Genomic DNA, 55856 nt, shown 5'->3' on the forward strand with positions numbered 1-55856 from the left:
CCCCCCCCCCCCCCCCCCCCCCCCCCCCCCCCCCCCCCCCCCCCCCCCCCCCCCCCCCCCCCCCCCCCCCGGCCGTGTTCTGCGGGGACGGGGTCAGGCGGCGGGGGCCAGTCCCAGTGCCGCGGCGTGCGCCTCCAGGCGCTCCCCGGCCAGTGCGACGGCCGCGGAGTGCGCCCGTGAGGTCGCCACGACCAGGGCGTTGCCCGCGAGCATGTGGGCCCGCTGGTGCAGCGCCGGAATCCGGCCGGTGTCACCGCTGTCGGAGGGCACGGCCCGCAGCGGGTAGTTCCCGCCGCGCAGCCGGGCGACCTGCTCGGCGATGCGGTCGGCGGCGCCGTCGAGCCCGGCGCCGGGGCTCAGGGCGCGCAGCTCATCGGTGACGGTGAGCAGCGCCGTCAGATGCCCGGCGAGCCGGATGTCCAGCTCCTCCTCGCGGGAGCGGTGCGGGACATGCGGCTCGCCGGCCATGCGGTGGACCGACTTGGTACGGATCGGCTCGTACATGGATGGCCTCCTGGCAACGACTAGGAGACCATCCTAGCTTAGACATTGTCTAAAGTTGTGGCTCGTACAGTCCTGGCGGGCGGAGGTACGCGAGGGGAGCCGCGTCGGCGCAGGTGAGCGGCGGGTTAGAACTGTCCGTAGCCGTCCAGGAATTTTCCGATGCGGGTGACCGCCTCGGCGAGGTCGTCCTTGCTGGGCAGGGTAACCAGGCGGAAGTGGTCGGGCTCGGGCCAGTTGAAGCCCGTGCCGTGGACGATCATGATCTTCTCGGCGCGGAGCAGGTCCAGGACCATCTGCCGGTCGTCCTTGATCTTGTAGACCTTGGGGTCCAGCCGCGGGAAGGCGTACAGCGCGCCCTTGGGCTTCACGCAGCTCACGCCCGGGATCCGGGTGAGCAGCTCATGGGCGGTGTCGCGCTGCTCCACCAGGCGCCCGCCCGGCAGGACCAGGTCGGTGATGGACTGCCGGCCGCCGAGCGCGGTGGCCACGGCGTGCTGGGCGGGCATGTTGGCGCACAGCCGCATGTTGGCCAGGATCGTCAGGCCCTCGATGTAGCTGGCGGCGTGCGCCTTGGGGCCGCAGACCGCCATCCAGCCGCTGCGGTAGCCCGCCACCCGGTAGGCCTTGGACATGCCGTTGAAGGTCAGGGTGAGCAGGTCGGGGGCCAGGGCGGCGAACGGGGTGTGCGTCACGCCGTCGTAGAGGATCTTGTCGTAGATCTCGTCGGCGCACACGATGAGGTGGTGGCGGCGGGCGATCTCCGCGATGCCGCGCAGCAGTTCGTCGTCGTAGACCGCGCCCGTGGGGTTGTTGGGGTTGATGACGACGATGGCCTTGGTGCGGTCGGTGACCTTGCGCTCGATGTCGGCCAGGTCCGGCATCCAGTCCGCCTGCTCGTCGCAGCGGTAGTGCACGGCGGTGCCGCCGGACAGCGAGACCGAGGCGGTCCACAGCGGGTAGTCCGGGGCCGGGACGAGCACCTCGTCACCGTCGTCGAGCAGCGCCTGCATCGACATCTGGATCAGCTCGGAGACGCCGTTGCCGAGGTAGATGTCCTCCACCGAGAGGTCGATGCCCTTGGTCTGGTAGTGCTGCATCACCGCGCGGCGGGCGGAGAGCAGACCCTTGGCGTCGCCGTAGCCGTGGGCGGTGCCCACCGAGCGGAGGATGTCCTCCAGGATCTCCGGCGGGCACTCGAAGCCGAAGGCCGCGGGGTTGCCGGTGTTGAGCTTGAGGATGCGGTGGCCCGCTGCTTCCAGCCGCATTGCCTCCTCAAGAACCGGGCCACGGATCTCGTAGCAGACATTGGCGAGCTTGGTTGACTGGATCACCTGCATGGCAGCCACCTTACGGCCGCGTAACACCGCCTGCCCGGTGTTTTGTGCCACCTTGATCGACCCTTGGTGTGGGCTTCCTCACGCGGCGTTACGGAAACCGGGCGCGGCGGCGGGCGCGTCCGCGCGATGGCCGGGGGAGCTACGGGAAAGATCCGCCCCTCGGATCATGGCGGTACGCTCCGGGGCGGACGAGGCGGCGGTGACCGCGTGCAGCCCCTGCGACACCGCCGTGAACCGACCAGGACCGACCATGAACCGGGGGACCCTCATGGGCAGTTCCACCGCATCCCGCGCCGCCCGGCAGACCTTCGCACTGCTGAACGACGAGCCGGTCGAGGCGGCCGCCGAGGACCTGCTGGCCACCGGCCGCGCCGCCCGCCAACTGGCCGGCCTGCTGCTCGCCTCGCGTACCTCCACCCCCTTCACCCTCGCCGTCGACGCCGGCTGGGGCATGGGCAAGAGCAGCCTGATGCGGCTCGTACAGGCCGAGCTGGAGACTTCCGCCGAGGTCGGCACCCTCTGGTACAACGCCTGGACCTCCACCGGCGCCGACGCGCTCGAAGGCCTGATCAAGTCCGTTCTGATGCGCTTCGACCGCCGCCTGCTGCGCCGGACGCTGCACCACATGTCCGAACAGCGGGCGCTGTTACGGGTGTTGCGCGCGACCACCGTGCTCGCCGCAGGGCCGCTGGGGGCCGCGGGTCTGGTCTCGGAGCTGTGGCGCGGCTTCAGTGCCGACCCGCAGGCCCGTAACGAGATGCGCGACTCGATCCGCGAGCTGGCGCAGCAGTGGTCGGAGTCGGCCCGGTACTCGCCGCGCCGCCTGCTGGTCGTCTTCATCGACGACCTCGACCGCTGCTCGGCCGAGACGGTGCTGGCGGTCTGCGAGGCGGTCAAGGTCTATCTGGACGTCCCCGGGCTGGCGTTCGTCATCGGCTGCGACCGGTCGGTGCTGGGGCCCACCGGGCTGCTGCGGGACCTGACGCCGGCGGGCGCCGCGTTCCTGGAGAAGATCTTCCACACCAGCTACCGGATACCCGTGGCGGACGAGCGGGACATCCGCGGCTACATCGACGCCTGCGCCCGGGCGACCGGCGCCGAGACCCTCCTGGACGAACGCCTGGCCACGCTGCTCGCCGAGCGCTCCTCCCGCAACCCCCGCCGCATCAAACGCCTGGTCAACGGCTTCGTACTGGAAGCCACCCTCAACCCCATGTGGGCCGACCACCCGCCCGAGGCGGTCATCCGCACCCTGCTGCTGCAGTACTTCTACGCCGACTTCTACCGGATGATGACCGGGCCGCCGGGCGCCGACAGCGGCGATGTGATCACGGAGTTCCGCACCTACCGCCGGGTGCGGGCGCTGCTGCGGGCCCCGGACGCGCTGCCCGAGCAGGACCGCGAGGCGGTCGTCGGCTTCCTGCGGGACCACGATGTGACCGAGCGGGAACTGACGGACCCGGTACGGGCCCTGCGCCAGCTGGAGCGCCAACTGCCCAGCGGATTCCCCGAGATGGTCACCGACCAGGGCTTCACCTCGCTGATCGACGGGCTGATGGAGCTGCCGCGGGCGGGGGAGATGGTGCGGCGGCTGCGCGAGGGGGCGGCGGTGCCCGCCCCGGCGCTCGCGGCCCCTGCGGCCACCGGTGCCTTTCCCGCCCTGGACGGGGTGGCCATCCTGTGGGTGGACGACTTCCCCGCCAACAACCAGGACTTGATCGCCCTCTTCGAGGCCGAGGGGGCGGTCGTGGAACTGGCGACCGGCGACGAGGCCGCCGATGCCGTCATCGACGTCCGGCCGCCGACGCTGATCCTCTCGGACATCGCCCGTGGCCGGAACGCCCACGCCGGGTTCGACTACGTGGGCAAGCTGCGCGAGGACAACCGTTTCACCGGGCCCGTGGCCTTCTACGCGAACCGGATCACACCGGACCGGGTGGCTCGGGGACAGGAGCTGGGGGCCACGGTGACGGCCAGCCCGGCCGACGTCGATCGTTTCGTCAGGACGGTGGCCGCCCGGTCCCGGTCCCTGCGGCCGCCGACGGACTGATCACTTCGCCGCGGAGCCCGCAGGCGTCCGGCGTACCGTACGGCCCGCCAGGACGTCCGTCCGCCTGCCGTCCTCGATGACGAAACGGCCGTCGATCAGGACGTGCGGGATGCCGGTGGGCAGCGCGCGCGGGGTGTCGAAGGTGGAGCGGGCGGCGACCGTGTCCGGGTCGAAGAGGACCAGGTCGGCGCGGTAGCCCTCGCGCACCAGGCCGCGGTCGGGCAGGCGCAGCCGGGCCGCGGCGCGCGAGGTGAGGTGGGCGACGCACTCCTCCAGGGACAGCACGCCCAACTCCCGTGCGTACCTGCCCAGATACTGCGGGAAGGTGCCGTACGCGCGCGGGTGCGGCTTGTCGCCCTGGAGGATGCCGTCGCTGCCGCCGGTGTGGACGCGGTGCCGCATGATCTGCCGCACGTTCTCCTCGTGGCCCACGTGCTGCAGGATCGTCGAGCCGAGCCGGTCCTCGATCAGCAGACGGCGGGCGGTGGTCCAGGACTCCTCGCCGCGCTCGGCGGCGCTGCGGGCGACGGTGCGGCCCACGTACCCCGCAAGGCCCCGGTCGCTGACGCCGGAGATCTCTATGGTGTCCCACTCGATGGGCACGCCGTGGCAGCCGTCGGAGCCGGTGACCTCCAGGTCGTGGCGTATCCGCGCCGCGGTGTCCGCGTCCCTCAGGCGGGCCAGGATCGCCTCGGGGCCGCCCTCGGCCGCCCAGCTCGGCAGCATCGCGACCAGCGTCGTACAGCCGGGGGTGTACGGGTAGGTGTCCAGGGAGATGTCGCAGCCGGAGTCCAGGGCCCGGTCCAGCAGGGCCAGCAGCTCGGGTGCGCGGCCCTTGTTGACGCCGAAGTTCATGGTGGCGTGGGCCAGATGCAGGGCGCAGCCGGCCTCGCGGGTCAGGCTCACCATCTCCTCGTACGCCTCCAGGGCGCCCGCCCCGTAGGAGCGGTGGTGCGGGCAGTAGTAGCCGTCGTAGGCGGCCACCACCCGGCACAGCTCGGTCAGTTCGGCGTCCGAGGCGTACATCCCGGGCGTGTAGGTCAGGCCGGAGGACAGGCCGACGGCGCCTTCCTCCAGGCCCTGCCCGACCAGCTGCCGCATACGGGCCAGCTCGTCGGGGGTGGCCGCGCGGTCCTCGTAGCCGACCGCGAGCATGCGCACGGTGCCCTGGGGGATGAGGTAGGCGGCGTTGACGGCGATGCCCTGGCCGTCGAAGCCGTGGTCCAGGCGGTCCAGGTACTCGCCGACGGTGCGCCAGGTGAAGTCGATGTCCGAACCGTCGCCGTTCCAGCCGGTGATCTGGGTCCGCACCTTCGCCAGGGTCGCCTCGTCGACCGGCGCGTAGGACAGGCCGTCCTGGCCGATGACCTCCAGGGTCACGCCCTGGGCCGCCTTGGCCTCGTGGGAGGGGTCGCGCAGCAGGGCGAGGTCGCTGTGCGCGTGCATGTCGATGAAGCCGGGGGCCAGCGCGAGGCCGGCCGCCTCCACCACCCGCGCGCCGCCGGGGCGCCTGCCCTCGCCCTCCTTGACGACGGCGGCGATCCGGCCGTCGGCCAGGGCCACATCGGCGCGGTAGGACGGGTCGCCGGACCCGTCGATGACGCGTACATCGCGGAACACGGTGTCCATGAGGGTGCCTTTCACGGCGTTCGCGGGGGCGGGCAATGTCCCGGGGGCGGCAGGGGAGGCGGCCGGTGATCAGAAGAAGGTGCGCAGATAGTCCGTGACCGTGCCGTCCGCCTCGGCCAGCGGGATCAGCTGCCACTTGTCGAAGGACGTGCACGGGTGCGACAGGCCCATGCCGATCCAGTCGCCGACCTCCAGCTCCGTACCGTCCTCGGTGGCGACCCAGGTGTGCTGGTCGGACAGGCCGGTCACCGAGATGCCGGTGGCGGGGCGCACCACGCCGTCCCTGCCGGAGCGCACGACCTGCGCCTCAGGCAGGTGCAGGTCGTAGGCGGCGTCCCGCTTGCCCGCGTTCAAGAAGGCCTGGCCGGGGGAGGGGCGGGAGACGACCTGCGCCCACAGGCGGAAGGCGGGCTGCAGCGCGCCCTCCTGCGGGACGCGGTTGAAGGGCGTCAACTCCCGGTAGTGGCCGTCGTCGTGGGAGACGTACGCGCCCGAGCGCAGCAGCTTGAGCGTGGGCCGGGACAGCTCCGGCAGCTCGGCGAAGACCTCGGCGACGGCGTCGAACCAGGCGCTGCCGCCCGCGCTGACGACGATCTGCTCCAGGTCGGCGAAGCGGCCGTCCTTGTCGAAGGCGACGGCCAGCGCGGTCAGCCGGCGTAGCCAGGCGGTGACCCGCTCGGGCGTCGCCTGCGGCACCTCGCCCTCGTAACCCGCGACGCCCACCAGGCGCAGGGTGTCCACGCCCGCGACGGCGTCGGCCAGTTCGAGGCACTCGGCCTCCGTACGGGCACCCGTACGCGCGCCCTCGCCGGCGCCCAGCTCGACGACCACGTCCACCGGGCGGGAGGCGCCCGCCGCGCGCAGGGCGGCGTCCATCAGCTCGATGCCGCGCAGCGAGTCGACGTAGCACAGGAAGCGGAAGGAGGGGTCCTCGGCCAGCTCGGCGGCCAGCCAGCGCAGCGCCGCGGCGTCCACCAGCTCGTTGGCCAGGAAGATGTTCTCGATGCCGAAGGCGCGGGCGACGCGCACCTGGGCGGGGACGGCCAGGGTGATGCCCCAGGCGCCGTGGTCGAGCTGGCGGGCGAAGAGCTGCGGCGACATGGAGGTCTTGCCGTGCGGCGCGAAGGCCAGGCCGTGCCGGTGGGAGTAGGTCTCCATCAGCGCGAGGTTGTGCTCGACCGACTCGGCGGACAGGGCCAGTACGGGGGTGGTGAAGCCGCCGGTGAACAAGGAGCGGCGCTCGGCGGCCAGTTGGCGTACGGAGAGCCCCTCGGCGTCCGGGGGGAGGGCCTTGAAGCGGTGGTCCACGCGCTCGTCGGCGAGGGCCGCGAGCTGCCGCGTGAGTCCGTCGGCGGCGCTGTCGGCGTGCGGATCGGCGGCCATGGGAGCCTCCTCCAAGTTCCTGTTGCATTCTATGCAACACCCATTGCGCATATCGCTTACTGCTGTCTAACATCCGAGCCATCGCCTGGTCAATGGCCGGTAGCGCACTGCCGAACAGCCCCGATACAAGGAGCGAACGAGACCGTGCCCACGCCCCCTCACGTCAGCGACGTCAACGTCAGCCAAGGCGTCGACGTCGTCTGTCTCGGCGAGTCCATGGTCACCTTCCTGCCCGCCGAACCCGGGCGCCTCGCCGACGTGCCCACCTTCCACCGCGGCATCGGCGGCGCCGAGTCCAACGTCGCCTGCGCCCTGGCCCGTACCGGACACAGCGCCCGCTGGATCTCCCGGGTCGGCACCGACGGCTTCGGCGACCACCTCCTGGAGGCCATCGCCGCGCACGGCGTGGACGTCAGCCACGTCCAGCGCGACGCCGCCCGCCCCACCGGCATCTACTTCCGTACGGCGGGCGAGCGCGCCACCGGCACCGGCGAGCGCGCCACCGGCCTCGCGGAAGTCGTCTACTACCGCGCCGGATCCGCCGCCTCCGCCATGTCGCCCGCCTTCCTGGACCAGACCGCGCCGCGCGCCCTGGCCGACGCCCGCGTTCTGCACCTCACCGGCATCACCGCCGCCCTCTCCGACAGCTGCCGGGACGTCCTGCGCGTACTGACCGGACGCGGCGCCACCGACGCGGCCCGGCCCACCGCGGCCCGCCCGCTGATCTCCTTCGACGTCAACTACCGCGTCAACCTGTGGGCCGGCCGCACCACCGACGGCCCCCGCCTCCTGCTGGACCTGGCCCGCGGCTGCGACCTGGTCTTCGTCGGCGAGGACGAGGCCGAGGCCGCCTGGGACCTGCACGGCCCCGACGCCGTACGCGCCGCCCTGCCCGAACCCGCCACCCTGGTCGTCAAACAGGGCGCCGAGGGCGCCACCGTCTACGCGCGCGGCGCCGACGGCACCGACACCGTCACCTTCGCCCCCGCCCTCACGGTCGACGTCGTCGCCCCCGTAGGAGCCGGCGACGCCTTCGCCGCGGGGTTCCTCTCCGCCACCCTGCGCGAGCTGCCCGTATTCGAGCGCATCCGGCACGGACACCTGATGGCCGCCGCCTCCCTGACCGTCCCCGGAGACCTGGGCACCCCGCCCGCCCGCGCCCTGGCCGACCGCCTCGCCGCCCTCGCCCCCGCCGACTGGGGCACACTGCGACTCGGCCCCGGCTGGAGCACCGACGGGGCGCACGACGCACGGGTGGAGGTCCGTACACAGTGAACGAGGCAAGCATGGGGGTCCGGCCGGACAGCGGCCGGGGGAAGACCACGCGGGGCCGCACCCCCGCCGCACGGGAAGTGGTGCCCGCATGAGCGAGCCTGGCGAGCGAATCATGGAAAGGTGCGCGCGGTGCGCATGCGAGCCCGCCGACCGCGGGGAGGCCGGCGCATGAGTCAGACCGTCGACCGCGCGCTGAGCATCCTGCCGCTGCTCGCCGAGGGCCCCGCCAACCTGGAGCAGGTGGCGACCCGGCTGGGCGTGCACAAGTCCACCGCCCTGCGGCTGCTGCGCACCCTCCACGAGCACGGCATCGTCTACCGCCAGGCCGACCAGCGCTACCGCCTGGGCGCCCGCCTCTTCGCGCTCGCCCAAGAAGCCGTGGAGAACCTGGACGTACGCGAGATCGCCCACCCCCACCTCGTCGCGCTCAACGAGAGCTGCGGCCACACCGTCCACCTCGCGGTGTACGAGGAGAACGAGGTCCTCTACATCGACAAGGTCGAGAGCCGCTACCCGGTACGCATGTACTCGCGCATCGGCAAGCCCGTCGCCATCACGGTCGCCGCGGTCGCCAAACTGCTGCTCGCCGACCTCACCGAGCCGGAGCGCCGCGCGCTCGCCGAACGGCTCGACTACCCCAGATACACGGCCCGTTCGACACCTGACGCCTCCGCCTTCCTGGCCGAGCTGGACACGGTGCGCGAACAGGGCTGGGCCACCGACCTCGGTGGCCACGAGGAGTCCATCAACTGCATCGGGGCCCCCATCCGCGGTGCGGACGGCCGCGTCGTCGCCGCCATGTCGGTGTCCGCGCCGAACGTCGTCGTCACGGCCGAGGAACTCCTCACCCTCCTCCCGCTGGTACGCCGCACCGCGGACGCCATCAGCCGGGAGTACTCCGGAACCGCAAGTCCCCAGCACACAGCTGGCTCGCTCAAGGAAGACCGATAATGACCGAGAAGATCGCGATCACCCCGGCCACCCACACCACCCCGCCCGCGAAGTTCTCCCACGGCGTGAAGAAGGGCAACATCCTTCAGGTCGCCGGCCAGGTCGGCTTCCTGCCCGCCGTCGACGGCCAGGCCCCCACCCCGGCCGGCCCGACCCTGCGCGAGCAGACCCTGCAGACCTTCGCCAACGTCAAGGCGATCCTGGAGGAGGGCGGCGCGAGCTGGGACGACGTGATGATGATGCGCGTCTACCTCACGGACGTGGACCACTTCGCCGAGATGAACCAGATCTACAACGAGTACTTCGAGGAGCAGGGCCTCAAGGCCCCGGCCTCGGCCCGTACGACCGTCTACGTCGGTCTGCCCAAGGGCCTGCTCATCGAGATCGACGCGCTCGCCGTCCTGAGCTGACGCCGGAGCCCGAACCCCCTTGCATTTAGCGCTGATTCACCTTCGCAGCACGCCGCACGGCGCGGCGCCCCGTACCGACGGGGCGCCGTGTCGCGGTCCGCCCTACCCGGAACCCCCCTGCCTGACAACGGAGTCACAGAATGTTCCTCGCCGCGGCCCCCGCCCCCACAGCGCCAACCCCACCGCACACCGGTGGACTGCTCGCCCTGATACCCGGCACCGGCGGTCTGCTGACCGTCGCCGCGCTCGGCATCGTCCTGCTCCTCGTCCTGATCATCAAGGTCAGGCTCCAGCCGTTCGTCGCCCTCCTGGCCGTCTCCGTGGCCGTGGGCCTCGCCGCGGGCCTGTCCGTGACCGAGCTCTTCGGTACGGTCCAGAAGTCCGCCGCCACCTCGCTGATCGAGACCGGCATGGGCGGCATACTCGGCCATGTCGCCATCATCATCGGGCTGGGCACCATGCTCGGCGCGATCCTCGAAGTCTCCGGCGGCGCCGAGGTGCTGAGCGGGAAGCTGCTCGGCCTCTTCGGCGAGAAGCGCGCCCCGCTCGCGATGGGCCTGACCGGCCTGATCTTCGGTATCCCGGTCTTCTTCGACGTCGGCATCTTCGTCCTCGCGCCGATCGTCTACGCCGCCGCCAAGCGCTCCGGCAAGTCGATCCTGCTGTACTGCATGCCGCTGCTGGCGGGCCTGTCCATGACCCACGCCTTCCTGCCGCCGCACCCCGGACCGGTCGCCGCCGCGGGCCTGTTCAAGGTCGACCTGGGCTGGGTCATCCTCATGGGCATCGTCTGCGGCATCCCCGCCGTCCTCGCGGCCTGGGGCTACGCGGCCTGGATCGGCAAGCGGCTGTTCGTCGAGGTGCCCCAGGACATGGTCGAGGCCGCGGCCGAGGCCAAGGCCGCCGTGGCCGCCGAACAGAAGGCCGCGGGCGTCACGCCGAAGGAGAAGCCGGTCGCCCTCGGCACCGTCCTCGCCATCATCGGCACCCCCCTGGTCCTCATCCTCCTGGCGACCTTCTCCTCCATCGCCCTGGACCCCTCCACCCTCCGCTCGGTCATCGAGTTCTTCGGCAACCCCTTCGTGGCGCTGACCATCGCGCTGGTCCTGTCGTACTACCTGCTGGGCATCCGCCGCGGCTGGTCCCGCAAGTCCCTGGAGACCGTCTCCACCGCCTCCCTGAAGCCGGTCGGCAACATCCTCCTGGTCGTCGGCGCCGGCGGCATCTTCGGCGCCGTCCTCAAGGGCAGCGGCGTCGCCGTCGCCCTCTCCGACACCTTCCACAACGTCGGTCTCCCCGTCATCGTCCTCGCCTGGCTGGTATCGGTCGTCCTGCGCGTGGCCCAGGGCTCCGCCACCGTCGCCATCGTCACGACAGCGGGCATCGTCCTCCCTCTGGTGGAAGGCCAGGGCCTCTCCCAGGCCCACCTCGCCCTGATCATCATGGCCATCTCGGCGGGCTCGATCTTCGCGTCGCACGTGAACGACGGCGGTTTCTGGATGGTGGCCAAGTACTTCGGCATCTCCGAGCGCGACACCCTGAAGTCGTGGACGGTCCTGGAGACGGTGCTCTCCGTCGTCGGCTTCGCGGTGGCCGGGCTGGTGAGCCTGGTCGTCTAGCGGTACGGGCCGCGGGCGCCGCAGGGCAGGGCCCGGTCCGTACGGAGGGCGTACGGACCGGGCCCCGGCAAGCTCAACCCGCCTTGCAGTACTGGTTCTCCTTGCCGATGGAGCGGTACATGCAGTCGCTGTTCTCCAGCAGCTGCAGTACGGCGTCCCGGTTGCGGCTGGTCTCGCGCTCGATCACTTCGTCGGGCGGGTAGAAGCCGCCGCCTCCGGATCTCGGGTACATCTCGAAGGTGTAGCCGAAGATTTTCTGGTTGCCCCAGAGCCAGTCGTCTATGGAGCCGTCGGTGATGTAGAGGTCGCTGGACTGTTCGGGGGTGTAGCCGTTGCTGGCGGCCATTTTGCGGCCTACGGCGGCGAAGGCGTCGTGGTCGTCCTGGGTGAGGCCGGGGGCGGTGTCGTTGTAGGTCCAGCCGTAGGGCCACAGGACGAGTTCGCTGTAGGTGTGGAAGTCGATGGCGGTCTTGATCTGCTGTTTGCCGTCCACGACGCGGCTGCGGACGAAGTTGGAGACGACCTTGACCTCGGGCGCCGACTCGGGGGCGGGGCCGCGGTAGGTCTCGGAGCCGGTGTTGCCCGAAGAGCCGCCGCAGCAGCCCCACTTGTAGTTCCAGTTGCGGTTCTCGTCCGTGCCGACGTTGGCGGAGCCGGAGTTGGGCTGGCGGTTCTTGCGCCAGCTGCGGTAGGAGCCGGTGGCGATGTCGTACTCGCCGCCGTCGGGGTTGAGGTCCGGGATGATCCAGATCTCGCGCTCGTCCACCATCTTCTTCAGGCGGGCGTCGGTGGCGTAGTCCTCGCCGAACTCGCGCAGCAGGTAGAGGGCCATCTCGACGGTGAGGTGCTCGCGGGCGTGCTGGTGGTGGGTGAAGAGCACTTCCGGCTCGGCCTCGTCGGTGGCGACATTGTCGCTGATCTTGATGGCGACCAGGTCGCGGCCCTGGTGGGACTTGCCGATCACGCGCTTGCTCATGATGGAGGGGTACTTGGCGACGCGGTCGTTGATCTCCTGCGTCATCTCGGCGTAGTTGTGGTAGCGCGAGTCGGCCGGCGGGAAGTCCTTGACGGTCGGCTCTTTGCCGTCCGTACGGGCCGGTGGTGCGGGAAGCGCCTTGAGACGGTAGCCGAGTTGGCGTACGAGCTCGGCCTGTGCCGTATCGGCGGTGACGACGACGTGGTGGCCGTGGACCTCGTCGATGGACACTCCGGTGGAGGCGAGGGCGGTGCGCTGGCGGGCGGTGGAGACGCCCGGGACCTCGTACTGCCGCTGGGTGTCGCGGTCCTTGCCGGGCGCGGTCAGGGCGGCGCCGACGCCGTTGGCCGCTGCGGTGGGCTCCGGCCGACCGGAGTCCTCCGATCGGGCCGCGACCGGCGCGGCGAGCGCGAGGGTGAGCAGTGCGGCGAGGGCGGTGGTCCGTCTGCCGCGTATTCGTTGGCTCTGTCGGCTTCGTGGGCTCCGTGGTCGCATGCGATCTCCTGAGGGGTGTGAGTCGAGCGCCTGCGCCAGTGTTTGACGCTTGCATGACATGGTCAAGGGTGTTCGAGTGATGGAAATCCGCCAACTTTCGTGTGAGTACGGAAAGTTGATTGCCTCGGCCCCCGCGCACCCCAACAATGCGCACGATCGACCGAACGACGTTCGGTCCGCAACCTGAGAGGACCCCCACAGATGCCTCCGCACATGCACAGACCTCTCGTCGGCACCCTGGCCACCGCCGTCCTCGGCGCCGCGGCCCTGGCGGGAACGGCGGGCACGGCCACCGCCGCCGACCAGTCGGCACGGACCAAACCGGCCAAGGCGGTTGACTTCGCGGGCACCGTCGCCCTCAGCAACTGCTCGGGCTCGGTGGTGCGGCTGCCCAGCTCGCAGGACAGCGACCCCGCCCTGGTCCTGTCCAACGGCCACTGTCTGGAGACCGGCATGCCCGGCGCCGGCGAGGTCGTCGTCGACCGGCCCTCCAGCAGGACCTTCACCCTGCTCAACTCCTCGGGCGGCAACGCCGGTACGGTCCGCGCCTCCAAGGTGGCGTACGGCACCATGACCGACACCGACGTCTCGCTGTACGAGCTGACCTCCACCTATGCCCAGATACAGCAGCGCTACCGGATCAAGGCGCTCGACCTGGACCCCGGCCACCCCGTGGCGGGCAAGGCCATCAAGGTCGTCTCCGGCTACTGGAAGCGCATCTACTCCTGCAACATCGACGGGTTCGTCTACCGCCTCAAGGAGGGCGACTGGACCTGGAAGGACTCCGTCCGCTACACCTCTCCCTGCAATGTCATCGGCGGCACCTCCGGCTCCCCGGTGGTGGACGAGGCCAGCGGCAAGGTGGTCGCCGTCAACAACACCCTCAACGAGAGCGGCCAGCGCTGCACCCTCAACAACCCCTGTGAAGTGGACAAGAACGGCCAGGTCACGGTGCGGCGCGGCATCGGGTACGCCCAGCAGACCTATGGCATCACCAAGTGCTTCGGCACCGGCAACAAGCTGGACTTGAACAAGGCCGGGTGTGAACTGCCCAAGCCCGCACGGCGGTAACACGCCCCTGTAAGGAGCGCGGGGAACTGCGCGAACGGCCCCCACCGGCCCGCGGCCGCTCACTGCCTCACGGGGCTGGGCGCATGGCGCGGCTGCCCGCCGGTGGGGTGCCGCTGTGCCCACAGCGGCGGTGGGAGGGAAGGGCGGGCGGCTCGCATGCCCACAGCTAGGAGTAGGCAGAGGGGGAGCGCATGGTGCAGGAGTCGGGTGATGGCGCCGGAGAACTGATCGGCGCGCCGCGCAAGCCCAGTTGGCGTTCGATCGGCCCCGGCATCGTGGTCGCCGCCACCGGCGTCGGCGCCGGGGACCTGGTCGCGACGCTGATCGCGGGCAGCAAGTTCGGCTACACCCTGCTGTGGGCGGCGGTGATCGGCTGTCTGGTGAAGATCTCGCTGGCGGAGGCGGCGGGGCGCTGGCACCTGGCGACCGGCCGGACGCTCTTCGAGGGCTGGCGCTCGCTCGGCAGGTGGACCACGGTCTACTTCGTGATCTACGTGGTGGTCTGGGGTTTCGCGTACGGGGCGACCGCGATGTCCTCCAGCGCGCTGCCCCTGCAGGCGCTCTTCCCGGACGTGATGGAGCTCAAGGTCTGGGCCGTGCTGTGCGGCCTGGTCGGGCTGGTCTTCGTCTGGTTCAACCAGTACGCCGTCTTCGAGAAGGTCATGACGGTGCTGGTCGGGGTGATGTTCGTGGTCACGGTGTATCTGGCGGTGCGGGTCGGGCCGCACCTGGGCGAGGCGCTGGCCGGGCTCGCCCCCGTACTGCCGGACGGCTCGCTGCTCTACACCCTCGGTCTGATCGGCGGCGTCGGCGGGACGATCACCCTTGCCGCGTACGGCTATTGGGTCAACGCCAAGGGGTGGACCGACAGCAGCTGGATGCGGATGATGCGGCTGGACAACCGCGTCGCCTACCTCACCACCGGCATCTTCGTCGTCGCCATGCTCTTCGTGGGCGCCGAGCTGCTGCACACCTCGCACATCGCGCTCACCAAGGGCGACAAGGGGCTGCTCGATCTGAGCGATCTGCTGGAGCAGCGGTACGGCGTCGCGACGGCGAAGCTGTTCCTGGTGGGCTTCTTCGCGACGTCCTTCACCTCGCTGATCGGCGTCTGGCACGGCGTGAGCCTGATGTTCGCGGACTTCGTCGAGCACTTCCGGCGACGGCCGGGCACGCAGGCGGCGGGCGAGCAAGCGCCGGGCGAGCGGGTGCCGAGCGAGCAAGCGCCGGGCGAGCGGGCGCCGGTGCGGCCGCGCGAGAAGTCGCTGCCCTTCCGCGCGTATCTGCTGTGGCTGACCTTCCCCCCGATCTCCCTGCTCTTCCTGGACCAGCCCTTCGCGCTGGTGGTGGGCTACGGCGTGCTGGGCGCGTTCTTCATGCCCTTCCTCGCCCTGACGCTGCTGTGGCTGCTCAACTCCTCGCGCGCGCCCCGGCAGTGGCGCAACGGCATCCTGAGCAATGTGATGCTGGCGGCCGCCGGGCTGCTGTTCGTCGTGCTGTGCGTCCAGCAGATCCGGGAGATCCAGTGGTAGCGGAGGCACGGCGTCCGAGGCCGCGGGACGGCCTGCGCGTAAAGGGATATGTAGCGTTCGGACAAAAGCAGTCAAGGGGCGCTATCAGTATTTCTGAACGTGTTCTCCGTCGCCTGACTGGTCGATAAAGTGCTGAGCCAACAGCGCAGTGAAGTGTCGATCCGCGGTCACCGAGCCCCCGGCGACCGGAATGAGTGGGGGGACGCGACGTGCCGACCGCGACAGCTGTCACCAGCCCGGACCTCGCGCTGCCCGCCCTGGACCGCAGCACCCCCGCGGCCCTGGTCCTGCAGCCCCCGCACACCCAGCCGTTGGACGACGCCCTGACGGAGATGGCGGCGGTGCTGGAGCACCACGGCCATGTGGTGGCGCTGTACTCCTCCGCCTGTCCCGCGCCCCATGTACGGCGGCTGCACACCCTGCGCGCCGTCCTGGAGAGCGACCGGATCGCCATCGTCGCGCTGGACCTGCCGCCGCTGGCGGTGGCCGTACTCGCCCGTCAGCTGCGGCAGTTGTCGCTGTGCGACCTCAGCCCGGGGGTGCTGGCCTGCTCGGCGCGGCTGCTGGGGCACTACATCCACGCGGGCGCGCTGCTGGGCAGCGTCAGCAAACTGGACCGCATCGAGGTGGACCTGCGCTCCCATGTGAAGTCCTGGATGCCCGGCGCGCACTTCGCGGTGCTGGCCAACCCTGAGCCCGTACTGTCCCCCGTGGGCAAACACAGTGCGCAGGCGGGGCTGCCCGCGCCCGGCTTCGCCACCCAGCTCGCCGTGGCCCGCGGCCAGTTGACCAGCGAGTGGGCCGGTGCGGTGCTGGCCCCGTCCTGGCAGGTGCAGAGCGTGTACGAGACCCGGCTGCCGGCCGAGTCCGCCGCGTGGTGGGGCACCCACAAGCTGGTCGAATTCGCCGCGGCCATCCCGGATGTGTCGATTCTCCACCAACTGGTGTCCTCCGTACGCAAAGAGGAGTGCCGCTGGTGCGGGCTCGAACTCATCGGGGACCGCTGCGCGTTCTGCTCGGCGCCGCTCGCGCAGCCCACCGCGGACGGGCCGCCCGGCGCGCTGCCGGCACGCGGCGCCCCGCCGCCCGCCCTCTCCCTGGAGAAGGCCCCCACCGCCCCCTCGGCGCTGCGCCGCCGCGGCCTGTCCCCGGTCGCCCCCACCGGCGTACCGGCAGCGGGGCGCACCCGATGAGCCCGGCCCGCCCCTGCGGGAGTCCCGCCTGCCACCCCGTCCCGATCGAGGTTGTCCGCTCATGAACTCACGCCAGCGGCGCGGAGTGATCCTGCTGCTCCTGTCGGTCCTGTGTGCGCTCGGCGCGTTCGTCGGCGTGCTGTCCGTGGTGCGGGACGTGGAGTCCAAGGTCGGTCCGGAGAAGACCGCGTACCGCCTCAAGGAGGAGGTCCCGGCCTATGAGGAGCTGGATCCGGGGAAGTTCGAGAAGGTGAGCATGCCCGAGCGGTGGCTGCCCGCCACCGCCGTCACCGATCTCGACGCGCTGCGCGGCAAGATCGCGGTGACCCCGCTGCACAAGGGCTCGCTGCTGCAGAACGACATGATCGTGGACCGCCCCGCGCTCAAGCCGGGCCAGCAGGAGATCGCCATCATGATCGACGCCGCCACGGGGGTGGCGGGCAAGCTGCACCCCGGCGACCGCGTCAACATCTTCGCCACCTTCGAGGGCAAGAGCACCGGCGACAAGCCCGTCTCCAAGGTCATCGTCGCGGGCGCCCAGGTCATCCACGTCGGTACGAAGAAGAGCCAGGAGCCCAGGGACCCGGGCGGCACCACCGTCAGCAGCGGCCGCCGCTCGGGCGAAGCCGTCCCGATCACCTTCGCGCTGGGCACCGAGGACGCCCAGCGCGTCGCCTACGCCGAGTCCTTCGCCACCCACGTACGCCTCGCCCTGGTGGCGCCGGGCGGCGAGGGGGGCGTACCGCCCGCCCAGCGCACCTACACCCTCGACGGCGACAAGTGAACCGGAGGCCCCGGTGACCATCCGCATCCTCCCGGCGGTCGGCGACCCCGACGCCGCCAGAGCCGTTTGCGCCCTGCTCGGCCAGCTCCCGGACGCCGAACCCGCGCCCCCGGTCGCCGACTCCACCACCCTGGTCAACGCGCTGGCCTCGGCCGCGGGCGACGCGGGCGGCCCGGCCCCCGCCGAACTGCCCGAGGTCGTCCTGGTCCACGAGCGGATCGGCCCCGTCCCGGCCCTGGAGCTGATCCGCGAGATCGCGCTGCGCTTCCCCGCCGTCGGCGTCGTACTGATCACCACCGACGCGGGGCCCGCCCTGTTCTCCGCCGCCATGGACGCCGGGGCCCGCGGCATCGTGGGACTGCCGCCCGCCTACGACGAACTGGCGGCCCGGGTGCAGGCCGCCGCGCAGTGGGCCACGGGCGTACGGGTCCACCTCGGCGGCAGCCCGGACGCCCTGGCCGCGGGCCCGAACGGCACCCTTCTCACGCTCACCGGCGCCAAGGGCGGGGTGGGCACCACCGTCGCCGCCGTACAACTGGCACTGGCCGCGCGGGCCGCCGGGCGCAGTGTGGCGCTGGTGGACATGGACCTCCAGTCCGGCGACCTCGCCTCCTACTTGGACGTGCAGTTCCGGCGCTCCATCGTCGATCTGGCGGGCATCTCGGACATCTCGCCGAGGGTGCTGCAGGATGCCGTGCACGCCCATCACACCGGGCTGGGCCTGCTGCTGGCGCCCGAGGAGGGCGAGCGGGGCGAGGAGGTGGACGACCGCGCGGCCCGGCAGATCCTGGCCGCACTGCGCTCGCGCTACGAGGTCGTGATCGTGGACTGCGGCTCCCAGATGCAGGCCGCCAACGCCGCAGCGGTCGAACTCGCCGACACCGCGCTGCTGGTGACCACCCCCGACGTGGTGTGCGTACGGGCCGCCAAGCGGCAGGTGCGGCTGTGGGACCGGCTGCAGATCCGCAAGGCGGAGGAGACCACGACCCTGGTCAACCGCCTCACCCGGCACACCGAGATCCAGCCGCCGCTGGTGGCCAAGGCCACCGGGACCAAGGTCGCGCGGACGTCGATCCCCGCCCATTTCAAGGAACTCCAGCCCTGTGTGGACTCCGGCAGGATGCAGGACCTGGACGGCCGCTCCGGCGTCCGCCAGGCGCTGTGGGCGCTGGCGGGCGAGCTGGGGCTGGTGGAGTCGCCCGCGGCGCGGCAGGGGCGGGGCAGCCACCGGGCGCGTACGTCCCTGACGGGGCGCCGGCGCAAGGCGCTGCCGGCCGGTACGTCACCGGCGGCCCCGGACGCGGCCGGGCCGCACGAGGAAGCGTGATGAGGGCGCGCCTGAGGACGGCGGACGACCGGGGCCAGGTCTCCGTGGAATTCCTCGGGCTGACCCCGCTGATCCTGCTCGTGCTCGTGCTGCTGTGGCAGTTCGTGCTGGTCGGCTACACCTTCACGCTCGCGGGCCACGCGGCGGACAAGGGCGCCAGGGCCGGGACCGTGACGGGCGCGGGCGCCTGCGCGGCCGCCGCCACCGAGGACCTGCCGGGGGCGTGGCAGGAGGGCGCCGTCACCAACTGCGGTGCCCAGGGCGGCCTGTACAAGGCGACGGTCCGGCTGAAGGTACCGGTCCTCTTCCCCGGCGCCGTCGGCTTCCCCTGGCCCGTCTCCGGCACGGCGGGCGTGGTCCGGGAGGAGCCCGAGGGGTGGGGGGAGTGAGGACGGTGCGCAGGAGAGGGCGACGGCTCAGGGAAGCCCGCGCCGGGGACCGCGGCCAGGTCTCCCTGGAGTTCCTCGGCTTCCTGCCGCTGCTGCTGATCGTGGCGCTCGCCGTGATCCAGCTCGGCATCGGCGCGTACGCCGTCCAGCAGGCCGGTACGGGAGCGCGGGCCGCCGCACGGGCCGCGTCCCTGGACGAGCAGGACCACCCGCCCGACCCGGTCGGCGCCGGACAGGCGGCGATGAGCGACTGGGTCGGCGAGAGTGCGCCGATCACGGTCAGCCGGGGCGGCGGCCAGGCGCGGGCCACGGCCACGGTCACCATCCCCTCGGTCATCCCCGGCGTCGACAACTTCGGTACGGCCAGCCGCAGCGCCACCATGCCGCTGAGCGAGGACACGGCCGGAGCGCCGGGTACGCCGGGAGGGACAGGACAGCCATGAGCCTAAAAGCCCGTATCGCCGCGCCGGAGGTGCCCGCCGAGGCGCGCCAGGACGGCCATCTGGTCGCCGTCTACCGCGCCAAGCTCCTGGCGGAGATCGACCTGGCGGAGATGTCCTCGCTGGCCGCCGCCGAGCGCCGCAGCCGCCTGGAGCGGGTGCTGGGCCACATCATCAGCCGCGAGGGCCCGGTGCTGTCCACCGCCGAGCGCGCCCAGCTGATCCGCAGGGTCGTGGACGAGGCGCTGGGGCTGGGGGTCCTGGAGCCGCTGCTGGAGGACGCCTCGGTCACCGAGATCATGGTCAACGGCCCCGACCAGGTGTACGTGGAGCGCGCGGGCCGGGTCGAGGCGGTCCCCGTACGCTTCGCCTCCCACGAGCAGCTGATGCAGACCATCGAGCGGATCGTCTCCACCGTCAACCGCCGGGTGGACGAGTCCAATCCGATGGTGGACGCCCGGCTGCCGTCCGGCGAGCGCGTCAACGTCATCATCCCGCCGCTCGCCCTCAACGGAGCCACCCTCACCATCCGCCGCTTCCCGCGCGCCTACACCCTGCCCGAACTCATCGGCATGGGCACGCTGGACGACCAGATGGTGATGCTGCTGGCCGGGCTCGTGCGCGCCAAGTTCAACGTCGTCGTCTCCGGGCCGACCGGCGCGGGCAAGACCACCCTGCTCAACGCCCTGTCCGGGCTGATCCCCGAGGGCGAGCGCATCATCACCGTCGAGGACGCCGCCGAACTCCAGCTCCAGCAGACCCATGTCATCCGCCTGGAGGCCCGCCCGCCCAATGTGGAGGGCAAGGGCCGGATCACCATCCGCGACCTCGTACGCAACTCCCTGCGCATGCGCCCCGACCGCATCATCGTCGGCGAGGTCCGCGGCGGCGAGACCCTGGACATGCTGCAGGCCATGTCCACCGGACACGACGGCTCGCTGGCCACCGTGCACGCCAACAGCGCCGAGGACGCGCTGATGCGGCTGCAGACCCTGGCCTCCATGTCGGACGTCAAGATCCCCTTCGAGGCGCTGCGGGACCAGATCAACAGCGCCGTGGACTGCATCGTCCAGCTCGCCCGGCACGCCGACGGCTCGCGCCGGATCAGCGAGATCGCCATCCTGGACTCCCGCGGCCACGAGGACTACCGCCTGGCCACGGCCTGCCGCTTCGACGCCGAGCCGATGGGCGCCGACCGCACCGTGCACGGCCGCTTTCGCTGCTTCCCGCTGCCGCGGCGGGTCGCCGAGCGGCTGTTCATGGCGAGCGAGCCGGTGCCGCCCGCCTTCGGCGTGGCGTCCAGCCTCGACCAACTCACCACCAGAGAAGCCAAGTAAGGGGACGCACGCAACCATGGACAGTCCCGCGCTGCTCGCCATAGGCGCCACCCTGCTCGGCGGGGTCCTGGCGGTCGTCGGCGTACGGACGTACGCGGCCGGACGCGCCCAGCGCCAGGCCGTGGTCGACCGGCTCTCCGACGAGCGCGCGCTGCCCCCGGCGGGCGGCAGACGCCGCCGATTCGCGGCCGTGGACCGGCGGCTGCGCGCCACCCGCCCGGGCCGCCGCCTGGAACTGCGGCTGGCCGCCACCGGGCTGGAGGTGACGCCCGGCGAGTTCTTCGTCTACCTGCTGGCGACGGTGGCCGGGCTGTGGCTGGTCGCCCAGGCCGTCCTCGCCCCCTTCTTCGGCCCCATCGCCGCCCTGACGGTCCTGTGGTGCGCGCACGCCTTCCTCAACTGGCAGCGGCAAAAGCGCATCGAGAAGTTCATCAACCAGCTGCCCGAGCTCTCCCGCATCCTCGCCAACGCCACGCAGGCGGGCCTCGCGCTGCGTACCGCCCTGAGCATGGCGGCCGAGGAACTGGAGGCCCCGGCGGGCGAGGAACTGGCCAAGGTCTCCGACAAGCTCGCCGTCGGCCACTCCATCGACGAGGCGCTGGGCGAGCTGGCCGAGCGCCTTCCCTCACGCGAACTGGTCGTCCTGGTCACGACGCTGGTGCTGGCCAACCGGGCCGGCGGCACCGTCGTCGCCTCGCTGCGCAACCTCACCAAGACCCTGGAGGAGCGCAAGGAGACCCGGCGCGAGGTGCGCACCCAGCTCTCCCAGGTGACGATCACGGCGTACGTGGTGCCGCTGCTGGGGGTGGGCACGCTGCTGCTGATGAACCGGATGGCGCCCGGCGCCATCGACCGGATGACCTCCAACGGGCTGGGGCAGCTGGCGGTGGTGGCGGCCTTCGTGCTCTACGCGGCGGGGTTCTTCCTCATCCGCCGGCTGTCCAAGATCGACGTATAGGGAGCGTGGCGGCGATGGGCATCGGCATCCTCCTGGCCCTGGTCCTGGGCCTGGCCGTGGCGGGCATGTGCTACGGCATCGCGCTCTTCCGCCGCGAGGCCGAACTGCCGCCGGACCTCGCCGTCGCGCTGGAGGTCGGCTCCTCGCGCACCACGGTGGTCGGCTCGGCGGTGGACCGCGCCGGTATGCGCTACGCGCCCTTCGTCCTGCGCCTGATGGGCGAGAAGCGGGTCGCCAGGGTACGGCGGCGGATCGACCGGGCGGGCAACCCCGGCGGCCTGACGGTGGACCGCTATGCCGCCCGGCGCGCGGTGTACGGCTTCATCGGGCTGCTCGGCGCGCTGGTGATGTTCCTGCGCGGACAGCCGCTGCTCGGTCTCCTCATGATCGCTTTCGCGCTGTTCTGGAACGAGGTCGGCATCTGGGCCGCCGTCCGCCAGCGCAAGGACACCATCGAGCGGACCCTGCCCGACTTCCTGGACGTCCTGGCCGTCGTGGTCAGCGCGGGCCTCGGCTTCCGCCAGGCGCTGGACCGGGTCGCGGAGAAGTACGAGGGGCCCTGGGCCGACGAACTGCGCATCACCCTGCGCCAGATGGACATGGGCGTCAGCCGCCGCGACGCCTTCGAGGAACTGCGCAGGCGCAACGACTCCGAGCAGGTGGCCCAGTTCGTCACCGCCCTGCAGCAGGGCGAGGAGCTGGGCGCGCCCATCGTGGACACCCTCATCCAGATCGCCGACGACATGCGGCGCACCGACGCCCAGAACGCCCGCCGCCGGGCGGCCAGGGCCGTACCGAAGGCGACGGTGGTCGTCACCACCTTCATGGTCCCGGCGACGATGATCCTGCTGGTCGCGGGCTTCTTCCTGGGGTCGGGGACGAACTTCGGGTCGCTGATGGGCGAATGAGTACTTCCGCTGTCGCCCTTGTAGTCCTTGTCGCCCCTGTCGCTCTTGCCTCCCCTGTCTCCTCTTCCCCCTGTCTTCGTCAAGGTCCGCCAAGTGACCTGCTCCATCGAAAACTTGGGCCGTTCTTGGCGTCGATTTGATCGAATCCGTTCTCCGCGCTCCTAGCATGAAGCTCTCTTGCCTCCGGCGCCCTACGCGCCGCTCCCTTGTCCCCGCATGCCTTCCGGATGCCTGCTTCCATGCCACCCGCCGCCTCCGCGGCCACCTCCGCTGCCCGCCGGGCACCGCAGCCCTGCGCCACCTGGCGCCGGTGGGCCGGGCTGGGCGTGCCCGCCCTCGTGATGGCGGGCGTCGCACTGTCCGTCCTCGCCATCGCGGGCTTCGACTCGCACGCCTCGCTGGAGTGCCACGAAAAGGGCTCGACCTTGCGTATGCACATGGCCGGGTGGGCCGGTCTGGCCTGTGGCGTCGCCGCCCCCGTGCTGTACGCCGTGCTGCGCCGCGCGGCGTGGCGGCGCGGCCAGGACCCGGACCGCCCGCGCGCGACCGGATTCGCCCTGGCCTTCGTGGTGTTCAACACCCTGGCGCTGATCCTCGAACTCTTCGTGATCTGGATGATGTACGCACCCGACCCTTCCGGCGGCCACGCCTGCTCCGCCCTCGCGTACGCCTTCCCCTTCTTCTAGTCGAACTCCCTTCGCAAGAGCAACGAGTTGTGCCACAGTGGGTGCCATTCTGGAGCGGTGCCTGTCCGTCGGGGAGGGAGGTGAAGAAGGGATGAAACTCCTGTTGCCAATGGGGCAGATGGGGTCGGTGATACGCCAACTTGCATCTTTGGCAGAGGATTGGGGAAGGGTGCCCTGTTCCCAGGATGGTGTTCCGTCGTACGTTGCTCGTGCCGCGAGCACGCAGGGGCGTGCCGGGGCCACGGGGACAGACCAGTCGGACCAGAGCGGGCCGGCCGCCCTTGGAGGGGAACACGATGAGCACGATGCGAAAGCGGTCCTTGCGGTTCATGCGCTTCCTGAGGAACGACCGGGGTCAGACCTCGATCGAATACCTCGGCATCATCGCGGTGGTCGTGGCGATCGTTCTGGTGCTGTCGACTACGGACTTCGGCAGTCAGATCGCCAATGCCATCGGGGACAAGATCTCCGACGTCGTGGGCATCTAGCCGCAGACATGTGTGATCGGCGACGAGACGCCGGGCAGGCTTTCCCCATCTACATCGTGGTGGTGGCGGGCCTGCTCTTTCTTGCGTTCGCCTTCTTCGCCGTAGGACAAGCGGCGGCCCTGCGCAACGGAACGCAGACGGCCGCCGACTCCGCGGCCCTGGCCGCGGGCACCGCGTACCGCGACCGCCTCGGCGTGGATCTCCTCGACGCGGTCCGGGGCGGGAAGCCACTGGAGGACCTGCTCGAAGGGCTGGGTCCAGATACCGGCGAAGCCTGCGCCAAGGCCCAGACTTTCGCGGAGCACAACGGTGCGGCTCTGGATGGGGGCGGCTGCGTCCCCGACTCCTTCCCCACCTCCTTTTCCGTCACCGTCAAGTCCACCGGATCCGTCGGTAATTCGGTGATTCCGGGAACCGAGGGCACGCACTCCTCGGCCAAGGCCAAGTCGGTCGTCTCGCCACGCTGCGTACTTGGTCCTCCCGATCCGGCGGACGGCAAGGGTGACGACAACAGCGACGAGGACAAGGGCCAGGACGAGAACAAGGGCAAAGAGAAGCCTTCCGTCCATCTGACGTGCGAAGGCGGTACGGACTGGCATCTGGACCCCGACGATCTGCGTGAACTCCCGGAAGCCGCCGACCTGTTCTCCGTACGTCTCGCAGAGTGACCGTCCCACGACCATTCAGAGGAATCGCAACCATGAGCACTCGGCGCACAGCGAAGGCCGCCAGAGCATCGGCGGCCACGGCAATCGTTGCCGGCCTTGCCCTTGTGGTGGCCGGCTGTGGTGGCGAGGGCGACGTTGCGAAGCCGCCGCAGGCCTCGGCCCCGTCCAAGTCCTCGGCGGGGGCCTCGAAGGACGCCGGGAACGGCGCGCCCGCAGCCGATTCCCAGCAGGCCATCGGGGAGATGAAAGGGCCCGACGGCATCACCGTCACGCTCCATTCCGCGGTCCGTGACGACGGCGGGTTCGTCACCGTCAGCGGTACGGTGACCAATCGCGGAAGTCGGGTCTTCAACGGGATCGACTGGCGCTCCACGGAGACGGAGCTCAAGTCACGTACGTCGGTATCCGGCGCGACACTCGTCGACAAGGCGGGCAAGAAGCGGTACTTGGTGCTCCGTGACACCAACGGCGAATGTCTGTGCACCACAGGACTCGGCGGAATGAAGCCCGGCGAGAGCCGGCCCGTATTCGCGCAGTTCCCCGCTCCGCCGGCCAAGGTGACCGAGGTCGACTTCCAGCTGCCCGGTATGCCGCCCGCCACCGTACAGATCACGGAGTGAGCGGGCCGATGACCGCCACCCACGCCGCCCGCGCGGTCGTTGTCACCACGGCCGCGCTGGCCCTGACCGCCGCCGTCACCGTCCCGCTCGCGTACGCCCAGGACCCGCCGGGCATCACCGAGGACACCACGGCGCCGGTCAAGATCGACGCGCACGACCCGGATCTGCGCATGGTCCAGGGCGCGAAACTGGCCCCGGCCAAGGTCTTGAACATCAAGTCGGTCATCGAGACCGACGACGGTTCCGAGCGGCGCCAGGACACCAATTCCAATATCACCTTCGCCCTGCAGGCCGAGGTCCTGTTCAGCAAGGACAGTGCCGAACTCACCGATGACGCGCTGTCCCGTATCGACGCCATCGGCGCCGAAATCAAGAAGCAGAACGCCAAGACCCTGCGCGTCTTCGGCTTCACCGACAATCTCGGCTCCGCCGCCCACGGCATCGTCCTGTCCAAACAGCGCGCCAACGCCGTACAGCGCGAACTCGCCGAAGCCCTCGACTCCTCCGTCACCTTCCAGATCCGTGGTTACGGAGAGGCGTATCCCATCGCCGACAACTCCACCGAGGACGGCCGCAAGAAGAACCGCCGCGTCGAGGTGAGCTTTCCGCGCGACCGGTGAGGTGGGCGGGCGAGGACGAGGGGCGGGCGAGGGCGAGTAAGGAACCGCGTCCCGTTGTTGTTAGGGTTCTTTGATCAAACATTTCGCAGCGCCTCTGCATAAGGGTGCGCCCTACGGACGTCCCTTTCCGAGGTGTTGTTTCTCGGATGTACAGAGGATTGTTCGTCATGGCCACAGCAGCCGTCTCCGGCACGACGCAGATTCAAGAGCCGGAAAAATTGAAGTCGGCCGGGCAGGGCGCCAACGAGATGGCCGGCAGCGTCAAAGCCGCGGGGTCGCTCGCGGAGGAATCCACGCGGGCTGCCGCCGGGTCGCTGAAGGGCGACACCTGGACCGGGGCACTGGGCTCCACGATGGACCGGGCGCTGCAGACCTGGCAGAGCCAGACGACCTCACTGGTGAACAAGTGCCGCTCGCTGCACGACAAATGCACCGCCACCGCGGACAACTACACCCGCACCGAGGCGGCCAACACGCAGGCGATGGCGTCGGTACGGGCCTACGAGCCCACCCCTTTCGGGTAGCCGTCCGCTTTTGAGATCGAGGCGTGGACCCCGGGACCGACCACCCCCGGCGCGCACTTCGCAATGCCCACCGGCACCACCTTCGTACAGGGCACAACGGGGAAGCACAGCCATGCCCACATACGAGCAGCTCTACAACCTCGACCTCGGCAAGCTGAAGACCGCGACCGAGGGGGACCTGCGGAACTCCGCCGCCGACGCGGCCGGGACGGGACACACCGTCGGGGCCACCTGGGAGAGCTCTCGCCATGGCTGAGGCGGTAGGCGCGCGGTCCGACGCGCAGCGCAAGCGGCGCCGCGACGCCCGCTCGGCGGTGACCGCCGCGGTCGCGATCTCGCTCGCCGCGCTGCTTTCGGGCTGCGGGGCGCAGCAGAATTACACCGTGCCGATGGACCTGTGCGGCGTACCGGTGGACCAGGATCTGATCCGCCCGCTGCTTCCGCCCGGCGACAGGATCTCCTTTTCCGGGAGCCTCTTTCTCACCGGCGGGAAGCCCTATGTCTCCTGCGAGTACTACGTCGACGGGAACTCCGCGCTGTCGGTGCGGTCGGAACGGCTCGCGGACAGCCCGACGGCGTTGGAGCTGGCCACGGAATACCTCAGGAACACCAGGACCGAGGCGTGGACCGAGCCCGACAGATCCCTTGCCGGGCACTCCACCAAGGTCTACGGCGTGACCAGTTGTGCTGCTTCCGCCTCCGCCAAGCGCGACAAGAAGGCTCGCAGTTTCTCGGCGGAGATCTCCGCTGGCCGTTCGGGCACACCCGATGCCGCGCGCCCCCACCTCAAGCAGCTCATGCGGGCCTTCCTCCCGAAGGCGGCCAAGGCGAGAGGCTGTTAGCGCCCCCGCGCGAGAAAGGCCCGTACACCGGTCGAGACCCCCGGATCGCCCAGCAGGCCGTTGTGCTTGAGGCAGGCGGTCTCGTGGTTGGTGGCGCCGGTGAGGGGGACGCTGGTGTCCGGGTTGATGACCTCGTCGCAGGCGGACCAGAAAGTGGCGTAGGCGGCGGGGCCCGGGGTCTCGTCGGACTCGGCCAGGCGCCGCTGTACGTAGGAGCCGGGGGTCATGTCGCGGCAGGCCTGGTCCCAGGCGGCGCAGGCCCAGGCCGTGGTGGTGCCGTGGTTGGGCCCGGCCAGCGAGATCCAGCGGGCCACGGCCGCGGTGCCGCCGCCGAAGGCGAGGTACCAGCGGGTGGGCAGGCTGCCGAACGAGTGCGCCACGACGTCGACTTGGGCCGCTCCGGTCTGCCGGCGCACCTGCTCGACGTACGCGTCGAAGCGCCCGGCGAGCGTCTCGTTCACCGAGGCGTGCGTGTCGTAGGACCAGGAGTGCAGATCGGCGTCGGTGTAGCCGTCGGCCTTGAAGTCGTCGATCAGGCCGCCCCAGACGCCGGGGCCGGCGTTGTAGCCGTGGACGAAGATCACCGGGGTGCGGGGCGCCGCGGCGGCCGACGCGGCGGTCGTGGCCAGGGGCGCGGTGACGGCGGCGAGGAGGGTGAGCGCCGCCAGGGCCAGGCGTGCCGTACGGGTCATGGGTGCCCCCTGCAGCGGGTGGGATGGGTGGCGCGACGGTAGCGGCCCGGTGGGGGCGCGGGTAAGGGGCCGGAGGGTATTGGACCGTACGATCCAAATGGTGCTAGCGTCATGGCCATGGCCCGGCCCAGGAAGTTCGACGAGGAGCGGGCGGTCGACGCCGCGATGGACGCGTTCTGGGCCGCCGGCTACGAGAAGACCTCCACCCAGGACCTGTGCGAAGCCACGGGGCTGGGGCGGAGCAGTATCTACAACACCTTCAAGAGCAAGCACGACCTGTACGAACGCGCGCTGGCCCGCTATATGCAGCGCAAGAACGCCCAGTTGATGGAGCTGCTGGAGAGCGATCTGCCCGTGCGGTGCAAGATCCGCACCCACCTCCAGCGGGTGATCGACGAGGAGTTCGCGCGCGACGGCGACGGCCGCGGCTGTCTGGTGGTCAACGCCTCCATCGAGGTGTCCGCCCGCGACAAGGACGTCGCGGCGGAGCTGGCCCGCGACTACGCCCTACGACTGGAGGCGTTCCGCGCCGCGATCGAATCGGGCCGGCGGGACGGCGACATCGCCGCGGACAAGGACGCCCGCGCCCTCGCGCACTTCGTCATCGCCACCATCGGCGGCCTGCGCGTCTCCGCGCGGTCCGGGGCGGGGCGGGCGGCGCTGGAGGGGGTCATGGAAGCCGCGCTCGCCGCGCTCTGAGGCGGCGGCCGTGCCGCACATTCTCCAACCGGCCTGCCAGTAACGGCTATTCGGCGCAAGCCGCCCTCCCCGTCTCATCCCGCCCTGCCCGCTTCGCGCCTTCATTTTGAACTGATCTATACAAAACCAAAGCCTCATCCAGCCACACAGGGAGCACCCCACCCCATGCCGATCGCCGTCTACATCCTCGGCTTGGGCATATTTGCCCAAGGAACGTCCGAATTCATGCTCTCCGGGCTCCTGCCCAACGTCGCCACCGACCTCGGCGTCTCCATCCCGGACGCGGGCCTGTTGGTCTCCGCCTTCGCCATCGGCATGGTCGTCGGCGCCCCCGCGCTGGCCGTGGCCACGCTGCGCTGGCCCCGGCGCACCGCACTGGTCGCCTTCCAGGCCGTCTTCATCGCGGGGCATGTGGTCGGGGCGCTCGCGCCGGGGTACGGAGTGCTGTTCGCGACCCGGGTCGTCAGCGCGCTCGCGTACGCCGGGTTCTGGGCGGTGGCCGCGGCGACGGCGAGCAGCCTGGCGCCCGCGGGGGCCAAGGGCAAGGCGCTGGCCGTCGTCGGCACCGGACTCACCCTCGCCACCATCGTCGGCGTACCGGCCGGAACCGTCCTGAGTCAGCACGCGGGCTGGCGCGCGGCGTTCTGGGGAGTCGCCCTGCTCACGGTGGTCAGCATGGTGGCCCTGCTGGCCGTACTGCCCGGCGGGCGCGACCAGGGCAGTGAAGTCCCCTCGATTCGACGCGAGGTGAAGGGGCTGGTCAACCCCGCCCTCTGGGTCTCCTACCTCGTGACCCTGCTGAGCTTCGGCGGCGGCATCGTCACCTTCACCTACCTCGCGCCGCTGCTGACCGATGTGAGCGGGCTGCCGGACGCGATGGTGCCCGTGGTGCTCTCGCTGTACGGCGTCGGCGGGCTGATCGGCATGACCATCGGCGGGCGCACCGCCGACTCGACCCCGCTGCGTACCCTCTTCCTCGGCATCGCCGGACTCGCGGCGATCTCCGCGCTCCTCGCCCTCACCGCGGCGCACCTGATCCTCGCGATCGTCCTGATCTTCCTCCTCGGGCTCGTCTCCTACGTCACCAACCCGGTGGTACAGGCGCGGGTGTTTGGCATCGCGCCGTCGGCGCCGACCCTCGCACCGGCCCTGAACACCTCGGCCTTCAACGTCGGTATCACCCTCACGCCCATGCTCGGGGGCATGACCATCGACGCCGGGCTCGGTTTCGGCTCGGCGGCGTGGGTGGGGGCCGGGGTGAGCGTGCTCGGCCTCGTGGCGACGGGGTGGGCGGCGGCGCTGCGGCGGGGCCGCCCGGTTTCGTCCCGCATCGCCGCCCGGTCCGCCGGGGCGCCGGTACGGTCGGGCGCCGACGCCTGAGCGCCCTGCTGGGGCGCGGTCATGAATCCGCGGGCCGGTGGGGGCTGGCCGGGCAGCTCCCCGTGCTCCTTGCGGGGCCTACCGGGGCCCGCGGGTGTGGATCAGTGCCCCGCCCGCCAGCGCCAGGGCGGCCACTGCCAGGCCGAAGAGGGTGGTGCCGGTGGACAGGCCTACCGCGTCGGTCAAGTAGCCGTCGGCTACGGGGAGGAGGCCTGCCAGGAGGTAACCGCCCGCGTTGAGGGCGGAGTTGGCCTCGGCGCGGCGGGTGGGCGGGACGCTCCGGCTCAGGAGGGTGAGGCCGCCCAGCTGGCCGAGACCCTGGCCGGCGCCGGCAAGGACGGCGGCCGCGGCGAGGGCGGGGAGGGAGGAGTGGTGGACGGCCACGATCAGGGCGGCCATGCTGCCGATCGTGGCGGCCGTGGAGGTGAGAAGGACGGTACGGACCGAGCGGCGGCCCACCGCGAACTGCACGCCCATCGCGGTGAGGAACATCGTGCAGGCCAGCGCCCCGGAGACGATGCGGTTCGTGGTGCCGAGCAGGCCGGTGAGCAGGGAAGGGCCCAGGGAGAGGACGAAGGAGGTGGCGCTGATGCCGGGGGCGAACGCCGCCAGCCCCAGGGTCAGTTGGCGGCGGTTGGCGCGCGGGACGGACGGGAGGCGCACCCAAGAAGCGGAGCCGGAGCCGGTGCCCGTGGGCGCCGGGCGCGGCGGCAGCGGCATGCGCCATACCACCGCCAACGCCGTTGCGAGCAGGGCGACTTCGAGAAGGAAGACCGTGGCGGTGGGGGCGGGGACCGTCTGCGAGAGCACCCCGGCCAGCAGCGGGCCCAGGCCGGCGCCCAGCACCATCGCCGCCGAGGCCAGCAGTGGCCCGCTGCGCCGCCCCGCCGCCATGTCGGTGACCGCGGCCATCCCCGCCGACACCGCGGCGCCGGTCGCCAGGCCGGTCAGGAAGCGGGCCACGGCCAGTGCGGCGACCGACGAGGCGGTCGCGTACACCAGGCAGGCGACGATGGCCAGCAGCAGCGCCGGGGCCAGGACGGGCTTGCGGCCGATGCGGTCCGACAGGACGCCCGCGACCATCAGCGCGCCGAGCAGCCCGGCCATGTAGGCGGCGTAGATCAGCGTCAAGGTGCCGGCGGAGAAGCCGAGTTGACGCTGCCAGACCGTGTAGAGCGGCATCGCCGCGTTGGACAGGACGAAGACCGCGACCACCGGCCAGGCCGCGAGCCGGACCTCCCGGGCGGGCGGTGGCGAGGGCGGCGCGTCGGCGTCCGTCCTGGGCAGGGCATGGGTCGTGGTCATGGGGTCCCCTCCGAGTTCCGGCCGCACGGGTCGCTCCGCGCGGCCGTCCGTGCGCGTTGCTGCGCACCGTCTGTACGAGTTCCCTCGTACAAGCTGTACGGGGAGATTCGTACAGGCAATCGCAGTACGATGCAAGTCGTACTACTGCCCGTCGGGTGTCCGCCTGCCGCCCGCCGGTCGTCCATCACCCCCGCCCGTCCGGGCCCCGTCCGCCGAAGGGAAAGATCTGTGGCATCCCAACTGGCCAGCCCGGCCTTCGAGATCCGGCCCGTGCCCGAAGGGGCGCCCGAGCCGCTGCCCGAGCCCGCCCGCGCCGACCTGCGCCTGGAGGTGGTGATGGGCGCGCTGAGCGACCCGCTGCGGATGAGCGTGGTGCAGCGCCTGCTGCTGCGGTCCGAGGCGTTCGATCACACCTGCAACTGGTTCGAATTCGACCGCCCCAAGTCCACGCTCACGCACCACTTCCGCACGCTGCGCGAGGCCGGGCTGATCCGGCAGCGCCAGTACGGGCTGGAGCGGCGCAGCCACGTCCGGATCGAGGACCTCCAGGCCCGTTTCCCGGGCCTGCTGGCGCTGGTTGCCGACTGGAAGGGGTAATTGCGCGCCACGGGAAGGGAAGTTGGCCCGGAAGATAGTACATATGGGGGTATGTGCCCTATGGTCGTTTTCGCACTGCTCACACGCGATCAGCTGGAAGCGCATCGCGCGGGCCTGCCTGTCTGCTCCTGCCCTGGGAGAGACGGGTCCGCGGCAGGGAGACGAGCCACCAGCTGACGCCGGGTGCGGCGGTGCGGTGCTTCACACAGCAGGGCTGTACAGCACGGGACCGAGGAGACCGAGGAGAGGGGCCGGGCTCTCTCCGGGAGGGAACGAACCTGCGGTCAATGGGTGTTGACCGCCACGCGGACGCCGGTGCGCAGGCCCCAACGGGCCATCGCGCCGGCCTCCGCCTCCAGTACGTGCCGGGCGCGGAGCCGGGGCAGCCCCAGCCGCCCCGGCTCCATGGTCCGTACGGCCAGCACCGTGAAATCCCGCCGCAGATACGCGACATCGATCGCGAAGCGCATCCGGAAGGTGTGCACCCCGCTCGCGGGGGTCAGCAGCAGCGCGCCCTCGATGCCGTCCCGCCCCAGCAGGCCGCGGGACCGGGCACGGTAGGACGCCGCGATCTCCAGCGGAATCGACCGCCGGCCGGCCCCGGGCAGGACCTCTGCCCCGTCGGCTCCGGGCGGGGCCGCCGTCCCATCAGCACGGGGCGGGGCCGCCGTCCCGTCGCTCCCGGGCGGCACCGCCGCTTCTCCGGCCGCCTCGAAGCGGAGTGTCCCGGTCCCGTTCTGCCAGCGCCCCATGCACAGCGTTGTATCAGCCCGGGTGCGGTCGCCGAACTCCCGCCTGCCCCGCGGGCGGACGACGGGAGTTCGGCGACAGGCCCTAGGGTCGGGCCTGTGCCTGTGATGCCGATGGTTCTTGTGGTTCTGGCCGCCGCGTACGGAGCCGTGGCGGGGCTGTTGTTGCCGCGGCCCGCCCACCGGCTGGGTGTGGAGCCGGGCCAGGAGTGGCGGGCGGTCTGCCCGGGCGGGCATGCGCTCGGCGGGGCGGCGCGCGGCTGGCTGGGTACGGCGCGCTGCGCGGCCTGCGGACCGGACGGCGCGCCGGTGGCGTACGGGCCGGGGGCCGCCCTGATGTGCGCGGCGACCGGTCTGGCGTGCGCGCTGCTCGCCGCGGCCACCGGCGCCCGCCCCGAACTCGCCGTCTGGCTGCTGCTGACACCCGTGGCCGTCCTCCTGATCGCCGTGGACCGCCGGGTGCGCCGGCTGCCCGACGCGCTGACCCTTGCGCTGGCCGGTGCCGCCGCCGCGCTGCTGGGCCTGGCCGCTCTGCTGCCGCGCGCCGCCGGGTCCTTCGGGGGCGCCCTGCTCGGCGGCGCGGCCCTCGGCGGTTTCTATTTCCTGCTCTTCGTGATCCGTCCGGGTGCGATGGGGTTCGGAGACGTCAAGTTGGCGATCGGTCTGGGGGTAGCTCTTGGGTGGTACGGCTGGGCGGTCCTGATCGCCGGGGGAGCGGCGGGCATCGGGCTGGGCGGGCTGTACGGCGCCGCGGTGCTGCTGGCCAGGCCTGACCGGCGCAAAACGCCGGTTCCCTTCGGCCCGTTCATGATCATCGGGGCCTTCGCGGGACTCCTTCTGGGCGCCGCGGCGGCGGCGTGAACACCCGCGCCCCGCGCCCGGCGAACCCTCTTGTGCACGGAGCACCCCTTCAGCGGGGTTATGGTGGAAACCCCCCCTCGGGCCGGTCCGTATCCCCCCCACGGACCGGCCCGCTTTTTATTGGGGATTTTTCCGCTGCGGTACGGGGCGCCACCCGGGCCGGAGGGTTACCGGCGGGAAGTCATGACCTCCTGTGCAGGGCCCGTATGCGTTCCGTATCCGGCCGGTATCCCGTCAGGACCCATTCCCGCGAACTTTTTTCCCGGATTTTTTTCGGCCCGGACTCTGGTTCGGACCAAGGCCCGGGTGATGCCCGGCCTTACACGCCGTACCGGCCCGGTCACACCGAGCCGGTACATGTCCTTGCGCGCTCCCGCGGCCCCCTTCCGCGGCGAACCTCAGCCGCGCCGCGCCCAGATGTTCACGCCGTCCGTCGACTTCGCGAACCGGTCGATCTCCGCCAGCTCCGCGTCCGTGATCTTCGGGCCGTCCAGCGCCGCGACATTCGCCTCCAGCTGCGCCACGCTGCTCGCCCCGATCAGCGCCGAGGTCATTCGCTCGTCCCGCAGCACCCAGCCCAGCGCGAGCTGGGCGAGCGACTGGCCGCGGCGCGCCGCGATCTCGTTGAGGCCGCGCAGCCGCCCGACGACGTCCTGCGAGAGCAGGTCCGGGTCCAGCGATTTGCCCTGCGCGGCCCGCGATCCCGCCGGAATTCCGTCGAGGTATTTGTCGGTCAACATCCCCTGGGCCAGCGGCGCGAAGGAGATGCAGCCCATCTCCTCGGCCTCCAGCGTGTCCAGCAGGCCGTCGTCCTCGGTCCAGCGGTTGATCATGGAGTAGGACGGCTGGTGGATCAGCGGCCGCACCCCCATCTCCCGCAGGATGCGGGCCGCTTCACGGGTCTGCTCGGCGTTGTAGGAGGAGACGCCGACGTACAGCGCCTTGCCCTGCCGGACGGCGGACGCCAGCGCGCCCATCGTCTCCTCCAGCGGCGTGTCCGGGTCGAAGCGGTGCGAGTAGAAGATGTCGACATAATCGACACCCATCCGCCGGAGCGACGCGTCCAGTGACGAGAGCAGATATTTCCGCGAGCCCCATTCGCCGTACGGGCCGGGGTGCATGAGGTATCCGGCCTTGGTGGAAATGATCAATTCGTCGCGGTAGGGACGAAAGTCCTGCGAAAAGATCTTGCCGAAGTTCAGTTCGGCCGAACCGGGCGGCGGACCGTAGTTGTTCGCCAGATCGAAGTGGGTGACGCCCAGATCAAAGGCGCGGCGCAGGATCGCTCGCTGGGAGCCCAGGGTGCGGTCGTCACCGAAGTTGTGCCACAGTCCGAGCGAGATGGCAGGGAGTTTGAGGCCGCTGCGGCCGCTGCGCCGGTACTCCATGGAGTCGTACCGCGAATCCGCCGCCCGGTAGGGAGAAGAACCAGTCATGCTCATCTCCCTATCACGGAGTTGTGACATACCTGATTGGGCCGTCGGGCCGCCGGAGAAGTAAAGTTGCCGACTTGAGGCGACGGGGCGACCGCCATTGGCACGGAGGGGCAGGACCAGACATGCCGCGATCTTCCGGGATTCGCATCCCATATCCCCCTGTGGTGCGCGACCTGGTCTACAGGCTCTACGCGCGCCGGGTGGAGGGCCGCCTCGACCACGACCAAGTCCCCAAGCACATCGGTGTGATCCTCGACGGCAACCGCCGCTGGGCGCGGGCGGACGGCCTGTCCACCGAGCAGGGCCACACGGCCGGCGCGTTCAAGATCGACGAAATGCTGGGCTGGTGCGCGGAGACGGACGTCGAGGTCGTCACGCTCTGGATGCTCTCCACCGACAACCTCGACCGCCCGGAGGAGGAACTCACCCCGCTGCTGGGCATCATCGAGAACACCGTCCGGCGGCTGGCCGCCGACGGCCGCTGGCGGGTGCACCACGCCGGCAACCTCGACCTGCTGCCCGCCCGTACGCAGCAGGTGCTCAAGGAGGCCGAGCAGGCCACCGACGGGATCGGCGGCATCCTGGTCAACGTCGCCGTCGGCTACGGCGGCCGGCAGGAAATCGCCGACGCCGTACGGTCCCTGCTGCTCGACCACGCCGAGCGCGGGACCTCCTTCGAGGAGCTCGCCGAGATCGTGGACGTCGAGCACATCTCCGAGCACCTCTACACCCGCGGCCAGCCCGACCCGGACCTGATCATCCGCACCAGCGGCGAGCAGCGTCTGTCCGGCTTCATGCTCTGGCAGAGCGCCCACTCGGAGTACTACTTCTGCGAGGTCTTCTGGCCGGCCTTCCGCAAGGTCGACTTCCTGCGCGCGCTGCGCGACTACGCCGCCAGGCACCGGCGTTACGGGGGCTGAGCCCCCCTTCGGGGGAGCGCGCGGGCCCACCCCTTCGCGCCCATCGGCCACACGTAACCACCTGTTCACCGGGCGTGCGTCATATGCCATTGCATGGGCGCGCGTGTTCGCGGGAATATCCCTTCCAGGTCGGCGCCCACGCACCTGAACCGACGGGCGTCGCATCTCAGCGGGCGGCATGGGGCCGTCCGCCCGGGAGGCCCTTTGCGCATCACGGACGACTGTGCGTACCGCACGGACGACGCGGAGGGCCGGCGCTCGGCCCGCGCATCGGGACCGCAGCCCGGTCCCGTCCCCCGCCTGTGGGCGGGGGGCTCCCAACCCGGCGACGCCGTCGCACCCCGACCTCATCCGAGGGGGTTCGTCCACCCGTGGTGAACAGCAAGAAGCGCCGTGAGAACGACCGGCGCACTTATGTCCTCGACACCAGCGTCCTGCTGGCGGATCCAGGCGCCATGTCCCGCTTCGACGAGCACGAGGTCGTGCTGCCGGTCGTGGTGGTCACGGAGTTGGAGGCAAAGAGGCACCATCCCGAACTCGGCTATTTCGCCCGTCAGGCGCTGCGCCTGCTGGACGAGTACCGGGTCAGCTACGGACGGCTGGACGCCCCGATCCCGATCGGCGAGCTGGGCGGCACCCTGCGCGTCGAACTGAACCACTCCGACCCGGGGGTGCTGCCCGCCGCGTTCCTCAACGGCCCCAGCAGGTTCGGTGACAACGACTCGCGGATCCTGGCGGTGGCGCGCAACCTCCAGGCCGAGGGGTACGACGTCACGGTCGTCTCCAAGGACCTGCCGATGCGCATCAAGGCCTCCTCGATCGGCCTGCTGGCCGAGGAGTACCGCGCCGAGCTGGCCATCACCGACTCCGGCTGGACGGGAATGGCGGAGCTGACGATCACCGCCGAGCAGGTGGACGACCTCTTCTCCGCGGAGAGCGCCTACGTACCCGAGGCCGCCGAACTCCCCGTGCACACCGGCCTCGTGCTCCAGTCCGAGCGCGGCAAGGCGCTCGGGCGGGTCACGGCCGACGGGAGCGTACGCCTGGTGCGCGGCGACCGGGAGGCGTTCGGCATCCACGGCCGCAGCGCCGAGCAGCGCATCGCGCTGGACCTGCTGCTGGACCCGGAGGTCGGCATCGTCTCCATGGGCGGGCGGGCCGGCACGGGCAAGTCGGCGCTGGCGCTGTGCGCGGGTCTGGAGGCCGTCCTGGAGCGGCGCCAGCACCGCAAGGTGATGGTCTTCCGGCCGCTGTACGCCGTCGGCGGGCAGGAGTTGGGCTATCTGCCGGGCACCGAGGCGGAGAAGATGAGCCCCTGGGCCCAGGCCGTCTTCGACACGCTCTCGGCGGTGACCACCGCCGATGTGATCGAGGAGGTGGTGGGGCGCGGGATGCTGGAGGTGCTGCCGCTCACCCACATCCGGGGCCGATCGCTGCACGACGCGTTCGTGATCGTGGACGAGGCGCAGTCGCTGGAACGGAATGTCCTGCTGACCGTTCTGTCCCGGATCGGCGCCAACTCGCGCGTCGTCCTCACCCATGACGTCGCCCAGCGCGACAACCTCAGGGTCGGCCGGTACGACGGCGTGGTCGCGGTCGTGGAGAAGCTCAAGGGCCACCCGCTGTTCGCGCATGTCACCCTCAACCGCTCGGAGCGCTCTCCGATTGCTGCCCTGGTGACCGAAATGCTGGAGGAGGGGCGGATCTGACCCGGTAGGCGGCCGACTGCCGCGTACGTACCGACTGCCGCCCGGCAAAGGCGAAGAGCCTAGCCGGGCGGCAGTGTGCCGCGCGGGCCTTTCCGGCAATCCCCAGGCGCAAACGAGGTGTGACCTTTCACACGCAACGACGAATTGATTCCACGCGTCCCCGTCGGGCAGAGTCTGGGTCCTGTCAGGCCCCGCATACGACACACCAGCACCCCCAGCGGTGCTGAACAACAGAACTAAACAGAGCTTTCGTCGTATGCCGCCCGAGCACCACGCGACCCCTCGGGGGGACGTACCGGGTCAGTGCCTCCCGTGACCAGCCGGCCCCGCCGCTCAACTGGGGCTCGGAACAAGGGGAGACCAGTGCCAGGGGCACGATTGCGTCCGCGAGGTCACCTAAGCGGGCGATGCTGGAAGGAAAACGTGTGAGCCGGATCTCGGTCCGGGGATTCGCCGTGGCCTCCGCCACCGCGGTCACCACCGTCGGCGCCGTCGTCGGCGTCGCATCGGGCAACGAGCAGGGAACGGTCGCCAACACCGAGGCCGCCGGCTCCGCCGCCGATGTGACGATCGCCGACATACCTTTGGGCCAGCAGGCCCAGGTCCAGGCCGCGTCCCTGACGCAGCAGGCGGACGAGCAGTCCGCAGCGGCACAGAACGCCGCCCTGAAGTCCGCGCAGGAGCAGGCCCGTAAGGACGCCGCTCAGACCGCGCAGGACAAGAAGGACGCCGCAGACAAGAAGGTTGCCGACGAAAAGGCGGCCAAGGAGAAGAAGGAACGCGAGAAGGAGCTGGCCGCGTCCCGCTCCGCCAGCCGCGACGCCTCCTCCTTCGCCCCCAAGGCCTCCTACTCGATAGCCGAGACCCAGGCCATCGCCCGGCAGATGATGCCGGCCGACCAGTTCCAGTGCTTCAGCAACATCGTGGAGCGCGAGTCCGGCTGGAACTACCGCGCCACCAACGCCTCTTCGGGCGCCTACGGCCTCGTACAGGCGCTGCCCGCCTCCAAGATGTCCACCGCGGGCTCGGACTGGCAGACCAACCCGGCCACCCAGATCAAGTGGGGCCTGAGCTACATGAACAGCGACCGCTACGGCAGCCCCTGCGCCGCCTGGTCGTTCTGGCAGGCCAACCACTGGTACTAGCGGCCACCGGCGGTCCGTCCCGGTGATGGGACGATCACGGTCCGTCGGCGAACCTGACGCGAAACCCCCGACCAGCACACGGTCGGGGGTTTCGCGTGTCGGGCACGGGTAACGTCGACCCTCCACAGACGGGGAGCGGGGGAGAAGGAAGCCACATGTCCAAGTTGCCGCAGTGGGTCGGCGGCCTCGGCGCGGGTCTGACCCGGTTCGCGCAGCGGCTCGAAGACCGGCGCCGCCGGGCGGAGGCCGCCGACGACCCGGAAGACCTCAGAGACGACGGGCGCCGCACGCCGCCGTACTTCCCTCCGCCGGGCCCCATCGAGCGCCCGGCGGACGCCCGGCGCGCGCCGTCCGGGTGGGAGCCCGGCGCCACCGCCACCGCGGTACGGGAAGTCGCCGGGCAGGAGACGGCGGAGGCAGCGGCCCGCCGCGACCCCGAGTCCGTCCCCGCGCCGCCCGACTACGCCCCCGCCGTCGCGCCCCCGCCCGACCCGGTCGCCGCCGTGCCCTGGGGCGTACGGGTGGCCGCCGAGGTCGGCTGGCGGCTGCTGGTCCTGGGCGGCACGGTCTGGGTGCTGGCGAAGGTCATCTCCTCGGTCCAGCTGGTCGTCCTCGCCTTCATCGCGGCCCTGCTGATCACCGCGATGCTCCAGCCCAGCGTCGCCTGGCTCAAGCGGCGCGGCGTGCCCCGGGGGCTGGCCACCGCCATCGCCTTCATCAGCGGCTTCGTGATCATGGGGCTGGTCGGCTGGTTCGTGGTCTGGCAGATCCAGGACAACATCGACTCGGTCTCCACCAAGGTCCAGGACGGCATCACCGAGCTCAAGGGCTGGCTGCTCAAGAGCCCGTTCCATGTCACCGAGGAGCAGATCAACAACATCGCCAAGAACCTCCAGGAGGCGATCGGCGCCAACACCCAGGCGATCACCTCGGTCGGCCTGGAGGGCGTCACCGTCGTCATCGAGGTGCTCACCGGCATCCTGCTGGCGATGTTCACCACGCTCTTCCTGCTCTACGACGGCAGGCGGATCTGGAACTGGGTGCTCAAGCTCGTCCCCAGCGCGGCCCGCGAGGGCGTGGCGGGCGCGGGGCCGCGGGCCTGGCGCACGCTGACCGCCTATGTGCGCGGCACGGTGATAGTGGCTCTGATCGACGCCATCTTCATCGGTATCGGCATCTACTTCCTGGATGTGCCGCTCGCCGTGCCGCTGGCCGTCTTCATCTTCCTGTTCGCCTTCATCCCGCTGGTGGGAGCGGTCGTCTCGGGGGCGCTGGCCATCGTGGTGGCGCTGGTGACCCAGGGCGTGTTCGCGGCGCTGATGGTGCTGATCGTGGTCCTGGCGGTGCAGCAGATCGAGGGGCACATCCTGCAGCCCTTCATCCTGGGCCGCGCCGTGCGCGTCCACCCGCTCGCCGTCATCCTCTCGGTCGCCGCGGGCGGCCTGGTCGGCGGCATCGGCGGCGCCGTGGTGGCCGTACCGCTGGTGGCCGTCGCCAACACCGTCGTCGGCTATCTGCGCTCCTACTCCCAGGAACGCGCGCTGCGCATGGCACCGCCGCCGCACGGCGCCACGGCCCTGGACGTGGCCCCGACGCCGGCGCCGGGCAGCCGGGCGGCGGACGACGCGCGGGAGGACCCGCCCCGGTAGCCGTACAGCCCCTAGGCCTGCCGCGCCCGCGCGAGAAGGCGCCCCCGAGCCGCCGGCAGGCTCAGTAGGGCGCCTTCTTCGCGTCCTGGTACGCGGTCAGGCGGGCGGTGTCCGCGGCGGTCCAGCCGGGCGGGGGCACGATCGCGGCCCAGGCCGCCACCGGGCCCGTGCCGTAGCGGTGGCCGTGCGGGGCCGGGGCGTCGGAGGCGACCGCCATGTCCACGGTGGTCTGCCAGAAGGTGACGAAGGGGAACCAGTTCATCTCGTCGGTGACGTCCGGGCCCGGCGGCGGCCTGAGCCAGGCGGGCCGGCTGAACAGCAGGTCGGGCGACCACCACACCACCGGGTCCGAGGCGTTGAGGAGATAGACGACCCTGGGGTGCTGCCAGGGGCCGCCGGGGCGGCGCAGGTCGCGCTCGGGGTACTGGGCGAAGCGGATATGGCGCCCGCGGTCGTAGACGGGGCGCCACACGGGGCTGTCCGGCTCGCGCCCGCGGGTGGCCTCGTTCCACAGCGGGCTGAAGTTCGGGGGACCCGCGAACAGGGCGCCGTCCACCTTGGCCAGGAGGTCCTTCAGGTCCGCGAAGGACGCCTCGGTGGCGTAGCTGCCCAGGCTCTCCCCGCCGACGACCAGCTTGGGGCGGCGCTCGGCGGGCAGCGTGGCCCACTTGGCGCGCACCGCCTCGATCAGGGCGCGCGCGGCCCGCTGGGCCTTCTCCTTGTCGACGAGGAAGGAGATCCAGCTGGGCAGGTAGGAGTACTGCAGCGCGACCACGGCCGTGTCGCCGCCGTGCAGATACTCCAGCGCCTCGGGGATGCGCGGGTCCACCCAGCCGCTGCCGGTGGTGCCCATGACGGCCAGGACGGAGCGGTCGAAGCCGCCGGTGCGCTCCAGTTCGCGCACCGCCAGCGCGGCGGCGCCCGCGAAGTCCTCGGGGCCCGGCCGCTCCCCGACGTACACCCGCACCGGGTCCCGGGCCGTCCTGCCGCTGAAGGCCTCGATGTCCTGCCGCTCGGGCGTGGCCCCGGTGAAGTTACGGCCCTGGGCGCCCAGTTCCTCCCATGCGACCAGGGACTGCGGGCTGCCGGAGACCAGGGGCGAGGAGGGGCGGGTGATGCCGTCGGCGGTGCCGAGGTTGGCCGCGGCCGCCAGGTCGTCGGCGACGTCGATGAAGCCGCGGTCCCACAGGACGTCCTTGGAGCCGATGACGACCAGCGTGGCGGTCACGAACAGCCCGATGACGTACGCGACGGGCCGGGGCACGAAGCGGGCCGCCCAGCGGATGACGGTACGGGCCAGCAGGCGCACCGAGCGGGCCAGCAGCACCAGCAGCAGGCACACCAGCCCCGCGATCAGGATGATCATGGGGGTGTGCCAGACCAGGGACGGCTCCAGCTCCTGCAGGCGGCGCAGCCTGCGCTGGGCGTGCGCGCTCCAGGAGACCGCCGCCGTGCTGAGCACCAGCGCCAGGACGTAGTACGCCTGCCAGCAGCGGGCGCGGGCCTTCTCGCCGGGCCGGCGCTGCGACAGCAGGCGGACCAGGCCGCTCGCGCTCGCGCCCAGCGCATAGCCGATGGCGGCGGTGATGCCGCCGATCAGGCCCTGGAGATACCAGGGGCGGGGCAGCAGGGACGGCGTGAGGGAGAGCCAGAAGAAGAGGGTGCCCCCGCAGGCGGCGGTGAGGTCGGGCCAGCGGCGCACCACCCGGGAGGGGTCACGGGCATCGAGGTAGGGGCGCTGAAGGAAGGCGACGAGCCGGTGCAGTAGCGACATTTCCCCCATCATGCGCAGAGCCCCACAGGCGGGCAGCCTGTGGGGCTCTGTACGGGTACGGGACCCGGTGGCGCGAGATTACTCGGCCAGCACGGCCTCGGCGTCCAGGGTGGCGCCGACGGCCTGCAGAACCGAAGCGATCTTGACGGCCTCGAGGATCGTCTCGCGGTCCACGCCCGCCTTGCGCAGCACCTGCTCGTGCGAGTCCAGGCACCGGCCGCAGCCGTTGATGGCCGAGACGGCCATCGACCACAGCTCGAAGTCGACCTTCTCCACGCCCGGGTTGCCGATGACGTTCATCCGCAGACCGGCGCGCATCGTGTCGTACTCCGGGTCGGAGAGCAGATGACGCGTGCGGTAGAAGACGTTGTTCATCGCCATGATGGCGGCGGCCGACTTGGCGGCGGCGTAGGCCTCGGGGCTCAGGTTGGCCTTGGCCTGCGGCTCCAGCTCGCGCAGCACCTTGGCCGAGCGCGAGGCGATCGCGCAGGACAGGACGGTGCCCCACAGCTGCTGCTGGGAGAGCTTGTCCTGATTGCCGATCACCGAACCGAGGTTCAGCTTCAGGTCCTTGGCGAAGTCCGGTACGGCGGCCTTCAGCTCATCGAGCGCCATGCTCACTCACCGGCCAGGAGCGCGACCGGGTCGAGGGTGTCCTCGCCCTTGCTCCAGTTGCAGGGGCACAGCTCGTCGGTCTGCAGGGCGTCCAGGACCCGCAGGACCTCCTTGGGGTTACGGCCGACGGAGCCGGCGGTCACCATGGTGAACTGGATCTCGTTGTTCTGGTCGACGATGAAGACGGCGCGCTGCGCGAAGCCGTCCTCGCCCTCGATGCCCAGGGCGCGCATCAGCTCGTGCTTGGAGTCGGCCAGCATCGGGAAGGGCAGGTCGGTCAGGTCCGGGTGGTCCTTGCGCCAGGCGTGGTGCACGAACTCGCTGTCGCCGGAGAAGCCGAGGATCTGGGCGTCACGGTCGGCGAACTCGTCGTTCAGCTTGCCGAAGGCGGCGATCTCGGTCGGGCACACGAAGGTGAAGTCCTTGGGCCACGCGAACACGATCTTCCACTTGCCCTCGTAGGTCTTGTGGTTGATCTGCTCGAACTCCGCGCCCTTCTCGAGCGAGACGCAGGCGGTCAGGTCGAACTCGGGGAACTTGTCACCGACAGTGAGCACGTGCACTCCTTGCAGCGTCGGAAGGCCCTGGTTTTGTCGCACTTGTGTCGTACGAGGGCTTTCCTGGGGGTTGGACGAGTTACAGACTGCCACAGGAGGCATTGATCAGGGAAATAGCTAGACTGGTTGATGTTGATCGGAGGTGGTTATCAGTGGTGGCATCGGTGCCGCTCGCGGGAGCCGGTGGCGGCAGGCCGCGCCAGCCCAGCCTCGCCCAGCTGAGGGCGTTCGCCGCGGTGGCCGAGCACCTGCATTTCCGCGAGGCCGCGGCCGAGATCGGGATGAGCCAGCCCGCGCTGTCCGGAGCGGTCTCGGCGCTGGAGGAGGCGCTGGGCGTGCAGCTCGTCGAGCGTACGACGCGCAAGGTGATGCTGACCTCGGCGGGGGAGCGGGTGGCGGCCCGGGCCCGTACGGTCCTGAGCGCGGTCGGCGACCTGATGGAGGAGGCGGAGGCGGCCCGCGCGCCCTTCACCGGTGTGCTGCGGCTCGGCGTCATCCCGACCGTGGCGCCCTACCTCCTGCCCACCGTGCTGCGCCTGGTCCGCGACACCTACCCCGACCTCGACCTCCAGGTGCACGAGGAGCAGACCGCCTCCCTGCTGGAGGGGCTGGCCGGCGGCCGCCTGGACCTGCTGCTGCTCGCCGTACCGCTCGGTGTGCCCGGAGTGGCCGAACTCCCGCTCTTCGACGAGGACTTCGTGCTCGTCGCCCCCAAGGACCACTGGCTCGGCGGCCGCAGCGATCTGCCGCGCGAGGCGCTGAAGGAACTGGATCTGCTGCTGCTGGACGAGGGGCACTGCCTGCGCGACCAGGCCCTGGACATCTGCCGCGAGGCGGGGCGCGAGGCCGGCGCTCCGGTGACCACGAGCGCGGCGGGCCTGTCGACCCTGGTCCAGCTGGTGGCGGGCGGCCTGGGGGTAACGCTGCTTCCCCGTACGGCACTTCGCGTGGAGACGGCCCGCAACGACCTGCTGACGACGGGCTACTTCGCCGACCCGGCGCCGTCGCGGCGCATCGCACTGGCCATGCGGTCGGGGGCCGCGCGGGGGGAGGAATTCGAGGAGTTCGCGGGGGCGCTGCGGGGGGCTATGAGGCTGCTTCCGGTGCGGATCGCGGACCGCTGAGGGCGGTCATGGGCGGGCGGCTTCCAAGATCGCCGCTACGTCGAGGGCGACTTCGGCGCCGATGGACCCGGGAAGAGGGACCTGCTCGCCGGGGGCGTGGACGCGGTGCTTGTCGTATTCGTTGGCGATGGGGTCCTGAAGGACGTGGAGGCGGTCGTGCTTGCGGTCGACGATCACGTAGACCGGGATCTTGGCGATCGCGTATGCGGCCACCTTGGCCTTGAGGTCGGTGTTGTAATTGGACGAGGTGACCTCCAAGACCAAACGGAAGATCGCCGGGTCGTAACAGTTGTCCTGGATGTAGTGATCGCGGTAGTCGGCGTCGACAATCGCCAGGTCGGGGATCGCGTACTCCTCCGGGCCCTCGGGAAGCCATACGCCGAAGGCTTGCACCACTCGCGTCTCTGCCCCGTGTGCGGCCGCGAATGTGAAGGTGAGGTCGGTCAGTGAAACGGCATGTGAGCCGTCGGCGGGCGGTGTCACGATCAGTTGTCCCCCGATGATCTCGACTCGGAAGCCGGGGTTCCGCTCGGAGAGTTCCCTCGCCGCGTCGAGCAGACTGGGCAGCTTGCCTTCATGCGGGTACTCGACCGCTGCGGCAGACATGGCGCCTCCAAGTGGCTGGTGTCGAGAGCATCATCGTAGGCAGAGGTGCTCGAATGTGTCCCGCTCCGCAGCGTTGACCCGTTCGTGGGCTACTCCGTGCGAAGCCCGTCCGGCCGCATCGCGCGCCACAGGATCGGCAGGCTCAAGGCGGTGACGGCGAGGACCGCCGCCGCGGCCGAGCCGGTCAGGGCGGCGAGGGTGAGCCAGTCGACGGTGAAGTCGTGGACGCTGCCGACGAGGCCGAGGAGGAGCAGGCCCAGGCCCAGGCCGCAGACGACCGCGAGGCCCAGGCCCAGGGCGACGGGGACCGCGGTCTGCCAGACGATCGACCAGCCGAGGGTGGCGTGCGGGGTGCCGAAGGCGTTCAGGGCCGACAACAGGCGCCTGCGCTCGTGCAGTTGCCCCAGTACGGAGATCAGCAGGCCGGTGCCGATCAGGGCCATGACGGCGAGCGCGCCGAAGGCCAGGGCGGCGCGGAAGACGGAGTAGGTGGCGAAGGGCGCGAGGGCGCCGCCGGAGGGGGCGAAGACGCCTGTCCGCAGGTCGAAGCGGGCCGCCGCGTTGCGCAGGTGCTCGACCGCGGCCGGGTGGCCGGGGCCGGTCCTCACCCGCGCCTCGATGAGCGGTGAGGGCAGCAGCGTGGGGTCCAGTGCCCCGGGGGTGGCCAGGACGTCGGCGTCTTCCAAGGGGGACGGGCCGAGCCGGAGCGGGACGCGCGGAGCGGTGGCGGGCACGGTCCACGGCGTGGGGGAGCGTGTGCCCTCGCGCGGGCCCAGCAGGAGCCGGGCGCCGGGGCGCGGGGTGTCCGGGGGGATGCCGCCGGGACCTTCGGAGTCCCCGGACGCCTGCGGCAGGAAGACGTCGCCGTCCGCGCACCGGCCGGTCTCGGCCAGCTGCCGCAGCGTGGCGCAGTCGGCGACGGTGACGCGGTACTCCGGTGGGTCCGCGCTCCGGCTGCCCGCGAGGGTCGCCGGGCCGCTCACCGCGCCGTCGACGCTGCGTACTCCCTCGACCGCGCGCAGCCGCTCGAACAGCTCGGGCGCCCGGTCGGCGGGCAGGACCCCGCTCCAGGACTGGACCGTGTAGTGGTCGGTGGGCCGGGGCGTGGGCACCGTCTCGCGCATATCGGCCACCGCCGTTCCCAGCAGGACCTGTACGGCGATGGCGCCGGCCACCGCGACGGTGATCGCGCTGACCGGCCTGGCGGCTGCGGAGCCGCTCAACTGCAGCCGCCGCAGGGCCAGTTGCCAGGACGGCGCACCCCTGCCCGCGCGGGCGGCGACGGCCTGGACCAGCCAGGGCATCAGGGCCGCGACGCCCAGGATCAGCAGGCTCGCGCCCAGTGCGAGCAGGGCGGTGCCCCGGTCGCCGGTGAGTCTGCCCGGCCCGTACAGCGAGAGCAGCACGGCGGCGCCGGTCAGCGGCAGGAGCAGCCGCCACCACAGGCGGCGCCGCCGCTGCGGGCGCGGGCGCACGACCCGCAGCGGCTCGACGGCCACCGTGCGCAGGGCGAAGAGGGTGACGGCGACGGCCGTGACGGGCACCGCGAGAGCGATGAAGGCGGCGAGCCCGGCGTCGGGCGTCACGTCCCGTGCGTAAAAGCGATAGGAGAACAGCTCCAGCCCGGACAGGAGTTGACGGCAGATCAGAAAGACGGCGAGGCCCACCGCGAGCCCCAGCAGGGAGCCCGCCAGCGCCTCGCCCGCGGCGATCCGGCTGGTCGTGGCGCGGTCGGCGCCGACCAGGCGCAGCGCGGCCAGCCGCCGCTCCCGGCGCTCGCCGCCCAGGCGTACGGCGGTGGCGATGAAGACGGCCACCGGCACGAGCAGCGCGACACAGCCCACCACGATCATCAGCAGCATCAGCGGCGGCGGGTCGAAGGGCGGCCGTGCGGACTCGAAGGCCGTGGCGCGCTCGACGGATCCGTCGTCGGTGGGGCGCAGCGCGTCCGAGCCCGCGTAGAACGCCAGCGTCTCGGTTCCGTGCCCGGCCTCGTCGCCGATGCGTCCGGTGACCCGGTAGTCCTGGTAGCGCTCGCGCAGCAGTGCGCCGCCGGGCGAGGCGAGCAGCTCGGCCAGCGCGGGGGTGACCACCATCTCGCCGGGGCGCGGCAGCCGGTCCAGGCCCGGTGGTACGGGGGCCGCGGGGCCCTCCGGCTTCAGCAGCACCCCCTGGATCGGCCGGTCCCCGAACGCGCCGTCGGCCCGGCCGACGAGTACCGAGCCGCGGCTCGGGGGCTCCTGCGTGGCCGACGCCGTGCTGGTGAACCGGTCGCGGTCCATGGAGGTGCGGATCGCGTGGGGGATGGAGGCGGCCAGCAGAAGGACGACGACGCCGAGGCCCACGCCGAGCGCGGTCAGCGCCGTACGCAGCCAGCCTTCGCGGCCGCCGACGACGGCGAACCGCACGCCCATGGCGAGGTCCTGGAACCAGCGGGCGGCGGGCCGCCGCGCGTCCTCGGTCATCCTGTCCCCCTCGTGCCCTTTTGCGCTGTCGTCGGCGCCCCGTCACTCCGTCCGCAGGCCGTCGGGGCGCATCATCCGCCACAGCGGCGGCAGGCTGACCGCGGTCACCAGCAGGATCACGCCCCCGCCGATGGCGGCCATGCCCGCCACCACCCACCAGTCCACGAACACCGCGCTCTCGATCATCGCCAGCAGCAGCGAGCCCAGGCCCACCCCGCCCGCGACCGCCAGCGCGAGGCCGAGGACGACGGGCACGGCGGTCTGCCACAGCACCGACCAACCCAGGGTGGAGCGCCGGATGCCGTAGGCGTGCAGGACCGACAACAGGCGCCTGCGCTCGCGCAGTTGCTCGACGGTGGTGATGACGAGCCCGGCGCCGATGAGCACCAGGGTGACCACCGCTCCGGCGAACAGCGCGTTGCGGATGCTGACCAGCTGCTGGTCGTGCGGGTTGTGCAGATAACTGTGCTCCGAGATCGTCGGGTTGATCCGCGTCGCGGTGGTGCGGATGCGCTCCACCACGTCGGGCACCGACGGATCGAAGTCGACCTTCAGCTCCATGTGCGGGCGCTGCATCCGGGAGAGGTCGATCGCGCCCGGGGTGGCCAGTACGCCGCCGCCGAGGAAGAGGAGGCGGTCCTCCTCGGACTCCTTGGCCTTGACCGTGCGGGCCGAGGCGGGGATGGTCCACAGCCGGGGCGGTCCCATGTCCTCGACTCCCTCGTTGGGGTTGAGGTTGAGGCGGGCGCCGGGCTTGGCGAACAGCGCGTCGGCGGAGCGGGCGGGGGACGGCGTGACCAGGTCGTCGGTCACGAAGACATCGCCGTCCTTGCAGGAGCCGATGTGGGCCAGCTCGCGCAGCTGGGTGCAGTCGCCGACCTTGATCGCCTCGGTCAGCACATTGCGGTAGTCCCCGCCGGGGCCGCCGACGTCCCGCACCCGGCCGTTGTCGCCCTCCTTGCCGCCCCACCCCTGGATGTAGCCGCGCGCCTGCCGTACGCCCTCGGTGGCCCGCAGTTCCTTCAGCGCCCGCTGTGCCTCCGGCCAGTTCGTCGCGTACCCGCCGAGGGCCAGCTGGGGACGGAGGTTGGCCTCGGCGTAGGAGCTCTGGTAGCCGATCTGCATGCCGGTGAGCAGCATGTGGACGGCGATGGCGCCGGTGACGGCGACGGTGATGCCGCTGACCGCGCGGGTGGCCGCGCCGCTGCTGAGCTGCAGGCGGCGCACGGCCAGCTGCCAGGGCACCGGACCGCGGCCGTGCAGCCGGCCCACCACCGCCTCCACCAGCCACGGGAGCAGCGCCGTCACACCCAGGAGCAGCAGTACCGCGCCGGTCACCAGGCCCAGCGAGGTCAGCGCGTCCGTGGCGTACTGCATCTGCCCGATCATCGGCAGCAGCAGGGCCAGGCCCGCCAGCGGCAGCAGCACCCGCCACCACAGGCGGCGCCGTCTGACGGGCCGGTTGCGTACGAGACCGAGCGGTTCGGCGGTGACCGCGCGCTGGGCGAGCAGCGTCACCACGATCGACATCAGCGGCACCAGGGCCGCGATCGCGCCGGCCAGCAGCGGGTCGGGCGTGACGTCGGTGGGGAAGACGTTGATGTTCCACAGCGTGACGACCATCGCCAGCTGCCGCAGTGCGAAGAAGAGCGCCACACCGGCCACCAGGCCGAGCAGGGAGCCGAACAGCGCTTCTCCCGCGGCCATCCGGCGGGTGCTGCGGACGGTGGCGCCGACCAGGCGCAGCGCGGCCAGCCGTTGTTCGCGGCGCTCGCCGCCGAAGCGGATGGCGGTGCCGATGAAGACCATGACGGGCGTCAGCAGCACCACGCAGCCCATGATGACCAGCACCATCAGCGGGGCGCGCAGCGGTTCGCGCTCGAATTCCCGGCCGAAGTGGGCGGTGCGGTAGCCGTCGCCGACGCGCAGGGTGTCGCTGCCCGCCAGAAAGGTCAGTTCGGCGGGGCCGAGCAGACCCTCGTCGCCGATGGTGCCGACGTTCTTGTACGGGATCCGCTCGCGCAGCAGCTCGTTACCGGGGTCGTCCAGCAGCTTCTTCAGGGCGGGGGAGACCAGCATCTGCCCGGGGCCGGGGAGCTTGTCCACGCCCGGCGGCCGGGGCGGGTGCTTCCCGTCGGGCCGCACGATCCGGCCCTGGATGCCCTGGCCCTCGAAGGTGGTCTGCGCCCTGGCGAAGACGATGGTGTTGTCGGCCCGGTCGACCGTGTAGAGCTGGCCGCCGACGGTCTCGCGGGCCTTGTCGCGGGCGTGCGTGGCGGCGAGCAGGTTCGGTACGGAGGCGCCCACCAGCATGACGGCCACGCCCAGGCCGACGCCCACCGCCGTCAGGACCGTACGGAACCAGCCCTCCCGGCCGCCGGTCCAGGCGAAGCGCATACCCATGGTCAGGTCGCGCAGCCAGGCGGCCGGGCCGGTGGGGGGAGTCGCGCGAGACATGGTGCGAATCGTACTTTTTGCCGCGTCCTTGCCCGGGGCTTCGCCACCCTTGGTGGCGCGGTCGCCGAGCAGGGTCATATGAGGCCCGCCAGCATGTCCTTGATCTTGCCGTCGCGGACGATGACCTCGCGGTCGGAGTAGGCGGCGACGCGGGTTTCGTGGGTGACCAGGACGACGGCGGCGTTGGTGTCGCGGGCGGCGTCGGTCAGCAGCGTCATGACGCGTTCGCCGTTGAGGGAGTCCAGCGCGCCGGTGGGCTCGTCCGCGAAGATGACGCGGGGGTGGCCCGCCAGGGCGCGGGCGACGGCGACGCGCTGTCCCTGCCCGCCGGAGATCTCGCCGGGGCGCTGGGTGCGGACGCCCTCGACCTCCAGGCGCTCCAGCCAGGACAGCGCGTGGGCCTCGGCCGCCTTGCGCTTGGCGCCGTTCAGGCGCAGCGGCAGGGCGACGTTCTCCAGGCAGGTCAGCTCCGGGACCAGCTGGCCGAACTGGAAGACGAAGCCGAAGTCGGTACGGCGCAGCGCGCTGCGCTCGGCGTCGCTCAGATCCGTCACCACACGGTCGCCGTAGCGGACCGTGCCGGAGTCCGGGCGGATGATCCCGGCCAGACAGTGCAGCAGGGTGGACTTGCCGGAGCCGGAGGGGCCCATCACCGCCACCACCTCGCCGGGGTGGACGGAGAAGTCCACCCCGTCGAGCGCGGGCGTGGGGCCGTACGCCTTGTGCAGCGACTCGGCGGCCAGCAGGGAACCGGCGGGGGTCATGCGCGCACCGCCGCCGCGAGCTTGTCCAGACGGGCCGTGGTCAGCTCCAGCCAGCGCAGATCGGCCTCCAGGTGGAACAGTGCGTGGTCGCAGATGAGTTGATCGGCCAGATCGCCCTTGCGCTTGCGCTCGGTCAGGCCGCGCATCAGCCGCAGATGCTCGGTGCGCTGGGTGTCCAGCAGCTCGGCGGCGTCGCGCTCGGTCAGCAGCGCGAGAACGACCTTGGTGTAGAGCGTGGACTGCAGATACGGCTCGGGCTTCTCCGGGCGGGCCAGCCACTGGGCGACATCGGTGATGCCGGCGTCGGTGATGGCGTAGCGCTTGCGCTCGGGACCGGCGCCCGCCTCCACGCCGTCCACTTCGACCAGGCCGTTCTTCAGCAGCCGGGACATGGTCGAGTAGACCTGCCCGTAGTGCAGCGGGCGGTCGTGGCCGAAGTGTTCGTCGAAGGCCCGCTTGAGGTCGTAGCCGTGACGAGGGCCGGACTCCAGGAGGCCCAGCAGCGTATGACCGATTGACATGCCGACCACCTTACTTCGGGAGTGTGTTCATGGTGTATACGCGCCTTGTATAGCCAATCCGCCGCCGCGGCAAGGCCCTGGGCGCTCAGGGCCCGAGGCCTCACTCCGTACGCAGGCCGTCGGGGCGCATCAGGCGCCACAGGGGCGGCAGGCTGAGCAGGGTGACGGCCAGGACCAGCCCGGCGCCGGTGCCCATCAGCGGCCAGATCACCGAGTAGTCCATGCCGGTCTTGCCGACCATCCGCAGCAGGACGTACGCGAGGCCCAGGCCGGTGGCGGCCGCGAGGGCGAGCCCGAGGCCGACCGGCAGCGCGGTCTGCCACAGCACCGACCAGCCCAGGGTGGCCCGGCGGGTGCCGAAGGCGACCAGGACCGACAGCAGCCGGCGCCGCTCGCGCAGCTGCTCCAGGGTGTTGACGAGCATGCTGGTCGCGATCAGCAGCATGGTCGCGATGGAGGCGACCAGCAGGCCCCGGCTCACACTGGCGAAGCGGGGGTCGGTCTCGGTGGCGGTCATCTGGAAGACCCTGGCGGCCGGGTCGATCCGGGCGGCGGTGTTGCGGGCGAACTCCAGGGCGTCCGGCACGTTCGCGTCGACCTGCAGCATGGCCTGGGCCGTGGGGGTGGGCAACTGCCGCACGTCCAGTGCCCCGGTGGTGACGAACAGCCCGTTGGCGACCTGGCCCTGCGGGTCGGGGCGGCCCGCGACGGTGCGCAGCGAGGAGGGGATGCGCCAGGGGCGGAGCGCGCCGACGGGCTTGCCGTCCTCGAAGCGGTTGAAGACCACCGCGGCGCCGGGGCGGGCGACCTTCGGCAGGTCCTCGTCCTGGTAGGAGTTCTTGTCGCCGGTGATGACGAAGGCGTCCCCGTCCTTGCAGGAGGTGACCTTCGCCTTCTCGCGCAGGGTCGCGCAGCTGCCGACCGTGAGGGAGGTGCTGGGCGGGTCCGCCTCGCCCTTGGGCGCGGGGCCGGGGAGGGAGACATGCGACTCGACGGTGGCGAGCACACCGCGCACGCCCTTGGTGGCGCGGAAGTCGTCGATCATCCGCTGTGCGGTGCCGCCGTCCTGGGCCGGGAGCATCACCATCAGCTGGGCGCGGGTGGGGTCCTGCCCCGTCTCCTCGGTATAGCCCTGCGACACGGACGAGAACAGCATCTGCAGCGCGATGGCACCGGCCACCGCCACGGTGATCCCGCTGACCGCGCGGGCGGCGGTGCCACTGCTCAACTGCAGCCTGCGCACGGCCAGTTGCCAGGCGACCGGGCCGCCCTTGAGCCGGGCCACCACAGCCTCGACCAGCCACGGCAGCAAAATCGTGACGCCGAGCAGCACCAGCACCGCCCCGGCGCTGATCGGCCAGGTGTTGACCGACCGCGAGGCGGGGTCCACGGTCCCGGACAGCACCAGCAGGGCCAGGCCGGCCAGCGGCACCGGCAGCCGCCACCACAGCCGGCGGCGACGGGGGGTGGCGCTGCGTACGACACCCAGGGGCTCGATGGTGATACCGCGCAGTGCCAGGAGCGTGACGGCGACGGCCGCGGCGGGCACGGCCACCACGATCAGGGCCGCGAGCGCGGGGACCGGGGTCAGGTCGGAGGGGAAGGCGTTGGCGCTCTCGATGCCGACCTCGCCGATGAACTGCCGCCCCACGAGGAACAGTCCGACGCCCACGACGAGCCCGAGGAGCGAGGCGAACAGCGTCTCTCCGGCGGCGATCCGGCGCGTCATACGGCTGTCGGCGCCGACCAGGCGCAGCGCGGCCAGCCTCCGGTCGCGCCCCTCGCTGCCGAAGCGCACCGCCGTACCGATGAACAGGGCCACGGGCATCAGCAGCACCACACAGCCGACGATGACCAGCACGATCAGGACGGGGTCCAGACCCGTGGCCGGGATCTTCCAGCCGTAGTGGTCGATGCGGGTGGCCGCGCCGTCGCCCGCGAGGGTCTTGGCGTCCACGCCCGCGTAGTAGACGTACTCGTTCGCGTTGAGCAGGCCCGCCTTGCCCACGGTGCCCACGACCTTGTACGGGATCCGCTCGCGCAGCAGTTCGCTGCCGGGGTCGTCCAGCAGCTTCTTCAGGGCGGGGGAGGCCACCATCTCGCCGGGGCCGGGGATCTGGTCCACGCCCGGCGGGAGGGGCGGGCGGCTGCCGTCCGGGGACAGCTGGGTGCCGCTGATGCTGGTGCCGCGGAAGTCGGTGCCGGTGGTGCGGAACTGCAGGGTGGTGTCGGAGGGGCGGGGGTCCGTCTCGGCGGTGCCGGGGCGGCGGGCGTCGGCGCGCTCGTTGCGGTTGTCCATCAGGGTCGGTACGGAGGTGGCCCCCAGCAGCAGGGCCACGCCGAGGCCGACGCCGATGGCGGTCAGGGCCGTACGCACCCAGCCCTCGCGCCCGCCGCCGACGGCGAAGCGCACGCCCATGGCCAGGTCGCGGAGCCAGGTGGCGGCGCGCGGCGGGGCGGCGGGGTCCGGGTCCTGGCGGCCCTGGCGTTCGTCGAGGAGGGTCATGCGGAGGCCGCCAGTTCCTTGATCTTGCCGTCGCGGACGACGATCTCGCGGTCGGAGTAGGCGGCGACGCGGGTTTCGTGGGTGACCAGGACGACGGCGGCGTTGGTGTCGCGGGCGGCGTCGGTCAGCAGCGTCATGACGCGTTCGCCGTTGAGGGAGTCCAGCGCGCCGGTGGGCTCGTCCGCGAAGATGACGCGGGGGTGGCCCGCCAGGGCGCGGGCGACGGCGACGCGCTGTCCCTGCCCGCCGGAGATCTCGCCGGGGCGCTGGGTGCGGACGCCCTCGACCTCCAGGCGCTCCAGCCAGGACAGCGCGTGGGCCTCGGCCGCCTTGCGCTTGGCGCCGTTCAGGCGCAGCGGCAGGGCGACGTTCTCCAGGCAGGTCAGCTCCGGGACCAGCTGGCCGAACTGGAAGACGAAGCCGAAGTCGGAGCGGCGCAGCGCGCTGCGCTCGGCGTCCGGCATCTCGGTGAGCAGGTGCTCGCCGTAGCGGACCGTGCCGGAGTCCGGGCGGATGATCCCGGCCAGGCTGTGCAGCAGGGTGGACTTGCCGGAGCCGGAGGGGCCCATCACCGCGACCACCTCGCCGGGGTGGACGCAGAAGTCCGCGCCGTCGAGCGCGGGGGTGGGTCCGTACGCCTTGTGCAGCGCACGGGCCTCTAGCAGGGAACCGGCCGGGGTCATAGCGGAGCCTTCGGGAGTACGGGCAGGGAGCGCCACGAGGTGGGCATGTCACGTACTCTACATCAGGTGTATACACGTGATGTATAGCCGTTCTGTCGACGGGGTCCGCTCCCGGCCGCTACCGCTCACCTTCCCCCGATGCCGTCGGGTCCTCCGGCTCCGGCGCCCTGCCTGCCTTCGGCGGGCGCCCGCGGCGGGGTATCGCCCCCGCGTCCCTGGGCAGCCGTCCCGCGTCCGCGAGCGCCTTGCGCAGCAGGAACTCGATCTGCGCGTTGGCGCTGCGCAGTTCGTCGTTCGCCCAGCGCGCCAGCGCGTCGTGCACCAGCGGGTCCAGCCGCAGCAGCACCTGCTTGCGCTGCTGCGGCCGCCGCCCCCGTTTGTCGGGGCCGTCCTCGCTCACTGGTAGAGCGATCCGGTGTTCAGCACGGGCTGGGCGGCCCGGTCACCGCACAGCACCACCATCAGATTGCTCACCATGGCCGCCTTGCGCTCCTCGTCCAGCTCGACGATGTCCTGCTCGCTGATCCGCGCCAGCGCCATCTCGACCATGCCGACCGCACCCTCGACGATCTGCTGACGGGCCGCCACGACCGCTCCGGCCTGCTGGCGCTGGAGCATCGCCGAGGCGATCTCGGGAGCGTACGCGAGGTGGCTGAAGCGGGACTCGATGATCCGCACACCGGCCGCCTGGACGCGGGCGGTCAGCTCGACCGCGAGCTTCTCGGTGATCTCCTCGGCGTTGCCGCGCAGGGAGAGGCCGTCCTCCTCGTGGGCGTCGTAGGGGTACTCGATGGCGATGTGCCGCACCGCGGCCTCGGTCTGGGTGGCGACGAACTCCAGGAAGTCGTCCACCTCGAAGAGCGCCTGGGCGGTGTCCTCCACCTTCCACACGACGATCGCGGCCAGCTCGATCGGGTTGCCGTAGGCGTCGTTGACCTTCAGCACCGCGGTCTCGTGGTTGCGCACGCGGGTGGAGATCTTCTGGGAGCTGGTGAGCGGGTTGACCCAGCGCAGGCCGTCCTGGCGGATCGTGCCGACGTAGCGCCCGAAGAGCTGGATGACCCGGGCCTCGCCGGGCGCGACCATCTTCACGCCGCTCATGCAGAACAGCGAGGCGAAGAAGAGCAGGATGCCGACGATGACGAGCGGGGCCCCGATGCCCGCCTTGCCGCCGTTGGCCACCACGCCGCCCACGATGGCCAGCGCGATGCCCGCGAAGACCCCGAGGACGGTCAGCAGCAGTCCGAGGCCGCCCGCGATGCTGTGCGCCGGGGTCTCGCGGACCTGCGGCTCGGGCATCTCGGGGGCGTCGGCCACAAGGTCGTCGGCCGGTCGGCCGGCCGGAGTCTGGTCGGTCATGGGCTTCCCCGTTTCTGATGTCACTGGTCTAGCAAACTGATATCAGTTTAAGGGTTCTCTTAGGTGGGTGCGCAAGTCTTGGCTGATGGTTGCCCGGCGGTTCCCCCCGAGTCGGGTGCTCTTTGTCACGTCCGTAAAAGCCTTGATCGATGAGTATTTGGTGACAGATGCGGTGTTAGCTTCGTGAGCTGAGTTATTGGGGGCGGAACGACTGGAGTTACTGGAGCGATGGGCCGAGCGGACGCGAGACGGGCGCGGCAGGGGAGC

Annotated in this window: 54 protein-coding genes (1 of these 54 running past the window's edge); 33 read left to right on the forward strand and 21 right to left on the reverse strand. The window is 71.3% G+C overall.

Annotated elements, in window-relative coordinates:
- Positions 1-93: 93 nt before the first annotated feature.
- On the reverse strand, positions 94-504 hold the full coding sequence (locus AC4IJH_RS27540; RefSeq protein ID WP_490854571.1) for an SCO4983 family protein: 411 nt from the start codon (positions 502-504) through the stop codon (positions 94-96).
- A gap of 125 nt (positions 505-629) precedes the next feature.
- On the reverse strand, positions 630-1841 hold the full coding sequence (locus tag AC4IJH_RS27545; RefSeq protein ID WP_490854572.1) for a pyridoxal phosphate-dependent aminotransferase: 1212 nt from the start codon (positions 1839-1841) through the stop codon (positions 630-632).
- Between the two features lie 250 nt (positions 1842-2091).
- On the opposite strand from AC4IJH_RS27545, the gene AC4IJH_RS27550 reads away from it, so the two are divergent.
- A complete protein-coding gene (locus AC4IJH_RS27550) occupies positions 2092-3891 on the forward strand; it encodes a P-loop NTPase fold protein (protein WP_490854573.1) in 1800 nt (599 codons plus the stop codon).
- Here the strand turns inward: AC4IJH_RS27550 and AC4IJH_RS27555 are convergent, their stop codons facing one another.
- Together AC4IJH_RS27555 and AC4IJH_RS27560 are read right to left on the reverse strand one after the other, a co-directional pair.
- Entirely contained in the window at positions 3892-5520 is a 1629-nt protein-coding gene (locus AC4IJH_RS27555; RefSeq protein WP_490854574.1) for an N-acyl-D-amino-acid deacylase family protein, read from the reverse strand.
- A gap of 69 nt (positions 5521-5589) precedes the next feature.
- Complete coding sequence (locus AC4IJH_RS27560) at positions 5590-6903, reverse strand: amino acid deaminase (protein ID WP_490854575.1); 1314 nt, start codon at positions 6901-6903, stop codon at positions 5590-5592.
- A gap of 144 nt (positions 6904-7047) precedes the next feature.
- Between AC4IJH_RS27560 and AC4IJH_RS27565 the strand changes: the two genes are divergently transcribed.
- From AC4IJH_RS27565 to AC4IJH_RS27580, 4 genes are all read left to right on the forward strand, one after another.
- Positions 7048-8178, forward strand: coding sequence for a sugar kinase (locus tag AC4IJH_RS27565; RefSeq protein ID WP_490854576.1), 1131 nt, complete (start codon positions 7048-7050; stop codon positions 8176-8178).
- Between the two features lie 168 nt (positions 8179-8346).
- Complete coding sequence (locus AC4IJH_RS27570) at positions 8347-9129, forward strand: IclR family transcriptional regulator (RefSeq protein ID WP_490854577.1); 783 nt, start codon at positions 8347-8349, stop codon at positions 9127-9129.
- Positions 9129-9539, forward strand: a complete 411-nt coding sequence (locus AC4IJH_RS27575; protein ID WP_490854578.1) for a RidA family protein — start codon at positions 9129-9131, stop codon at positions 9537-9539. The genes AC4IJH_RS27570 and AC4IJH_RS27575 overlap by 1 nt, the downstream gene beginning before the upstream one ends.
- A 140-nt stretch (positions 9540-9679) precedes the next feature.
- Positions 9680-11158 carry a GntP family permease gene (locus AC4IJH_RS27580; protein WP_490854579.1) on the forward strand — a complete coding sequence of 493 codons (1479 nt, stop codon included), beginning with the start codon at positions 9680-9682 and terminating at the stop codon, positions 11156-11158.
- Positions 11159-11231: 73 nt separating this feature from the next.
- Here AC4IJH_RS27580 and AC4IJH_RS27585 read toward each other — a convergent pair whose 3' ends face one another.
- Complete coding sequence (locus AC4IJH_RS27585; RefSeq protein WP_490854580.1) at positions 11232-12629, reverse strand: M14 family metallopeptidase; 1398 nt, start codon at positions 12627-12629, stop codon at positions 11232-11234.
- A gap of 213 nt (positions 12630-12842) precedes the next feature.
- Here AC4IJH_RS27585 and AC4IJH_RS27590 point away from each other — a divergent pair, with 213 nt between their 5' ends.
- The 18 genes from AC4IJH_RS27590 (at position 12843) to AC4IJH_RS27675 (ending at position 27016) form a co-directional block, all read left to right on the forward strand.
- The gene (locus AC4IJH_RS27590; RefSeq protein WP_490854581.1) at positions 12843-13700 is read left to right on the forward strand and encodes a S1 family peptidase; all 858 of its coding nucleotides are present in this window, start codon (positions 12843-12845) and stop codon (positions 13698-13700) included.
- Positions 13701-13891: 191 nt separating this feature from the next.
- Positions 13892-15232, forward strand: a complete 1341-nt coding sequence (locus AC4IJH_RS27595; RefSeq protein ID WP_490854582.1) for an Nramp family divalent metal transporter — start codon at positions 13892-13894, stop codon at positions 15230-15232.
- Between the two features lie 209 nt (positions 15233-15441).
- The gene (locus AC4IJH_RS27600; RefSeq protein ID WP_490854583.1) at positions 15442-16425 is read left to right on the forward strand and encodes a hypothetical protein; all 984 of its coding nucleotides are present in this window, start codon (positions 15442-15444) and stop codon (positions 16423-16425) included.
- 61 nt (positions 16426-16486) lie between these two features.
- Complete coding sequence (gene cpaB / locus AC4IJH_RS27605) at positions 16487-17209, forward strand: Flp pilus assembly protein CpaB (RefSeq protein ID WP_490854584.1); 723 nt, start codon at positions 16487-16489, stop codon at positions 17207-17209.
- Between the two features lie 13 nt (positions 17210-17222).
- On the forward strand, positions 17223-18536 hold the full coding sequence (locus AC4IJH_RS27610; protein WP_490854585.1) for a CpaE/TadZ family protein: 1314 nt from the start codon (positions 17223-17225) through the stop codon (positions 18534-18536).
- Complete coding sequence (locus AC4IJH_RS27615; RefSeq protein ID WP_490854586.1) at positions 18536-18925, forward strand: TadE/TadG family type IV pilus assembly protein; 390 nt, start codon at positions 18536-18538, stop codon at positions 18923-18925. Before AC4IJH_RS27610 ends, AC4IJH_RS27615 begins: the two co-directional genes overlap by 1 nt.
- Positions 18926-18930: 5 nt before the next feature.
- Positions 18931-19368, forward strand: coding sequence for a TadE/TadG family type IV pilus assembly protein (locus AC4IJH_RS27620; protein WP_490854587.1), 438 nt, complete (start codon positions 18931-18933; stop codon positions 19366-19368).
- On the forward strand, positions 19365-20702 hold the full coding sequence (locus AC4IJH_RS27625) for a TadA family conjugal transfer-associated ATPase (protein WP_490854588.1): 1338 nt from the start codon (positions 19365-19367) through the stop codon (positions 20700-20702). The genes AC4IJH_RS27620 and AC4IJH_RS27625 overlap by 4 nt, the downstream gene beginning before the upstream one ends.
- Before the next feature lie 16 nt (positions 20703-20718).
- Positions 20719-21660, forward strand: a complete 942-nt coding sequence (locus tag AC4IJH_RS27630) for a type II secretion system F family protein (RefSeq protein ID WP_490854589.1) — start codon at positions 20719-20721, stop codon at positions 21658-21660.
- A 14-nt stretch (positions 21661-21674) separates the two neighbouring features.
- Positions 21675-22568 (forward strand): DUF5936 domain-containing protein, encoded by an 894-nt coding sequence (locus tag AC4IJH_RS27635; protein WP_490854590.1) that lies wholly within the window; start codon positions 21675-21677, stop codon positions 22566-22568.
- Positions 22569-22795: 227 nt separating this feature from the next.
- On the forward strand, positions 22796-23254 hold the full coding sequence (locus AC4IJH_RS27640) for a hypothetical protein (protein ID WP_490854591.1): 459 nt from the start codon (positions 22796-22798) through the stop codon (positions 23252-23254).
- 296 nt (positions 23255-23550) lie between these two features.
- A complete protein-coding gene (locus AC4IJH_RS27645) occupies positions 23551-23742 on the forward strand; it encodes a Flp family type IVb pilin (protein WP_490854592.1) in 192 nt (63 codons plus the stop codon).
- A gap of 8 nt (positions 23743-23750) precedes the next feature.
- A complete protein-coding gene (locus AC4IJH_RS27650) occupies positions 23751-24410 on the forward strand; it encodes a pilus assembly protein TadG-related protein (protein ID WP_490854593.1) in 660 nt (219 codons plus the stop codon).
- Positions 24411-24442: 32 nt separating this feature from the next.
- Entirely contained in the window at positions 24443-25030 is a 588-nt protein-coding gene (locus AC4IJH_RS27655; RefSeq protein ID WP_490854594.1) for a hypothetical protein, read from the forward strand.
- An 8-nt stretch (positions 25031-25038) separates the two neighbouring features.
- Positions 25039-25650, forward strand: a complete 612-nt coding sequence (locus AC4IJH_RS27660) for an OmpA family protein (RefSeq protein WP_490854595.1) — start codon at positions 25039-25041, stop codon at positions 25648-25650.
- Between the two features lie 167 nt (positions 25651-25817).
- Entirely contained in the window at positions 25818-26174 is a 357-nt protein-coding gene (locus AC4IJH_RS27665) for a type VII secretion target (RefSeq protein ID WP_490854596.1), read from the forward strand.
- A 112-nt stretch (positions 26175-26286) separates the two neighbouring features.
- On the forward strand, positions 26287-26430 hold the full coding sequence (locus AC4IJH_RS27670) for a hypothetical protein (RefSeq protein WP_490854597.1): 144 nt from the start codon (positions 26287-26289) through the stop codon (positions 26428-26430).
- Complete coding sequence (locus AC4IJH_RS27675; RefSeq protein WP_490854598.1) at positions 26423-27016, forward strand: hypothetical protein; 594 nt, start codon at positions 26423-26425, stop codon at positions 27014-27016. Before AC4IJH_RS27670 ends, AC4IJH_RS27675 begins: the two co-directional genes overlap by 8 nt.
- Here AC4IJH_RS27675 and AC4IJH_RS27680 read toward each other — a convergent pair.
- Positions 27013-27708 (reverse strand): esterase/lipase family protein, encoded by a 696-nt coding sequence (locus tag AC4IJH_RS27680; protein ID WP_490854599.1) that lies wholly within the window; start codon positions 27706-27708, stop codon positions 27013-27015. The two genes, AC4IJH_RS27675 and AC4IJH_RS27680, sit on opposite strands and share 4 nt — an antisense overlap.
- Positions 27709-27825: 117 nt before the next feature.
- Between AC4IJH_RS27680 and AC4IJH_RS27685 the strand changes: the two genes are divergently transcribed.
- Positions 27826-28407, forward strand: coding sequence for a TetR/AcrR family transcriptional regulator (locus AC4IJH_RS27685; protein ID WP_490854600.1), 582 nt, complete (start codon positions 27826-27828; stop codon positions 28405-28407).
- 165 nt (positions 28408-28572) lie between these two features.
- Entirely contained in the window at positions 28573-29787 is a 1215-nt protein-coding gene (locus tag AC4IJH_RS27690; RefSeq protein ID WP_490854601.1) for a Cmx/CmrA family chloramphenicol efflux MFS transporter, read from the forward strand.
- Between the two features lie 78 nt (positions 29788-29865).
- On the opposite strand, the gene AC4IJH_RS27695 is transcribed toward AC4IJH_RS27690, so the two are convergent.
- On the reverse strand, positions 29866-31092 hold the full coding sequence (locus AC4IJH_RS27695; RefSeq protein ID WP_490854602.1) for an MFS transporter: 1227 nt from the start codon (positions 31090-31092) through the stop codon (positions 29866-29868).
- 228 nt (positions 31093-31320) lie between these two features.
- Between AC4IJH_RS27695 and AC4IJH_RS27700 the strand changes: the two genes are divergently transcribed.
- Positions 31321-31689, forward strand: coding sequence for an ArsR/SmtB family transcription factor (locus tag AC4IJH_RS27700; protein WP_490854603.1), 369 nt, complete (start codon positions 31321-31323; stop codon positions 31687-31689).
- Positions 31690-31973: 284 nt separating this feature from the next.
- On the opposite strand, the gene AC4IJH_RS27705 is transcribed toward AC4IJH_RS27700, so the two are convergent.
- Positions 31974-32441, reverse strand: a complete 468-nt coding sequence (locus AC4IJH_RS27705) for a DUF192 domain-containing protein (RefSeq protein WP_490854604.1) — start codon at positions 32439-32441, stop codon at positions 31974-31976.
- 105 nt (positions 32442-32546) lie between these two features.
- Here AC4IJH_RS27705 and AC4IJH_RS27710 point away from each other — a divergent pair, with 105 nt between their 5' ends.
- The gene (locus AC4IJH_RS27710) at positions 32547-33299 is read left to right on the forward strand and encodes a prepilin peptidase (RefSeq protein ID WP_490854625.1); all 753 of its coding nucleotides are present in this window, start codon (positions 32547-32549) and stop codon (positions 33297-33299) included.
- 398 nt (positions 33300-33697) lie between these two features.
- On the opposite strand, the gene mgrA is transcribed toward AC4IJH_RS27710, so the two are convergent.
- A complete protein-coding gene (gene mgrA / locus AC4IJH_RS27715) occupies positions 33698-34735 on the reverse strand; it encodes an L-glyceraldehyde 3-phosphate reductase (RefSeq protein ID WP_490854605.1) in 1038 nt (345 codons plus the stop codon).
- Positions 34736-34857: 122 nt separating this feature from the next.
- Between mgrA and AC4IJH_RS27720 the strand changes: the two genes are divergently transcribed.
- The 4 genes from AC4IJH_RS27720 to AC4IJH_RS27735 all read left to right on the forward strand — a co-directional run bounded on the left by AC4IJH_RS27720 (position 34858) and on the right by AC4IJH_RS27735 (position 40158).
- The gene (locus AC4IJH_RS27720; RefSeq protein WP_490854606.1) at positions 34858-35655 is read left to right on the forward strand and encodes an isoprenyl transferase; all 798 of its coding nucleotides are present in this window, start codon (positions 34858-34860) and stop codon (positions 35653-35655) included.
- 371 nt (positions 35656-36026) lie between these two features.
- The gene (gene phoH2, locus AC4IJH_RS27725) at positions 36027-37364 is read left to right on the forward strand and encodes an RNA 5'-3' helicase PhoH2 (RefSeq protein ID WP_490854607.1); all 1338 of its coding nucleotides are present in this window, start codon (positions 36027-36029) and stop codon (positions 37362-37364) included.
- A 425-nt stretch (positions 37365-37789) separates the two neighbouring features.
- Positions 37790-38509 carry an aggregation-promoting factor C-terminal-like domain-containing protein gene (locus AC4IJH_RS27730; protein WP_490854608.1) on the forward strand — a complete coding sequence of 240 codons (720 nt, stop codon included), beginning with the start codon at positions 37790-37792 and terminating at the stop codon, positions 38507-38509.
- A gap of 155 nt (positions 38510-38664) precedes the next feature.
- A complete protein-coding gene (locus AC4IJH_RS27735; protein WP_490854609.1) occupies positions 38665-40158 on the forward strand; it encodes an AI-2E family transporter in 1494 nt (497 codons plus the stop codon).
- Positions 40159-40219: 61 nt separating this feature from the next.
- Here the strand turns inward: AC4IJH_RS27735 and AC4IJH_RS27740 are convergent, their stop codons facing one another.
- The 3 genes from AC4IJH_RS27740 to AC4IJH_RS27750 form a co-directional block, all read right to left on the reverse strand.
- Positions 40220-41932: an alpha/beta hydrolase gene (locus AC4IJH_RS27740; RefSeq protein ID WP_490854610.1), complete on the reverse strand. Its 1713-nt coding sequence runs from the start codon at positions 41930-41932 to the stop codon at positions 40220-40222.
- Between the two features lie 78 nt (positions 41933-42010).
- The gene (locus AC4IJH_RS27745; protein ID WP_490854611.1) at positions 42011-42547 is read right to left on the reverse strand and encodes an alkyl hydroperoxide reductase; all 537 of its coding nucleotides are present in this window, start codon (positions 42545-42547) and stop codon (positions 42011-42013) included.
- A gap of 2 nt (positions 42548-42549) precedes the next feature.
- Complete coding sequence (locus AC4IJH_RS27750; protein WP_490854612.1) at positions 42550-43104, reverse strand: peroxiredoxin; 555 nt, start codon at positions 43102-43104, stop codon at positions 42550-42552.
- Between the two features lie 152 nt (positions 43105-43256).
- On the opposite strand from AC4IJH_RS27750, the gene AC4IJH_RS27755 reads away from it, so the two are divergent.
- Entirely contained in the window at positions 43257-44228 is a 972-nt protein-coding gene (locus AC4IJH_RS27755; RefSeq protein WP_490854613.1) for a hydrogen peroxide-inducible genes activator, read from the forward strand.
- A 6-nt stretch (positions 44229-44234) separates the two neighbouring features.
- On the opposite strand, the gene AC4IJH_RS27760 is transcribed toward AC4IJH_RS27755, so the two are convergent.
- The 9 genes from AC4IJH_RS27760 to AC4IJH_RS27800 all read right to left on the reverse strand — a co-directional run bounded on the left by AC4IJH_RS27760 (position 44235) and on the right by AC4IJH_RS27800 (position 55589).
- The gene (locus AC4IJH_RS27760) at positions 44235-44834 is read right to left on the reverse strand and encodes a Uma2 family endonuclease (RefSeq protein ID WP_490854614.1); all 600 of its coding nucleotides are present in this window, start codon (positions 44832-44834) and stop codon (positions 44235-44237) included.
- 89 nt (positions 44835-44923) lie between these two features.
- Positions 44924-47299, reverse strand: a complete 2376-nt coding sequence (locus tag AC4IJH_RS27765; protein ID WP_490854615.1) for an FtsX-like permease family protein — start codon at positions 47297-47299, stop codon at positions 44924-44926.
- A gap of 42 nt (positions 47300-47341) precedes the next feature.
- Positions 47342-49756 (reverse strand): FtsX-like permease family protein, encoded by a 2415-nt coding sequence (locus AC4IJH_RS27770; RefSeq protein ID WP_490854616.1) that lies wholly within the window; start codon positions 49754-49756, stop codon positions 47342-47344.
- Between the two features lie 74 nt (positions 49757-49830).
- A complete protein-coding gene (locus AC4IJH_RS27775; protein WP_490854617.1) occupies positions 49831-50520 on the reverse strand; it encodes an ABC transporter ATP-binding protein in 690 nt (229 codons plus the stop codon).
- Positions 50517-51041, reverse strand: a complete 525-nt coding sequence (locus AC4IJH_RS27780) for a PadR family transcriptional regulator (RefSeq protein WP_490854618.1) — start codon at positions 51039-51041, stop codon at positions 50517-50519. The genes AC4IJH_RS27775 and AC4IJH_RS27780 overlap by 4 nt, the downstream gene beginning before the upstream one ends.
- Positions 51042-51141: 100 nt before the next feature.
- Positions 51142-53547, reverse strand: coding sequence for an ABC transporter permease (locus AC4IJH_RS27785; RefSeq protein WP_490854619.1), 2406 nt, complete (start codon positions 53545-53547; stop codon positions 51142-51144).
- Positions 53544-54230, reverse strand: coding sequence for an ABC transporter ATP-binding protein (locus AC4IJH_RS27790; RefSeq protein WP_490854620.1), 687 nt, complete (start codon positions 54228-54230; stop codon positions 53544-53546). Before AC4IJH_RS27790 ends, AC4IJH_RS27785 begins: the two co-directional genes overlap by 4 nt.
- Positions 54231-54348: 118 nt before the next feature.
- The gene (locus tag AC4IJH_RS27795; protein ID WP_490854621.1) at positions 54349-54630 is read right to left on the reverse strand and encodes a type II toxin-antitoxin system antitoxin; all 282 of its coding nucleotides are present in this window, start codon (positions 54628-54630) and stop codon (positions 54349-54351) included.
- On the reverse strand, positions 54627-55589 hold the full coding sequence (locus tag AC4IJH_RS27800) for an SPFH domain-containing protein (protein ID WP_490854622.1): 963 nt from the start codon (positions 55587-55589) through the stop codon (positions 54627-54629). Before AC4IJH_RS27800 ends, AC4IJH_RS27795 begins: the two co-directional genes overlap by 4 nt.
- Before the next feature lie 228 nt (positions 55590-55817).
- Here AC4IJH_RS27800 and AC4IJH_RS27805 point away from each other — a divergent pair, with 228 nt between their 5' ends.
- Positions 55818-55856, forward strand: the 5' end (the start) of a protein-coding gene (locus tag AC4IJH_RS27805) for a transglycosylase domain-containing protein (protein WP_490854623.1). Its footprint extends 2271 nt past the window's final position; only the first 39 of its 2310 coding nucleotides appear in the window; its start codon is at positions 55818-55820; the stop codon falls past the right edge of the window.

This window comes from Streptomyces sp. UF-297 (assembly GCF_058245575.1).

Bases quoted from the DNA above. Each gene is read 5' to 3' on its own strand.
- AC4IJH_RS27555 (WP_490854574.1), bottom strand. From the start codon at position 5,520: ATGGACACCGTGTTCCGCGATGTACGCGTCATCGACGGGTCCGGCGAC.
- AC4IJH_RS27705 (WP_490854604.1), bottom strand. From the start codon at position 32,441: ATGGGGCGCTGGCAGAACGGGACCGGGACACTCCGCTTCGAGGCGGCC.
- AC4IJH_RS27760 (WP_490854614.1), bottom strand. From the start codon at position 44,834: ATGTCTGCCGCAGCGGTCGAGTACCCGCATGAAGGCAAGCTGCCCAGT.
- AC4IJH_RS27785 (WP_490854619.1), bottom strand. From the start codon at position 53,547: ATGACCCTCCTCGACGAACGCCAGGGCCGCCAGGACCCGGACCCCGCC.
- AC4IJH_RS27545 (WP_490854572.1), bottom strand. From the start codon at position 1,841: ATGCAGGTGATCCAGTCAACCAAGCTCGCCAATGTCTGCTACGAGATC.
- AC4IJH_RS27580 (WP_490854579.1), top strand. From the start codon at position 9,680: ATGTTCCTCGCCGCGGCCCCCGCCCCCACAGCGCCAACCCCACCGCAC.
- AC4IJH_RS27640 (WP_490854591.1), top strand. From the start codon at position 22,796: ATGCCTGCTTCCATGCCACCCGCCGCCTCCGCGGCCACCTCCGCTGCC.
- AC4IJH_RS27630 (WP_490854589.1), top strand. From the start codon at position 20,719: ATGGACAGTCCCGCGCTGCTCGCCATAGGCGCCACCCTGCTCGGCGGG.
- AC4IJH_RS27695 (WP_490854602.1), bottom strand. From the start codon at position 31,092: ATGACCACGACCCATGCCCTGCCCAGGACGGACGCCGACGCGCCGCCC.
- AC4IJH_RS27680 (WP_490854599.1), bottom strand. From the start codon at position 27,708: ATGACCCGTACGGCACGCCTGGCCCTGGCGGCGCTCACCCTCCTCGCC.
- AC4IJH_RS27570 (WP_490854577.1), top strand. From the start codon at position 8,347: ATGAGTCAGACCGTCGACCGCGCGCTGAGCATCCTGCCGCTGCTCGCC.
- AC4IJH_RS27735 (WP_490854609.1), top strand. From the start codon at position 38,665: ATGTCCAAGTTGCCGCAGTGGGTCGGCGGCCTCGGCGCGGGTCTGACC.
- AC4IJH_RS27625 (WP_490854588.1), top strand. From the start codon at position 19,365: ATGAGCCTAAAAGCCCGTATCGCCGCGCCGGAGGTGCCCGCCGAGGCG.
- AC4IJH_RS27540 (WP_490854571.1), bottom strand. From the start codon at position 504: ATGTACGAGCCGATCCGTACCAAGTCGGTCCACCGCATGGCCGGCGAG.
- AC4IJH_RS27560 (WP_490854575.1), bottom strand. From the start codon at position 6,903: ATGGCCGCCGATCCGCACGCCGACAGCGCCGCCGACGGACTCACGCGG.
- AC4IJH_RS27615 (WP_490854586.1), top strand. From the start codon at position 18,536: ATGAGGGCGCGCCTGAGGACGGCGGACGACCGGGGCCAGGTCTCCGTG.
- AC4IJH_RS27740 (WP_490854610.1), bottom strand. From the start codon at position 41,932: ATGTCGCTACTGCACCGGCTCGTCGCCTTCCTTCAGCGCCCCTACCTC.
- AC4IJH_RS27720 (WP_490854606.1), top strand. From the start codon at position 34,858: ATGCCGCGATCTTCCGGGATTCGCATCCCATATCCCCCTGTGGTGCGC.
- AC4IJH_RS27765 (WP_490854615.1), bottom strand. From the start codon at position 47,299: ATGACCGAGGACGCGCGGCGGCCCGCCGCCCGCTGGTTCCAGGACCTC.
- AC4IJH_RS27635 (WP_490854590.1), top strand. From the start codon at position 21,675: ATGGGCATCGGCATCCTCCTGGCCCTGGTCCTGGGCCTGGCCGTGGCG.
- AC4IJH_RS27650 (WP_490854593.1), top strand. From the start codon at position 23,751: ATGTGTGATCGGCGACGAGACGCCGGGCAGGCTTTCCCCATCTACATC.
- AC4IJH_RS27670 (WP_490854597.1), top strand. From the start codon at position 26,287: ATGCCCACATACGAGCAGCTCTACAACCTCGACCTCGGCAAGCTGAAG.
- AC4IJH_RS27660 (WP_490854595.1), top strand. From the start codon at position 25,039: ATGACCGCCACCCACGCCGCCCGCGCGGTCGTTGTCACCACGGCCGCG.
- AC4IJH_RS27665 (WP_490854596.1), top strand. From the start codon at position 25,818: ATGGCCACAGCAGCCGTCTCCGGCACGACGCAGATTCAAGAGCCGGAA.
- AC4IJH_RS27655 (WP_490854594.1), top strand. From the start codon at position 24,443: ATGAGCACTCGGCGCACAGCGAAGGCCGCCAGAGCATCGGCGGCCACG.
- AC4IJH_RS27790 (WP_490854620.1), bottom strand. From the start codon at position 54,230: ATGACCCCGGCCGGTTCCCTGCTAGAGGCCCGTGCGCTGCACAAGGCG.
- AC4IJH_RS27800 (WP_490854622.1), bottom strand. From the start codon at position 55,589: ATGACCGACCAGACTCCGGCCGGCCGACCGGCCGACGACCTTGTGGCC.
- AC4IJH_RS27690 (WP_490854601.1), top strand. From the start codon at position 28,573: ATGCCGATCGCCGTCTACATCCTCGGCTTGGGCATATTTGCCCAAGGA.
- mgrA (WP_490854605.1), bottom strand. From the start codon at position 34,735: ATGACTGGTTCTTCTCCCTACCGGGCGGCGGATTCGCGGTACGACTCC.
- AC4IJH_RS27685 (WP_490854600.1), top strand. From the start codon at position 27,826: ATGGCCCGGCCCAGGAAGTTCGACGAGGAGCGGGCGGTCGACGCCGCG.
- AC4IJH_RS27595 (WP_490854582.1), top strand. From the start codon at position 13,892: ATGGTGCAGGAGTCGGGTGATGGCGCCGGAGAACTGATCGGCGCGCCG.
- AC4IJH_RS27745 (WP_490854611.1), bottom strand. From the start codon at position 42,547: ATGGCGCTCGATGAGCTGAAGGCCGCCGTACCGGACTTCGCCAAGGAC.
- AC4IJH_RS27550 (WP_490854573.1), top strand. From the start codon at position 2,092: ATGAACCGGGGGACCCTCATGGGCAGTTCCACCGCATCCCGCGCCGCC.
- AC4IJH_RS27675 (WP_490854598.1), top strand. From the start codon at position 26,423: ATGGCTGAGGCGGTAGGCGCGCGGTCCGACGCGCAGCGCAAGCGGCGC.
- AC4IJH_RS27645 (WP_490854592.1), top strand. From the start codon at position 23,551: ATGAGCACGATGCGAAAGCGGTCCTTGCGGTTCATGCGCTTCCTGAGG.
- AC4IJH_RS27775 (WP_490854617.1), bottom strand. From the start codon at position 50,520: ATGACCCCCGCCGGTTCCCTGCTGGCCGCCGAGTCGCTGCACAAGGCG.
- AC4IJH_RS27585 (WP_490854580.1), bottom strand. From the start codon at position 12,629: ATGCGACCACGGAGCCCACGAAGCCGACAGAGCCAACGAATACGCGGC.
- AC4IJH_RS27780 (WP_490854618.1), bottom strand. From the start codon at position 51,041: ATGTCAATCGGTCATACGCTGCTGGGCCTCCTGGAGTCCGGCCCTCGT.
- AC4IJH_RS27575 (WP_490854578.1), top strand. From the start codon at position 9,129: ATGACCGAGAAGATCGCGATCACCCCGGCCACCCACACCACCCCGCCC.
- AC4IJH_RS27710 (WP_490854625.1), top strand. From the start codon at position 32,547: ATGCCGATGGTTCTTGTGGTTCTGGCCGCCGCGTACGGAGCCGTGGCG.
- AC4IJH_RS27590 (WP_490854581.1), top strand. From the start codon at position 12,843: ATGCACAGACCTCTCGTCGGCACCCTGGCCACCGCCGTCCTCGGCGCC.
- cpaB (WP_490854584.1), top strand. From the start codon at position 16,487: ATGAACTCACGCCAGCGGCGCGGAGTGATCCTGCTGCTCCTGTCGGTC.
- AC4IJH_RS27770 (WP_490854616.1), bottom strand. From the start codon at position 49,756: ATGTCTCGCGCGACTCCCCCCACCGGCCCGGCCGCCTGGCTGCGCGAC.